A 56,547-nucleotide genomic window follows, 5' to 3' on the forward strand; every position below is an offset into this window, starting at 1 on the left:
ACTTCAGCGCAATCGCCAAGTAGATGAAGATTATGAGAAAGCCAAAGCCCAGCAGTGTGGCGCCGGCGGTGGACGCGACGTTCAGCGCTTGGAAGTGCTCCGGATACTGGTAGTAGCGCCGAGGCATCCCGTAGTTACCAAGCAGAAACTGCGGAACGAAAGTGGCGTTGAACCCGAGAATGATCAGTGACGCCGCGACCAGACCCCAGCCCTCGTGGTAGGTGCGTCCGAACATCTTCGGGAACCAATAGTGAAGCGCCGCGAGAAAGGCCATCACCGACGCTCCGACCATGATGAAGTGGAAGTGCGCGATGATGAAGTACGTGTCGTGCCAGTGGATGTCGAGCGAGGTGGTGGCCAGCGCGATGCCGGTCATTCCGCCAAAAACCAGGAAATAAAAGAAGCCGCACATGTACGCGACAGGCGTCTTGAAGGAGATCGCGCCGCGGTACATCGTCCCAACCCAGTTGAAGACCTTGATGGCGGTGAAGATGCCGACGAACATGGAGAGCAACCCGAAGGCGCCCGCATTGAAGGTGCTTTGGCCGGCGACGAACAGGTGGTGCCCCCAGGTGAAGAACCCTACGAACGCAATCCCAACGCGACGGCTTTGTATCCGAACATGTTCTTGCGCGAGAACGTGCATACCGTCTCGGAGATCACACCCATGCCGGGCAGGACCATGATGTAGACCGCGGGGTGCGAGTAGAACCAGAACATGTGCTGGAACAGCACGGGGTCCCCGCCGCGGGCCGGATCGAAGAGGCCGAATCCGCCGATGCGCTCGACGGTGACAATCAGCAACGTGATGCCCAGCACGGGGGTGGCAAGGACCTGGATGATGCTTGTCCCGTAGATTCCCCAGACGAAGAGCGGGAGCTTCATCCAATTCAAACCGGGGGCCCGCAGGCTGTGGACCGTCACGATGAAATTGATTCCAGTAACGATCGAGCTGAGGCCCAACACGAACGCGCCGAGGAGGATGGGTGCCACCTGTGTCGGCGTGGTGCTGGAATACGGTGTGTAGAAAGTCCAACCCGTATCCGCGCCACCGTGCACCATGCCCCAAAGCGCGATCGCCGCGCCAGCAAGGTACAAGTAGAACGAGGCAAGATTCAGCCGCGGGAACGCCACGTCGCGCGCGCCGATCATCAGCGGCACCACGAAGTTGCCGAAGGCCGACGGGATCGACGGGATGAGGAAGAGGAAGATCATTACAATGCCATGCAGCGTGAACAGCCGGTTGTAGCTCAGGGCATCGATGAAAAAGGGACCCGGCTGTAGCAGCTTGAATCGGAGCAGAAGGGCGAAAACGCCACCGACGAAGAAGGCAGTGAGTACGGCCACCAGGAACATGACGCCGACGCGCTTGTGATCGCGCGTGTTCAGCCATGACATCACGGTGGTGCCGTCTCCGAGATAGCTGGGCGCGACAGGAGCGCTTGCGAGCAGGTGGCTATCGCTCTCGGATAGGCGCACGACGGAAGCTATGGCTCATCCAGGGTCCACAAGCAAGGCGACAAACTCGATGCTGTCGCCTGATCAGGATGTTCATGGCGGGCGGGGCGGATGGAGCGAGGCGCGGCGACGATGTCACCCACGGCGCCGGGCGAGTGGTGGACACGCGGCGGCAGCAGGCACAGGGCGACCAGCGCAAGCTGCGAGGCAGTCCGACACCCAGCATGTTGTTGTAACCGTGAAACCTCACGTTTCGGTGAGGCCCCCGTCAACGGCTGGGACGTCTTGACGACGAGGTGCCCGCGCCCGGATGGCCAGCTTTGCGCAGCCCGCCGAGCCACAGCACTGAGCTTCCCACCGCGGCGCAACGCAACCAGTCGTCGATGAGTCCGCCGGGCAGGCTCCAGTCGAGCACCAACAGCGTGCCTGCGGCCATGATCATGCCGACGAAGAACATCCCGACCCAGGACGCCGGTCGCTTCGCCCAGCGTCTCCATCGCCTCGCGCAGGTCACTCACGTCAAGGTTGATCCAGAGGATCTGCGTTGCAAGGAGCGGGAGGACGAAGCCGGTGCCTTGCTCCTGCGCAGCCCGATCACGGCTTGACGCCTGAGGTCGTCGCGTGCGGCGCTATCTCGGGCGTCCTGCATCGCCGCGAGAAGGCGCTCCTCGATCTGCATACGATCAGCCCGACGCGCGCGAGGCCGACGTCATCGCGCGCACGGAATTGCTCGCGCGGGGTCCACTTGGGGTCCAAGCGCTCCCGGAGGCCAAAAAAAAGAGGTCCCGGGTCCCTTGAGATTCTTGAGGAAAGCCGGGCCGTTGTAGTTGGAGCGGAACACCGGGTTCGAACCGGCGACCTTCGCCTTGGCAAGGCGAAGCCCTCTACCCCTCATGGCCGGTCGGTCTCATGTTGATCCACGCCATGACGGCGGCGCGTAGCGCCGCGTGTAGCGGCATGCCTTCCTGCCTGGCGCGCCTCTCGAGATGCTTCCACACTTTTACTGGAAATCGAACCGAGCGCGGGATCGTGGGACCGGTCTCCGTTCCCTTCCTTGGCCTGCCCCGACCCACGTGAATCGAAATTCCTTCTTTCGCGATTCGGAGCGCGTATGGATTGCGGCGTACCTTGGTCTTGTCGAAGTTCACCTCGGGTATCTCGCGCAGCGATGCGCGAGACGGCTCGCGGGCCTTCTTACCAACCGCCTTCTTCATAGCGTTTCCTCTCATGGGACGTAGCGCGTCTCGCGCTGATGATGTGAATCGTGTCCTCGGATTGCTCGATGAAGACAACGAGCAGAACACGCCCCTTCTCGGACTGATCGATCAGGAATCGCGCGCTCAGGGTCCAGTGCGTCCTCCACCATCGCCGCGAGCGGGTCAGCGAACACAGAAGCGGCCTCAATGAACGAGACTCCGTGCTTCTTCAGGTTCGACGCGGCCTTCTGTGGGTCCCACGTGAACCGCACGGGAACAAGTGTAATACATTTTAGTGCGCACACAAGGGGCGGGCGAGGTACCGCAATTTGGTCAGCCGGTGGTCAGCAGCTGGTGATCGGGCACAGGGTCCGGAGGGTCGCTGGTAGACGTAAGCACGTAAGCACCGGAAAATACTCGATGCTCGCGCCGAGCCTTTGATACAGCTTGCAAACCTGCGCCCCTCGGGGCACGACCCGAGACCGAAAACATGCAGGCCCTACAAGCCAAGTACTTGTAGGGCCTACGTTTTTTGGTTGCGGGGGCAGGATTTGAACCTGCGACCTTCGGGTTATGAGCCCGACGAGCTACCGGACTGCTCCACCCCGCGTCAGTTGGGGTGCGTCGTATAAAGCTCGTCGGGCCCCCTTGTCAACCGCTATGGCAGGAAGCGCGCGACGGCGTTCCAGCCGGGATTCCTCTGTCCGCGGATGTTCAGCGCCGACGTGAGCGCCAGCGCCGTGCCCGCCGCGACCAGCTGCACGTAGCCGAGCAGGTTCACGACCCGGATCAGGGACGCTGCCCGCTCCGGCGTGCCCTCGGACGGCCTGCCGTTGGTGTCGACCGGGAACGGCTGCTCGTTCGAGAGCATCCGGCCACAGACCTGGGCGCCGATGCCGGAGACGACGGTGATGCCGAGGGCCACGTCCTTGGCCACGATCAGGTTGCGCATCTTGCGGCCGAAGAACTGGCCGCCGAAGACGGAGCGGCCGATGAGCCAGGTGGCCGCCGTGGTGATCAAACCGATGGTCTTCGGGATCGTGTAGGTCCGCCAGGCCTGATCGATGACGCGGGAGCGATCCTTCTCATCGGGCAGCACCCGCACCGCCTTCCCGAGACCGCTCTCTCCAAAAAGAATTCCGCCGAACGTGGCCGCAAGTCCGAGCTCGTGGGCCGCCAGAGCGGCCGACGTGAGTTTTGCCATTGTGTGGTGCCTCCTCGCGCGCCGAGATAGCGATTTCGTGCAGAGAACGCACGCGGCGTGCGCGCGGACGCCCGCCGGGCGCGCGGGCTCAGGGCGAGCGAGTCGCTGCCGCAAATGTACGTGCGGCGGCGAGAGAGCCTCGCCGCCGCGGATTCGGACCGGGAGAAGTCGCGCCTCGCGCTGCTACTTCTCCTTGTTCAAGCCGGTCTTGTCCTTGTCGTCCGCCTTGACCTTCTGCTTCGAGGTCACCTCGATCTTGCTCACGTTGCTCCCGCTCGCGTCGAAGCTCGCGCGCACCTGGTCGCCTTCCTTGATCTGATCCAGGCCGGCCTGGCTGCCATCGCGCGTGATCGTCGCACTGTCGGCGACCTTCAGCTCCTGCTCGCTGCCGGTGCTGGAGGAGATCTTCAGGGAGTGCTTGTCCTTGTCGATCTTCTTCACCACGCCGGAGAGCTCCCTGCTCGCGCTCGCCGTGGCGCCCGTCCCGCTCGAAGATGCGCTCGCCGTGGCGCCCGTCCCGCTCGAAGCTGCCGGGCTCGTCGAAGTCTGGCTCGAGCTCGAGGGCGTCTGGCTCATCGAGGAATCGCCGGACTTCTGGGTCTGCGTCGGACTCGAAGTGGTCGCCGTCGACTTGTCGGTAGTGGAAGTCTGCTGCTCTGCCCGCGCGGTCGTAACCCCGACCAATCCGGCCGCGGCCATGCCGATGAGAAATGTCTTCATCTCTATCCTCCTTGGGTGGACGGACAAGCTAGCGCGGCAATTGCGCCATGCAAGCGACGGACGTTCGCCGCGCGCAGCAGGACGAGCGAGCGCGCAATCACCTTGAGACGCCCTGCGTGCGAGCATGCCGTCGCACGCCCGACGTACTCAGCGCGGCGACCACTCGCGGAGCACCTCCGCAGTGTGCTCGCCACGCGCCGGAGCGCGGCCGGCGGGCAAGTCCGTGGTCGCGACGAGCGCGGGATACGTCCGTGGGAGCTCGCCGGTGAAGAGCTCGGCGAAGAGCGGATGGTCGCGCAGCTCGGCAGGCTCGAGCACCGGCTCGCCGCAGCAGTCCGCGGAGCAGAGGAAGACGTCCCACTCCTCGCGGGTGCGCGTCGCGAAGAACGAGTCGACCTCGGGGACCAGCGTGCGATCGAATCCGTGATCCGACCACGTGCGCCGCCCGACCGCCTCACAGAAGCGCTGCCAGAACTTCGGCTCCAGCGCCCCGAGCGCGTACCTGCCGCCGCCTTTGCAGACGTACACCCGGTAGCAGGGGCGCGAGCCGTCGAGCATGTTCTCCGGGGCATCGGGCAGCTCGCCGAGGTGCGGGAGCAGCAGACCGGTGACCCCTTGCGCCATCGCCACGTCGACGATGCGGCCGCGGCCCGTCTGCGAGCGTTCCAGGAGCGCGGCCAGGACGCCGACCACCGCGTTTTGCGCGCCGCCGAAGAGGTCGCCGAGCTGCACCGCCGGCACGCCGCGGTTGCGTGCGACGATTCCCGCCAACGCGATGTAGCCGATGTCGTGCCCAGCCCGGTCGCGCCAGGGACCACTCTGGCCGAAGCCGGAGATGCGGCAGATCACCAGCCGCCCGGGGTCCGCCAGCAGGTCCGAGAAGCCGAGTCGCTCGAGGACGCCGGGGCGGAAGCTCTCGATCAGCACGTCCGCGACGCCGCAGAGGCGCCGCAGCTCCGCGGAGCCGGCTGGAGTCTTCAGGTCGAGGACGATCGATCGCTTCCCGCGGTTCAGCGCCGCGAACATCCCCGCGGAAATCTCGCGCAGGTAATCGCCCGGGTCGGGGTCCTCCACCTTCACCACGTCGGCGCCCAGATCGGACAGTACGAGCGACGCATACGGTCCCGGCAACAGCCGGGACAGGTCGAGCACACGAACGCCGTCGAGGGGCTTAGCCAATCACCTTCTGCAGTTTCATGGCGAGGCCCATGTCGCCCTTGATCTTCAGCTTCCCGCTCATGAACGCCATCTGCGGGTTCATCTTGCCGGAGACGATGTTCATGAAGTCGTTGGCCGCGCAGGTCACCGTGCACTTGGCGTTGCCGGTGGAACCGGCCTGCACGGTGCCGGGCTCCTTGGTGAGATCGACCGTCCAGACGCCGCCGTTCTCGCCGGTGATGTTGAACTCGTAGATCGAGTTCACCGCCTTCGAGGTCTCGGGCTTCTCGACGAGCTTCCTCGCGATCTTCTCCTCGAAGTAGGACTTGGGCGTCTGATCGGCCATCGGCGCTCCGCGTGGCACACTGAATGACCATTCATTCAGCGGCGGGCGCGGAATCTAATCGGCGGGCCTGCGCAGTGTCAACGCACGTCGCTGCCGGTTAGGGAGCGCGGAACACCCGCCGCGGGAATCCGGTACACTGACGGAGATCGGAAATCCGGCGGCAACGCCTACGCCGGCGCCGCTTTCGAGAGCGAAGGACGAGCTGCGCATCGGTTGGCCCAGCGCCTGCATCGAACCGTGGCCGTGCCGATGAAGATCTCGCCGCTCCAGCTGTTCATCGCGTTCTCCCAGATGGCCCTGTCCGGCTTTGGCGGCGTGCTCCCCTTCGCTTACCGCGCCTTGGTGGAGCGGCGCCGCTGGCTGAGCGCCGAAGAGTTCCCGAAGCTGCTCGCGCTCAGCCAGGTGATGCCGGGGCCCACGATCTGCAACCTCTCCGTGATGTTCGGCTATCGCAGCGCCGGCCTCAGCGGAGCGGCGGCGGCCCTCGGCGGCATGATCGCGCTGCCCATCGCGATCGTGCTCGCCCTCGGGATCGGCTACCAGCAGTTCGGCGACCTTCCGCCGGTACGCCGGGCTCTCGCGGGAATGTCCGCCGCGGTCGCGGGACTCATCGTGGCCACCGCCGTGAAGATGGCCCGGGCGATGCCGCGGCGAATCGCTCCGATCTGCCTCTTGGCGCTGGCGTTCGCTGGCGTCGGCGTGATGCGGTTCCCTCTGCTCGCGGTGATGGTCTTCGTCGCGCCGATCGGCATCCTGCTGGCCTGGAGAGAGCGATGGTGAATTCGCAGTCGGCCGACGCGCCGGTCTGGAGCATCGTCGGCCCGATGGTCGCGCACTTCGCGATGCTCTCGCTGATGGCCATCGGAGGCGGCGTGGTGATGGTCGCCCCCGAGATGCAGCGCTACGTCGTCGATGCGCATCACTGGATCAGCGCCGAGCAGTTCTCCGCCGCCTATGCGATCGCTCAGGCCGCGCCCGGTCCGAACCTGCTCTTCGTCACCCTCGTCGGATGGCAGGTGGCGGGCTGGACGGGAGCGGCGGCGGCGACGCTGGCGATCCTCGTACCGCCCGCCGCGCTCACCATCGCGATGGTGCGCGTTTCGACGAACCGCGCCCCCGGGCCTCTCGGCCGCGCAGTGGGCAAGGGCCTGGCGCCGATCTCCGTGGGACTGGTGTTCGCGACGGGGTGGATTCTGTTTCGCGGCGGCAGCGGAGACTGGACCGCCGCGGCGGTCGCGCTGCTCGCGGCGTTCGTCGTGCTGCGGACGAAGATCAATCCGGTCTGGATGATCGCCGTCGGCGCGGCGGCCGGAGTGATGGGGCTCGTCTAGAAAACCATCACTCGATCAGTGGCGCGACGAGGTGCGCAAGCGCCGCAGGCCGTTCGTGGGGATCGGCGACGAACGGGCCTGGTCCGAGGACCCGTGCACCGGTCAGTTCCGAGACCCAGCGGGCGTTGGTCGCGACGCTCGGATCGTCGTCCGGGACGCAGCGGTTGAGGACGACCGCCGCAGTCTCGAGACCGCGGCGTTCCAGCGCGTCGACGCTAAGCGCGCAGTGGTTCAATGTCCCCAGACCGGCGCGGGCGACCAGCACGACGGGGAGGCGCAGGCGATCGGCGAGGTCGAGATTGGTGACGATGGCGCGAGCGGGCGCGCGATCGGCGGGATCCATCTGGTCGAGCGAGAGCGCCGCGCGCGCCAGCGGTACCAGGAGCCCGCCAGCCGCTTCCACCACGATGGGCGCCTTTGCGCGGGAGACAAGCTCCTCGATGCGGAGCAGATCGATGCTGGCGCCTTCCGCTTCCGCGGCCACGAGCGGAGCCGCGGGAAGGCGGAATCGATAAGGGCAGATTTCGTCGAGGAGCTGCCCGGTGCCGCATGCTGCGAGCAAGGCGAGCGCGTCCTCCGGGTGATCGGGCGCGCAGCCCGTCTCCACCGGCTTCAAGGCCAGAGGCCGCAATCCCCTCCTGGCAAGCAGCGCGCAGATCGCGCGCGCGATCTCCGTCTTCCCGACACCGGTATCGGTGCCGGCGACGAAGAAGCCCTTCACCCGGTGGCCTCGATGATCGACTCGCGGACGCCGTCGACCAGGAAGTCCACTTCCGCCGGCTTGATCGACAGCGGCGGCATCAGCACCACCACGTTGCCGAGCGGGCGCAGCATCACTTCGTGCGCGCGGGCCGCGAGCGACACCTTGTGGCCGACGCGGTCGGCGTAGGGGAACTCCTCCTTCGTCTTGCGATCGCGCACCAGCTCGATGCCGATCATCAACCCGCGCTGGCGGATGTCGCCGGCGTGTGGCAGCTCGGCCAGCGGCGCAAGCCCTTCCGCGAGGCGCTGCGCCATCGCGCGGGCGTGGTCCAGCGTGTTGTCCTCGTCGAACAGCCGCAGCGACGCGAGGGCGGCGGCGCAAGCCAGGGGATTGCCGGTGTAGCTGTGGCCGTGGAAGAACGTCCGTTTCGACTCGAACGGGCCGAGGAAGCTCTCGTAGACGGCGTCGGTCGTCAGCGTCGCTGCGAGCGGCAGGTACCCACCGGTGAGCCCCTTGGCGAGGCAGAGGAAGTCGGGCACCACCTCTTCCTGCTCGCAGGCGAAGAGCGTACCGGTGCGGCCGAAGCCCGTCGCCACCTCGTCGCAGATGAGCAGGACGCCGTTCTCCTTGCAGGAGCGCGAGATCCGTTTCAGGTAGCCGGGCGGGTGCGTGATCATTCCCGCCGCTCCCATCACCAAAGGCTCGAGGATGACGGCGGCGATCTCGTCGCGGCGGCCGTGGATCATCGACTCGGCGGCGAGCGCCGCCGACTCGAGACAGTGCTTGGGACCGGTGGGCCAGCGGTAGGCGTACGGCGCGGGGACGCGGAGGCAGTCGAAGAGCAGCGGGCGGAAGATCTCGTGGAAGAGGTCCACGCCGCCCACGCTGACCGAGCCCAGCGTATCGCCGTGATAGCCCTCGGCGAGCGCGACGAACTTGCGCTTCTCGGGCTTTCCCCGCTGCTTCCAATGCTGGAAGGCCATCTTCAGCGCGACTTCCACCGCCGTGCTGCCGCTGTCCGAGTAGAAGACCTTGGTGAGGCCGTGCTCGCCGGGAGCGAGGCCCGCCTTCGGCGCGCGCGCGACCAGCTCGGCGGCAAGCTCGATCGACGGCGGCGAGCCGAGGCCGAGCAGCGTGGTGTGCGCGACGTGCTCGAGCTGCAGGCGGATGGCGCTGTCGATTTCGGGGCGGTGATGGCCGTGGACGTTGACCCACAGGGACGAGATGGCGTCGAGGTACTTGCGCCCCCGCGTATCGAACAGCCAGGAGCCGCGGGCGTGGTCGATGATCACCGGCTCGTCGCCCGGCAGAGGCTCGACCCAGGTCTGCATCTGCGTGAAAGGATGCCAGAGGTGCGCCCGGTCGAGCGCGGTCAGCCTTTGGTGGCGCGTGTCAGCATTCTCGATGGTCTTGGGGATTTCGCTCATCGAGCGAACGTTCTAACACGCGCGTAGCGCGGCGATCGCCCGATCGATGTGGTCCACGGTGTGCGCGGAGGTCACCGCGAAGCGGATGCGGCTGGTGCCTTGCGGGACCGTCGGAGGTCGGATGGGCTTGGCGAGGATGCCCAGCTCGCGCAGGTGCGCGGCCATTGCCAGAGCGCGGTCCGGTGTGCCGGTGACGACGGGGAAGATCGCGGAATCTTCGCGCGCGGGCAGGCCGGCTTCGCGGAGTCCGGCGGCGAAGCGACGGACGTTGCTCCACAGGCGTGAGCGGCGCGCGTCTCCCTCGCTCCCGGCGAGGATCTCGAGCGACGCGCGGGCGGCGCAGGCCAGCGCCGGCGGGAGCGCGGTGGAGAAGATGAGCGGGCGGGCGCGATTCAGCAGAAGATCACAGACCGCCCGGCTCGCCGCGACATACGCGCCGGCGACACCGAAGGCCTTCGACAAGGTCGCCATGCGCACATCTGCGGCTACGCCGAGCTCCGCCGCGAGCCCAGCACCGCGCGGACCGATCACGCCGGTTGCGTGCGCTTCGTCGACGATCAGCAGAGCGCCGGCCGCGGAGCAGAGCGCGGCGAGCTCGCGCAAAGGCGCCCGGTCGCCGTCCATGGAGAACACCGCGTCGGTGACGACGATCTTGCGGCGCGCCGGTGCGCGGAGCGCCTTTTCAACCGCGCCCACATCTCCATGCGGATAGACCTCGACGCGCGCGCGGGAGAGGCGACAGCCGTCGATGATCGAGGCGTGATTCAGCGCGTCGGAGAGAATCAGGTCTTCGGGGCCAGCGAACGAGGGAAGGATGCCGCAGTTCGCAGCGTAGCCGCTGCCGAACAACAGCGCCGCCTCGCTCGACGCGAAGCGCGCCAGCTCCGCTTCGAGCTCGTGCTGCGGAAGAAAATCGCCGCACACCAGCCGGCTCGCACCGGCCCCGGCACCCCAGGTGCGCGTCCCGACTGCGAGCGCCTCGGCGATGCGCGCATCGGATGCGAGTCCCAGGTAATCGTTCGAGCTGAAGTTGATCAGCCGCTCCCCGGGCCGGAGCTCGATCTCCGACCCGGGCGGGCTGCGCAAGGGCTCCAGCGACCGCAACAGCCCGCGCGTCCGCAACGCATCCAGCTCTGCGCGCGCGATCTCGTCCGCTCCCGCCATCGCTCGGTACCCTATCAGCGGAAGGGGAACATCCGCACCACGGTATGCGTCGCGCCGCTGCGCCCGCCGAGAACGCTCTGCATCAAGCAGGCCCCGCGAACCGTACAGCGGGCAAGCTCGCCGGGCGGAATCACCGCGAGCGCCCTCTTCGCGCCGCCCTCGCCTTGCGGCCGCACCCGTCCGAGCGTCAGGTGGGGGCGAAACTTCCGCTCCTCCAGCTTGAAACCGCGCTGCTCGAGCGCAGCCCGCAGGCGCTCAGCGGCCGCCATCAGCTCCGAGGCGCCTTCCCTCGCCCCGATCCAGAGCACTCGCGGCCGCATCGTGCTGGGAAAGGCGCCTACGCCCGACAAAACCAGATCGAAGGCCGCCGACTCCCGCAGCGACTCTCCAGCCGCCAAGGCCTCGTCCGCTGCCGGCTGCTCGCCGAGGAATGCCAGCGTGAAGTGAAGCTGCTCGAGCTTCGTGAACCCTACCCCGCCCCCGCTGACCTTCCGCGCCTCGTCCAGCGTGGGCCGCAGCTTCTCCTTCATCTCCGAGGGAAGCGGCAATGCAAAGAACAGGCGCATGGGTTATCCATTCTGCCCCATGCCTCGCAAAAGCACGACGCAGACCCGCTCTCCGCTGCTTCCGCTCCCGCTCGTGGAGCGGCTGCTCTCCGCCGCGATGTCCCGCGGCGCAGACTTCGCCGAGGTCTACGTCGAGCGCAACACCAGCACGGCCGCGATGCTCGACGAAGGAAGCATCAAGAGCGCCCAGTCCGGCTCGGTGACCGGCGTCGGCGTCCGCGCCATCCGCGGAGCGCAAGTGGGCTACGCCTACTCCGACGATCTCGACGAGCCCGCCCTGCTCCGCACTGCCCAGACCGCCGCATTGATCGCCGACGGCAACCGCGAGCCCGGCCCCGTCAACATGTCGCGCACGCCGCTCCCCACCTACTACCAGGTGCGCACCCCGCTCGCCTCCATCGACGTCGCGCGGAAGATCGAGCTGCTCCAGCAGGCCGACGCCGCCGCGCGCTCCTACGACAAGCGGGTCAAGCAGGTGACGGGCGCCTACGCCGACCAGACGCGCGAGATCCTCGTCGCCAACACTCTGGGCCATCTCGCCGAGGATCGGCAGGACCTCTGCCGGCTCTCCGTGCAGTGCGTCGCCTTCGGAAAGAAGGGCGAGCGCCGCACCGGCTTCTACGGCGGCGGCGGCCGGGTCGACTTCCGCTTCTTCGAGGATTTCTCCCCGCAGCAGGTCGGGCGTGAGGCGGCGCGGCAAGCCGTGGCGACGCTCGGCGCGGTGCCTGCGCCCTCGGGACCTCAGACGGTGGTGCTGGCGCCAGGATGGAGCGGAATCCTCCTCCACGAAGCCGTCGGGCACGGGCTCGAGGCCGACTTCATCCGCAAAGGCACGTCGCTCTTCGCCGGAAAGCTCGGGGAAAATGTGGCCAGCGAGCTCGTCACCGTCATCGACGACGGCACTGTTTCCGGCGGCCGCGGCTCCATCAACGTCGACGACGAAGGCAATCCCGGCGAGCGCAAGGTGCTGATCGAGAACGGCGTGCTCAAGGGGTACCTCTACGATCACCTGAACGCGAAGCTCACCGGACAGCGCAGTACCGGGTCTGGAAGACGGCAGAGTTTCCGCTACGCGCCGATGCCGCGCATGACGAACACGTATCTCGCGCCCGGCGACCAGACGCCGGAGGAGATCGTCGGAGGGGTCGCCAAAGGCCTCTACTGCCGCCAGTTCGGCGGCGGCCAGGTGGATATCTCGAACGGTAACTTCGTCTTCGAGATCAGCGAGGCGTACCTGATTGAAAAGGGAGAGATCACGAAGCCGGTGAAGGGCGCGATGCTGATCGGCGTCGGCCCTGAAGCGCTCAAGAACGTCAGCGCGGTCGGCTCCGACGCCTCACATGATCCCGGGCTCGGAACGTGCGGCAAAGACGGCCAGGCGGTGCCGGTGGGCGTCGGGCTGCCTACGGTGCGGATCGACAACGTCACGGTGGGAGGCACCGGCGCAGGAACCTGCTCGACACCTGCGAGCTCCTCGTCAAGCTCGCGCGCAAGGCCGGTGCTGCCGAGGCGGAAGCGTACGCGGAGAGGACGCGCGACGCGTCGGTTCGCGTCCGCGACGGCGAGGTGGAAGAGCTGCACCAGGCCTCCTCGAAGGGCATCGGGCTGCGCGTCATCTGCGCGCAGAGGCTCGGGTTCACCTACGGGACCGATCTCTCGAAGGATGGGCTGAAAAAACTCGCGGAGAACGCCGTCGCCCTGGCGAAGGGCGCCGCAAAGGACAAAGCCAACGGCCTTCCCCGCGGCGCGGAGCTCGGCGCGAAAGACGCTGGCGAGTACGATCCTGCCATCGAGGAGATTTCACCGGAGTGGAAGCTGACGGCCGCGCGAGAGGCGGAGAAAGCGGCGCGCGCCGAGGACCCGCGTGTGCGCAAGTTCGACTCCACCGGCGCGGGCGACTTCCTCTCCCAGTCCGCCATCGCCTCCAGTCACGGCGCGCGCGGGGAGTCGCGCGCTTCCTATGTCTACGTCTATTGCTCGCCGGTCGCCGAAGCCGATGGACAGCTCCAGACGGCCTCCTGGAGCGATACCCGTCGCAAGCTGGCCAATCTGCAACCGCCCGAAGAAGTCGGCCGCACCGCCGCGAAGCGCGCCGCGCGCATGCTCGGAGCGCGCAAGCCGAAGTCGCAGCGCGTCCCGGTGGTCTTCGATCCGCAGATGGCCGCGGGCTTCATCGGCGGCATCTCCACCGCGGTGAACGGCCTCCTCGTCCACAAGAAGTCCAGCTTCCTGGGCGCGCTCCTGGGAAAGCAGGTCGCCTCCAGGAACGTCACGCTCATTGATGACGCGACGCTCGCGCACGGCATCGCCACGAGGCCGTTCGACGGCGAGGGCGTCGCCTCCCGCCGCACCGCCGTCGTCGAGAACGGCATCCTCCGAAGCTTCCTCTACGACGCCACCACCGCGCGCAAAGCAAAGGCGAAGAGCACCAGCAGCGCCTCGCGCGCCTGGGCGAGCCTGCCGTCCATCGGCACCAGCAACTTCTACCTGCAGGCCGGAGCCCAGAAGCCGGAGGAGATCATCAAAGGCGTCCAGAACGGCCTCTACGTCACTGCCATGCTCGGCCGCGGCGCCGATCCGGTGACCGGCGACTACTCGCGCGGCGCCAACGGGATCTGGATCGAGAACGGCGAGCTCGCGTACCCGGTGCAAGAAGTCACCGTGAGCGGCAACCTGCTCGAGATGCTCAAAGGCATCGACGCCGTCGGCGACGACCTCGATTTCCGCGCGTCCACCGCCGCACCCACCATCCGCTTCGCCGAGCTCGTCGTATCGGGCGCATGAGAGCGCTGCTCTTCGATCTCGACGGCACCCTCACGCGCAGCGGCGGCGCCGGCACCCGCGCTCTCGGTCAGGCGCTGCATGCGCGGCCCCAGGCGGTCGCCGAGCTGCGCAAGATGCGCCTCGACGGCATGACCGACCGCGCGATCGCGCGCGCCCTGCTCGCTGCGGAAGGAGACCAGACCGTTCCGCTCGACCAGCGGATGCGAACGATCCACGACACCGACATCGATGCCGTCCTTGCCCGCTACCTCGACGCCCTCGCCGGCGAGTGCGCGCGCAACGTCTACGCCGCGCTTCCCGGAGTGCCGGAGTTGCTGCGCCGGCTGCAGGCGCGCTCCAACGTCGTCCTCGGCCTTTGCACGGGCAATCTCGCGCGAGGCGCGGAGCTGAAGCTCACGTCCGCGGGGCTTTGGAGCGCGTTCAAGTTCGGCGGATATGGCAGCGACGCGGAGCCGCGAGCAGACATCGTTCGCGCCGCCTGGCGCCGCGCTTCCGAGCTTGGCGCCACCGACGGCGTGGTGATCGGCGACACTCCGCGCGACGTCATCGCGGCGCACGACGCAGGTCTTCCCGCTTGCGGCGTCGCCACCGGCCGCTACAGCGTCCACGAGCTGGCGGAGCACGGGGCGGAGCTGGTCCTGCCCGGATTCGAGGACGTCGCGCAGAGCGAGCGCCTGTTGCTCGGCGCTCTGCGCTGAGATCAGGCCATCGCCGTCTTGGCTTTTTCCGCGCGGGTCGGACCCGCAGGCGGATGCGGTGTCGGCGCCGTCCGCCGCTTCTTCGGCTGCGACGGCGCGCCTTTCTGCTGCGCGGGCGCAGGCTTTTCCCCGGCGGCCGCAAGCAGGAGGAGCGCGACGAGCAGGAAGCGCATTCCGTGATAGTACCGCCGCCCGCGAAAGGACGTCCAATTGCCGCGCTTCGCCGCCATCGTGATCTGCCTCGCCGCAGCCGCATGCAAGAAGGCCCCGCCGGCGCAGCCGCGGTTCTGCGATCAGGACCTTTCGGGTCTCTGGCTGAACTCCAGCGACCGGCATTTTGCGTACCGGTTTCGCGAGGATGCCGGCTTGATCCAGGGCGATTACGTACAGCGCGCGGACGACGGCGGAGTGACTCCGCCTTCGGAGCCGATCACCTTCGACTTGCGTCGGGCCTCCGACGCCATTTCCGGCGTGATGCGCGGCTCGGGCGAGACGCCGGGCGGCAAGATCTGCCCGCTCGAGTTCGAGACGCGGGTCAGCGACTGCAAACCCGACGCGCTCCAGGTCGTCGTGGAAATGTCGGCGAACATCGGCGAAGACTGCCGGCGTCAACCGGCAGAAGACGGCGGCCTTGCGGCTCGCGATCTCCGCGAGTTCCGATTCGAGCGCGCGCCCTGAGCTCACTCAGGAAAGCAGGAGCTCCAGCTCGGCGCGGACCTCGTCGGCAAGCGAAGGGTCGGCCTCGGCGAGCCGCGCCGCGCGCGATGCCACTGCCACAGCGCGAACAGGATCGCTGCCGTGTTCCCGCAGGGCCCGCGCGAGCGCCAGATGGAGCGCGGCATCGCCCGGCGCGAGCACCGTGGCGCGGGTGAGAGCGAGGATGCCCTCCGCCGGATCCTTCGCCAGCAGCAGCCTGCCGAGCCTTGCATGAGCGCGCGCATCGTCGGCGAGCCGGATTGCGGCGCGCAGGTGCTGGATGGCTTCGTCGGTGCGCGCGGCGCTCTCCGCTACCGCCGCCAGCCTCAGGCACGCAAGCGCGACGACGCGCCGGTCGCTTCCTGCCGCGTCGCGGGCGCGCAGATAGAGCTGGCGCGCGCTGGACTCATCGAGATGCAGGGCGCGATAATCGCCGAGGGCAAGCAAGACTTCAGCGTCGTGGGGGCGCGCCTGCGCCAGCCGCTCCAGCGCCGAGAACAGCGCCGGCATCTTTTCCTCCCCGATCGCGCGCTGCGCGGCATGCAGGAGCGCGCGCGGCGCTGCCGACAGCGCTGGAAACTCCGTCGCAAGCGCGAGCAGATCGTCGACGTCGAGGCGACGCACGGCGCGGGCAAGGCGGAGCACGACGGCGCCCGGCGCTTCCCGCTCGATGCTCTCGGGCGGCGCCGCTGCGTCCTCCCCGAGAGCATGGAGCACCCGCCGCGCGATCCTGCGGCCGAGGTGCGGCCCGATCCCCAGCGGAGCGAGCTCATCCCACTGCGCCCGCACGTTGCCGCGCGCCTCGGCGAGGAGCAGATGAAGCGTCAGGCGCTCTGCGGCGAGCGCGAACGTAGCGCCGAGCGCGGCTTCCACGCCGAGCTGCGCGGCCGCATCGCCGAGCGCCTCCGGCGACAAGGCCACAGGGTCGATGACCAGCCTCGCTTCGATCCCCGGCCCACAGAGCTCCCAGGCCGTCTCCCCCGCCAGCCACTGTGCCAGGTCGTGCGCCTCGGGTTCGATGCCGTCCACCGCGAATGGCACAACGGCGATGCCCCTCATCGCAGCTCCGGGACGTGCTTCTCGAGGATCCCGCGCACCTCGCGTAGCTCGGGACGCCGCTTCAGCGCGTCGCGAACGTACTTCAGCGAGCTCGGGATGTGCACCAGGAAGGACGGGTTCTTCTTCACCCGATCGATGAAGACGAAGCGGCCCGCGTCCTTGAGCTTGCGCTGCACCGTCAGCAGATCGAAGAAAGCGACGAAGTCCTTCGCGTCGACCCGCGGCCCGCCCTCGGCCTCGAACCGCTCCAGATACCGCGCCAGCATGGCGTCGATCAGCGGCCGGTCCAGCTCGACGTAGCTGTCGCGCAGCAGCGCGACGAGGTCGTACTGCCGCGGCCCTTGCAGCGCGTCCTGGAAGTCGATCACCACCTGCTCGCCGTCCTCGAGCACCATGATGTTCCGGCTCTGGTAATCGCGGTGGGTGAAGCTGCGTGGCGCATCTGCCAGCTCGCGGCAGATGCGCTCGAAATGTTTCCGGAGCGTTTTCAGCTCCGCTTCCGACGGCTTCGCGCCGCGCGCGAGCAGTCCGTACTCGATGAAGTGCTCGAACTCCCAGTGGTACAGGTCGTAGTCGAACGCGCGCGTCCAGGCCAGGCAGGTCGGATCCGGATCGCGTTCCGCGTGGGCGCGCAGCCGCGCGAGCCGATCGATCGCATCGGAATAGAGCGCCCGGCGGTCGGCGCCTTCCTTCAGCGCCTGCTCGAGCGTCCGATCGGTCAGGTCTTCGATCACCAGAAAGCCGTCGCGGGACGCATCCAGCAAAAGGCGAGGCACCCGCACGCCGATGCGCGAGAGATAGCGGTGGACGTTGACGAAAGGCAGCTCCGGCGGAGCATGATCCTTGCTCGCCTCCTCGCTCTTCACGGGATCCGCGGGAAGCTCCATCACCACCGCGCTCGGCCCGGTGAGGCCGCAGACGCGCCAGTAGGTCCGGTTGCCGGCGCCGCCGGGAAGCCGCTCGACGCGCCCCGCCGGCTGTCCCGTGGCGGAGGTGTAGGCGGCCTGCAATTGGCCCTCGTTCATGTGTCCGGCAGCGTAACATGCACCGCCGCTTGACCTGATAAACTCGCCACTTTCCCAGGAGCCGACGATGCCCGTCTTCCAGAACATCCTCCAGGCCATCGGCAATACGCCCCTGGTGCGGCTGAACAAGGTCGCCGGCCCCGACGATGCAGCCGTGTACGCCAAGTGCGAATTCCTGAATCCCGGCGGGGCCATCAAGGACCGGATGGCGCTGTACATCCTCGACAAGGCCGAGCAGGAGGGGCGCATCCGCCGCGGCGGGACCATCGTCGAGAACACCTCGGGCAATACCGGGATGGGCGTGGCGCTCTGGGCGGCGGTGAAAGGCTACCGCTGCGTCTTCACCATGCCGGACAAGATGAGCACCGAGAAGATCAATGCGCTCAAGGCATTCGGCGCGGAGGTGGTGGTCACACCGACCAACGTCCCGGCGGAGGATCCGCGCAGCTACTACGAGACGGCCAAGCGCATCCACCGGGAGACGCCGGGCTCGTTCATGCTGAACCAGTACCACAACCCCGACAACATCGAGGCGCACTACCGGCTCACCGGGCCGGAGATCGAGAAGGACTGCCGCACCGCCGGGTTCAATCTCGATTTCTTCGTCGCCGGCCTCGGCACCGGCGGAACCATGTCCGGCGCGGGCAAGTACCTGAAAGAGAAGTTCCGCGGGATGCGGAACATCGGCGTCGATCCCGAAGGCTCCGTCTACCTCGACTATTTCAAGACGGGAAAGCTGATCCAGCCGCACGTGTACAAGGTGGAGGGAATCGGCGAGGACATGCTCTGCAAGGCCATGGACTTCTCCGTGCTCGACGACGTCCGCCGTGTGGACGACAAGCAGAGCTTCGTGATGGCGCGCAGGCTCGCGCGGGAGGAAGGCCTCTTCGGCGGCGGCTCCTCCGGATCGGCGGCGCACGCCGCGGTCGACCTGGCGAAGGAGATCGGCGCGGGCAAGAACATCGTGGTGGTTCTGCCGGACAGCGGCTCTCGCTACATCACCAAGTTCTATTCGGACGAATGGATGAAGGACAACGGCTTCCTCGATCCGACGGACCGGCTCGGCACCGTCGCTGACCTGCTCGGCGGCAAGCGGCCTCCGGTCTACACGGTGAAGCCTACCGACCATGCGAAGCACGCGGTCGATCTGATGAAGCGGCACGGCATCTCCCAGCTTCCGGTGGTCGAGCCTGGCAACAAGCCCATCGCCATGCTGCACGAGGTCGACCTGCTGCAGGCGTTGATCGACGGGCGCCACAAGCTCGAGGAGCCGATCTCGGCCGTGATGAAGCCGCTGGCCGGCGTGGTGACGTTGCGGACGCCCGTCTCGCGACTGAAGGAGCTGTTCGCGACCGACCACGTAGCGATCGTCAAGGACGGCGATCTGCTCGCGGCCATCGTGACCAAGATCGATCTCATCGACTGGCTCGGCACCCGCGTATCCGTCCGATAAGAAAACTCATGACCACCAAGGCGAACGATCACTTCGAGACGCTCGCGATCCATGCGGGCCAGCACCCCGACCCCACCACCGGCGCCGTGATGACGCCGGTATACCTGACTTCGACGTACGCGCAGTCGGGTCCGGGCGAGCACAAAGGGTTCGAGTACTCGCGCACGCGGAACCCGACGCGCGATGCGCTGCAGGGCTGCCTGGCGGCGCTGGAGAACGGCAAGCACGCCCTCGCCTTCGCCAGCGGACTGGCGGCTACGGATGCCGTCCTGCATCTGCTCTCCGCGGGCGATCACGTCGTGCTCAGCGACGATCTCTACGGCGGGACCTTCCGGCTCGCCGACAAGGTATTCAAGCGTCTCGGAATCGAGCAGACCTACGTCGACGTGACCGACGCCCGCGCGGTGGAGGGCGCGTTCCGGCCGAACACGAAGTTGCTCTGGGTGGAGACGCCCACCAACCCGATGCTGAAGATCTGCGACCTCGCCGCGCTGGCCGACGTCTCCCGCAAGCGCAAGGTGATCTCCGTCTGCGACAACACCTTCGCGACTCCGTATTTCCAGCGACCGCTGGAGCTCGGCATCGACGTCGTCGCGCACTCGATGACCAAGTACCTGAACGGACACAGCGACGTGGTGGCCGGGGCGCTCGTGCTGCGCCGCGACGACCTGCACGAGAAGCTCGCCTTCCTGCAGAACGCAGTGGGCGCGGTGCCGGGCCCGCTCGATTCCTTCCTCGTGCTGCGCGGGCTGAAGACCCTGCACGTCCGCATGGAGCGCCACGATCAGAATGCGCGCCTGGTCGTCGAGGCGCTGAAGCGCCATCCCAAGGTCGAGCGCGTCACCTGGCCTGGGCTCGCCGAGCACCCGCAGCATGCGCTGGCGCGGAAGCAGATGACGGGATTCGGCGGAATGCTCACCTGCGTGGTCAAGGGCGGGCTGCCCGCGGCGCGGACGTTCCTCAAGTCACTTCGGCTGTTCGCGGTGGCCGAGTCGCTGGGAGGCGTGGAGAGCTTGATCGAGCATCCGGCGATCATGACGCACGCCTCGGTGCCGCCGGAGACGCGCCGCAAGCTCGGCATCGACGACGGCTTCATCCGCATCTCCGTGGGGATTGAAAACGGGCAGGACCTGGTCGACGACCTGTCTCAAGCGCTCGAGCGCACATAGGCGGGATCCAACGACAATTCTGTAGGTCGTTTATGTCCTTCCTTTTCCGCGCTTGACGCGCTCGACAGAATCCGGGTCTTTCATGCGCGTGAACCCTGAACGCCGCCGGGCTTGGGCTCCTCTGGCCGCAATTCTCGCGGCGGCGACGCTGCTCACGCTCATTGCCGTCAATCTCATGACGCTGGCTGGAATCAGCTCCAGCCGCCCGCTCATCGTCCACATGCGGGCCGTCCAGACCCTGCTCCTGCAAACGCGCGCCGCGCTCGTCGACGCCGAAACCGGCCGGCGTGGCTTCTTGCTGCTCGGAGAGCGGGTCTATCTCGAGCCGCTCGAAAGGGCGGAGAAGTCGTTGCCGGTGCTCCTCGCGGAGCTGCGAGGTCTCCACCTCGACGAACCGTCGCGCCAACGCCGCATCGAGGAGCTGGAACGTCTCGCGTCGGCAATGCTGGCCGACGTGCGTCAGACCGTGGATCTCTACGAGGATGGCCAGCGCAGAGCCGCATTGGCCACCGTCCGCAATGGCGAGGCGATCCTCGATGCGGCGCGGCGTTTGATTGGACAGCTCCGGGACGAGGAGGATCAGCAACTCGAACAGCGCACGGCCGCCGCCGTCCGCAATCTCGAGATCGCGATGTGGATCGACGCCAGCGCGGGGCTCGGCCTGCTCGTCCTCGGCCTCCTCCTCTACGCCATCAACCGCGACATCGCCCGCCGCGAGGCGCTGGAAGCGGCACTCCGCGACTCTGCGAAATTCCAGGAGCAGTTCGTCGGCATCCTCGGCCACGATCTGCGCAATCCGCTCAATGCCATCTCGGTGGGCGCGGACCTCCTCCTGCGCAAGGAGACGGTTGCGCAGGATTCACACGCGACCCTCCGCCGGATCGCCTCGAGCGCGGCGAGGATGCGGCGGATGGTCGAACAGCTCCTCGATCTGACTCGCGCGCGGCTCGCAGGCGGGATTCCGGTCCAGCCCACTCCGGGAACCAATCTCGCCGACGTCGCGCGCGGCGCGGTGGAGGAGCTTCGCGTCGCTCACCCGGAAGCGCAGCTGACGGTGCATGCCACGGCGCAGATCAGCGGCGAATGGGATGCGGACCGGATGGCGCAGGTGGTCTCGAACCTGGTCGGCAACGCCATCTCCCACGGCGCCGGCGGTCCTGTGGACGTCCAGGTCAACGGTGCGAATGGATCGGCGATCCTCGAAGTCCACAACGGAGGCGCGCCCATTCCGGCGGATCTGTTGCCACGGATCTTCGATCCGTTTCGCCAGGCGATGCCGGCGACGGTCGCGCACGGCCTCGGTCTCGGCCTCTTCATCACGCGGCAGATCGTGCTCGCGCACGGCGGAACCATCGGCGTGGTCTCGGCGCAGCCGGAGGGAACGACCTTCAAGGTCGTCCTGCCATCGCAGAGGATTCACAGGTGACGGAACCGCGCTCTCCCCGGGACGCTCGCCGCCTCGAGCGGCTCAAGCACGGCTCGCGCGCTGCCCGCGACATGCGCCCGCGGCCCAGTTCCGCTCCGCGCCAGGCCGCGAAACGCAAGCCGCCCGTCCTGGGCAGCATCGCCGCGACGTCGGACGAAGCGACGGTCGTGCTTTCGAAGCGAGCGATGGAGCGGCTGGCGCAGGGACACGTCTGGATCTACCGTTCGGACATCGCCGCACCCGACGCGCTCGCCGGCGGCGAGATCGTCCGGCTCACCGATGAGCGCGGCTGGTTCGCCGGGAAGGCGTTCTACGGATCGATCAGCCAGATCGCCGTCCGCCTCCTCACCCGGGAGGACGAGCCCGTCGACGAGGAATTCTTCGTCCGGCGCCTCTCGCAGGCCATCGCGCTGCGCGACCTCACCTTCCCGGACCCCGCGCGCCAGCGAGCGTGCCGCCTGGTGCACGGCGAGGCCGATCTGCTGCCGGGGCTGATCGTCGACCGATATGCGGACTGCCTGAGCGTCCAGACGCTGATCGAGGCGACCGATGCACGGCGCGACCTCTTCGCCGACCTTCTCCAGCGATTGTTCGCGCCGCGGGCGATCGTCGAGCGCAACGACGTGCGCGTTCGCGCTCACGAAGGACTGGAGCAGCGCAAGGGGATGCTCCGCGGGAGCGATCCCGGGGCCGTCGAGTTCCTGGAGGGAGAAGTGAAGCTGGTCGCCGATCTTCCCGCGGGCCAGAAGACCGGCGCCTTCCTCGACCAGGCCGAGAACCGGATCGAAGCGGGCCGATACGCTCGCGGCCGCGCTCTCGACTGCTTCACGTACGGAGGCGCCTTTGCACTGCAGCTCGCGCGCCGCGCCAACCAGGTGACGGCTGTCGACATCAGCGAACAAGCCACCGCGCAGGGACGCGAAGCGGCCGCGCGCAACGGGGCAAAGAACGTCGAGTTCAAGGTCGCGAACGCCTTCGATCTGTTGCGGGCAGAGAGCGAGGCCGGAGAACGGTACGACACCATCGTTCTCGATCCGCCTGCGTTCGCGAAGACCAAGTCGTCCATCGATGCGGCGCTGCGCGGCTACAAGGAGATCAACCTGCGCGCCTTCCATCTGCTCTCGCCGGGCGGCGTGCTGGTGACCTGCAGCTGCTCCTTCCACATCGATGAGGCGATCTTCGAGAGGACCGTGCTGCAGGCGGCGTCCGACGCCAAGCGAAGCGTGCAGGTCGTCGAGCGCCGCGGCGCGGCCCGGGACCACCCCACCCTCCTCGGCGTTCCGGAAACGCGTTATCTGAAGTGCCTCATCCTGCGAGTGATCTAGCAGTCAAGAGCGCGCGCGCTTCCTCCAGCGCCACCTGCACGGCATCGCGCTGGGCGGCGACGAGCTGATCCCGCCGATCGAGCGCATGGGTCGCGGTCGGGAGCGGCGCGCCGAACACCACCGCGATGCGACCGGGCTGGAAGAGCGAGAAGCCCTTCGGCTTGAGCACGGCGCGCGCTCCGGCCACGCCGATCGGAACGCAGTCGAGGCCCATCTCCAGCGCCGCCACCGCCGCCCCCTTCTTGAAGGGGAGCAGCTCGTCGCGGACGGCGCGCGTCCCCTCGGCGAAGAAGAAGAGCGAAGCGCCGCGCAGGCCTCGTTCCATGCGCCCGCGGATGGCACGCGTCGCGCCACCGCGGTCCTTGCGGTCGATGAAGACGTGCCCCATGCGACGCGCCGCCCAGCCGAAGATCGGTATCCTTGCGAGCTCCTGCTTGGCGATGAAGCGGAGCGGATGATCGACGACGGAGACGATGGCGGGCACGTCCAGGTTCGAGGTGTGGTTGGAGACGAAGACATACGAGCGATCGGGATCCAGCTCGGCGTCGCGCTGCACGACGACGCGCGCTCCGGCGACGAGGAGGAACCGGCGGGCCCAGCCCCGAAGCACGCGCTCCGAGGCCTCGCCCTCGCCGTGAATGCCGATGATCAGGGCCGACACCATGGTGTCGGTCATGATCCATCCCCAGCCCAAGATCGTCCGCAGAAAGCGCAGGACGATCACGAGCGGTCCCGCGCCGCCGCGTACTCCTCCGCGGCCGGAAAGAGAAGGACCTCCGCGATGGTCTCCGCGCCAGTGAGAAGCATCAAGAGGCGGTCGAATCCCACCGCGACGCCCCCCGCTTCGCCGATCCGATCGAGGGCGGCGAGGAATTTCTCGTCGAGCGGAAAGACTTCGCGGCCGAGGCCGCGGCGCTGCTCCTGCTCCTCGACCAGACGGCGGCGCTGCTCCCGGGAGTCGCAGAGCTCGGAGAATCCGTTCGCCAGCTCGAGCCCGGCCGCGTACAGCTCGAAGCGCTCCGCGACGCGCGCATCCGAGGGCTTGAGCCGCGCGAGCGCCGCCTGCGACGCAGGGTATTCGACGAGGTAAGTAGGCCGCTCGATCCCCAGCGCGGGCTCGACCTTCTCCATGAGGACCTGCGTGAACACGTCGTCCCAGGAGGCGCCGGCGGCCGGGCGCACGCCGCAGGCACGCGCAGCCTGCGTAAACGCCTCGGCGTCGAGAGGCACGGGGTCGAAGCCCGCGTACCGCGCGAAGGCGTCGCGGCAGGTGATCCGCTCGAAGGGCGGACGAAGCGAAACCGGACTGGCGCGGCGGCCGTGCCCCTTGCGCGCCGGCGCCTCGGCCGCGCCGGCGAAAAGAATCTGTTCCAGATCGGCCATGATCGAGTCCGCGCTGCCGGGGGCGGCATAGAGCTCGAGCAGCGTGAACTCCGGGTTGTGCGTGGGCGAGATCTCGCCGTCGCGGAACACGCGCGCAAACTGGTAGCAGCGGGGGAATCCTTCGCGCGCGAGCAGCCGCTTCATCGCGTATTCGGGGCTGGTGTGCAGATGAAGGCGACGCGCTCCTGCCACTCCACCGGGCGGAACCGGCAGGTCCGGCGTGAAGGTCGTCTCGAAGGGACGCAGGTGCGGCTCCTGCCCGGCGAACGGCACCGCGATGGGAGTCTCCACTTCCTGATAGCCGCGCTGCTCGAGGGCGTCGCGCAGCTTGCGCGCAAGCGCCGAACGGGCGCGGGCCATGGCGGTGGTCGCGGGCACGGCTTTTTCATAACGCAATTTGCTTGCCGGATCGCCGGTTCGATGCGAGTGAACGCGGGTGCGGGTCCTCTTCGTCCTCTTGCTCGCTCTCGCCTGCGGTCATGCGACCAGCGTGCCCGCGGGCCGCAAGCCGTCTCCAAACACGCCGTCCCGGTTCTCCGGCTCCGATGGCGCGGCGCAACTCTCCGAACAGACGCATGCGCTGCTGCGCGCCGAAGGAGACCTCCTGTGGACGCGCTGGACCACGGGATCGGGACCTCTGCCCGCGAGCGCTCTCGCGGCGCACCGCCGGCTGGCGGAGCGCGAGTCGATCGAGATCGCGGTTGCCGCCGCCGCGCGCGCTTCCGGAAGCGACGCCCGCGCCTTTCGCCTGTTGGCGCAGCAGCTGTCGACGTTGGCCATCGCGCGCGAGGCCGCGGCGGAAATCGAGGCGCTCGAGCGATCCCGAGCGCAGCTTGCCTTCGCCGCGCCGGGCGAGAAGCGGGCGATGCTCGGAGAGCGCGATCTCGATCGCCTGCTGACCGACGAGGCCAACGCCCAGAAACGGTTCGTCCTCGCGCAGGCGGAAGCGAAGGCGGCGCAGCCGCTGGCGCCGCTGACCATCGCCCGCGACGCCGCCGTGGACAAGGCGATCGCGGCCCTCGGCCTGGACAGCTGGGCAGCCGTCGAGGAGCGCGCCCACGCGATTCCGCTCTCGGATCTGGCCCAGCTCGCCGAGGCGACACTGGCCGCGACCGAGCAGGTGGGCCAGCGCGCGGTGGCGGCGGCGTCGGTGCGCAACATCGGCGTGACCGCCGATCGGCTTCGCCGCGCCGACCTGCCTCGCCTGGCGCGGACGGCGCTCGCGGATCCGCAGTTCACGCCAGGGAACGCCTGGGCCAACGCCCGAGACGTGCTCTCGAAGATCGGCGACCCGCCTCCGTCCGCGTTGCGCCTCGACACGGAGCCCTCACCGTCGAAGGGGGCGCGGCCGCTGGCGCTGCTCGTCGATCCTCCGTCCGACGTACGCCTGTCGCTGCGACCCACGGGAGGCTTCGAGGAGCAGCGCGCCACCCTGCACGAGGGCGCCCGGGCTGTCGGCGCGACGCTGATCGACGTTCCCCGCTGGGAGCTGGCACAGCTCGGCGACGGCTCCGCCTCGGAAGGCGTCGCCCTGCTCTTCGAGTCGCTGGCGGGCCAGCCGGAATGGCTGCGCGCGACCACGCAGCTGCGGGGAGAGCCGCTCGACGACGTCGTCCACACCGAGGCCACCCGCCGTCTGCTCGCGGTCAGGCGTGCCGCGGCGATGGTGCTGTTCGAGATCAAGCGCCGCGATGGCGTACAAGCGGCCGAGACGCAGGGTGCGCTCTACCGCGGCCTCTTGCAGCGCGCGCTGTACTGCGTCCTCTCTGACGACGACGCAGGCCGCTGGGCGTTGGAGGCCGACGTCTTCGCTTCCGGCGTCGTTCCACTCCTTGGCGGCCTTCTTGCCGCGCAGCTCGAAGGGACCCTCAGCCCTTCCTGGTGGACGGCACCGCGGCCGGCGCTGAAGCAGATCTGGGCGGGGGGACGGTCGATGGGCGCCTTCGAGGCCGCGCGCACCCTGGGACTCGCGCAGCTCGATCCCGCGGCGCTGGCCACCATCGTCGACGAGCGTCTGCGGTACTCGGCGCCGGACGCGCCGCCGCCCGCTCCGAAGCCCGACTACAAGTACATGCAGGGCGACAAGAAGAAGCGGCGCAAGAGGGCCCGCTGATTTACGCGCGCGGCAGCGAGAGCGCGAAGACGGATCCGCGCGGCCCCGTCTCCCGCAGCTCCGCGCGACCGCCGTGCAGCTCCGCCACGGTGCGAACGATCGCCAGGCCGAGGCCGGTGCCGCCGTCGCCGTGCCGGGTGGTGGCGAAGCGCTCGAAGAGGCGATCGCGGATTGCGGGATCGACGCCAGGACCGTAATCGCGCACCTCGGCGACGCACTCCGGACCGCCGCTGATCTCCAGCTCGACGCGCTCTCCCTGCGGCGAGTGCTGGACGGCATTGCCGACGAGGTTCTCGAGCGCCCGGCGCAGCCAGAGGGGATCGCCGCGGACCCGGAAAGGCCCGCTGGCGCGCAGCTCCACCCGCACCCGCCGCGCGGCAGCCGTGGGACTCTGCGCGTCGACGACCTCCCGGGCGATCGCGCAGAGGTCCACCGGCTCGTCCTTGGGTTCGATTCCGCGCGCTTCGAGGCGGGCCAGTGACAAGAGATCCTGCGTGAGCTGCTGGAGCTTGTCGGCGCTCTCCCGGATCCGCAGGGCGAACCGCCGCGCGGTCTCCGGCTCGTCGGCGGCGCCTTCCGTCAGCACCTCGGCGGAGGCGCGAATGGCGGCCACCGGATTCTTCAGCTCGTGAGAGACGTCGGCGACGAACGTCTCCAGCGCGTGCCGCTCCTCCAGCTCCTTGCGCATCGACTCCAATGCGTGGGTCAGCTCGCGCACCTCGCGGCCGCGGGGCTCGGGCAAGGGCGCCTGGCGCTCTCCGGCGGCCACGCGCTGCGCCGCGCGGGTCAGCCGCTCGATGGGCCCGGCAACCGCGCCACCGATCAGAATCGCCAGCGCCGCGGAGGCGACGGCGAACATGAGCGCGAGCAGCGCCACCTTCGGCGCCACGTCGCTCATCAGCTGCACCATCCCGAAGGTTGCCTTGCGAACGCGGACGATCCCGCCTCCGGCGACCGGCGCTTCCGCGGAAACGCGGGCAACCCCGGGATGCGCCTCGCCCGCCTCGAGGACGACGTGGCCCTCGCCGTCGAGGAACGCTACGTCGGTGTCGATGGCGCTGCGGGTGAAGGCCTGCAGGATGGGGCGCAGCGAGTTGGCCGGCGTCCGCGCAGCGAGCTCCGCGATGGCCCGCGCCTCGTCTTCGGCGGCGCGGGTGGCGAAGAGCGATGCGCGGGCGGTGAAGCGGTCGATCACGATCACCGCGAACATGGCGGACAGCAGCAGCGTGGTGGCAGCGAGGGGGATGAACACTTGAAGTCGCAGCGAGAGGCCCGTCCGCCGCGCCTCCACCAGGCGCGCCGCGGTGGCGCCGACGCCGAGGAGGAACAGAATCGCAAGCGCGAGCAGCAGCTCCTGCCTACCCATCGCGCAGACGGTACCCCACCCCGCGCACCGTCTCCAGCACCCGCGCGTCGCCGCCCGCCTCCTCCAGCTTGCGGCGCAGGGCCTTGACGTGGACGTCCACCGTCCGATCGCCGACGACCACGTCGCTGCCCCAGACGGCGTCGAGGATCTGGCTGCGCTCGAAGACGCGTCCCGGGCTGCGCAGGAAGAGCGCCAGCAGGTTGAACTCCGTCCGGGAGAGCGCGAGCTCGCGCTGGCCGACACAGGCCTTGCGCGTGCGCGTATCCAGGGACAGCAATCCCGCGCGCAGCGGCTTCTCCTCGGCCGGCGCGCTCTTCGCGGCGCGGCGAAGGACGGCGCGAACCCGCGCCGACACCTCGCGCGGCGAGAAGGGCTTGAGCACGTAGTCGTCGGCTCCGATCTCGAGGCCGACCACCCGATCGGTCTCCTCGTCGCGGCTGGTGAGCACGATCACGGGGACGTCGCTGCGCCCGCGCAGCGAGCGGAGGAAGTCGAGCCCGTTGCCGTCGGGGAGGACGAGATCGAGGATCATCAGATCGGCGTCGCCCGCGAGCTGGCGCGCCTCGCGCAGCGAGGCTGCCTCCGAGACCTCGAAGCCGTCGCGGCGCAGGGCGAAGGCGAGGCTCTCGCGGATGGCGGGCTCGTCGTCGACGAGGAGGATTTGAGGCATGGTCAGGGTGGTGCGCCGATGGGCCCCGGCGGCTTCTCGGGCTGTGCTTCGATCGTCGACTTCTCTTCCGCGCGCTCGGCCACGGCGAGCACGAACTTGTTGTTGCGCGACTCAACCACTTTCAGCCGCGCGCCACCGAGAGCCTGCCTCAGGCCGTTCAACCTCGACTGCTCGACGAGGAACCACTTCCGCTGTCCCGGACCGTTCATGAAATCGGCGAGCGTTGCGGCCGGGGCGCCGGGGCGGCCGACCTGGCGCACGGTGTTGCGCGAGTAGAACGTCTCGCCGCGCCAGTTCATCTGGTAGGCCGCGATGGGCTCCTCGGGCGTGCTCTGGTGGTAGTACTCCCAGAAGAGATCGCGCTGCGTCCAGTGCGGCGACAGCCGGCGCCAGTGGAACCAGCCGCAGAAGACGGCGAAGGCCAGCGCCACGGCGACCAGCGACCAGACCGCCACGTTGCGATCCTGCGGCGGCTCGCCGGCGGCCACGGCAGCGGCCGGTTTCCTCCGTGCCCAGCGCCAGAGCTGCGCAAGCCGATCGAAGATCCACGGAGAGAACGCGACCGCCGCGCCGGCGTAGAAGAGCACCGTGAAGATCTGCCGCGGATCCGTCTCCTTGTCCGGATAGGGGCGATCGTAGTTGTAGACGAACATGTCGGTCAGGTGCTTGGGCGTCAGCGCCAGGTCGTGCGCCACCAGCGCGTAGAGGAGCGCGCCTGCGAAGATGGGGCCAGCGTTTGCCCACAGGCCCTCGGCTAGCAGCCGCTCGACCCAGAGAGCGCAGAAGAAGAGCAGCGGCGCGAGGACCGGAAGAGCGTAGTGGTGGAACTTGGTGGCGGAGAAGGCGAAGACGGCGAAGCCGATCAGGAACCAGAGGAGCAGGAACAGCATCGCCCGCTCGCGCGCCGACTGCGGCCGGACGCGGACGCGGGTCAGCATGGCCGCCGCGCCGGGAAAAGCGAATACCCAGGGAAAGCAGTCGAAACCGATCTGCTCGACGAAATACGTGAACGTGCCGCCCGGCGTCGTCGTGTGCACGCCGAGGGCCAGGCGCTTGAAGTGGTCGTGGATGATGAAGCGCTCGAAGAACGTCTTGCCCTCGTCGTCGCGGCCGTCGAAGGCGAACATCGTCCCGTACCAGGGCGCGCAGATGAGGAGGACGATCAGCGAACCCGCCGCGAGATGCAGGCGGCGCAGGCGATGCCACTCGCCGGTGATGACGCAGTAGACCAGCGTCACCGCGCCCGGCAGCGCGAAGCCGAGGAGGCCCTTGGAGAGCGTCGCGAAGCCCACGAAGCAGTAGAACGCGGCGGCCCAGCCGTGGTGCGGCTCGTCCGTATCGTCGAGCAGGACGATCATCAAGCACGCCATGGCGCCTTCGAGGAGCCCGACGAACACCGGGTCCGGCACGGCCTGGCGGGCGAGGAAGACGAACAGCGGGCTGGTGAGGATGGCGATCGTTCCGATCACGGCGCTGCGGCGGGTGAGCAGCCGATCGGCCATGATGAACAGCAGGACGGCGCCCATCGCCGTGATGGCCGCGTAGGGCAAGCGTACGCCCCACTCGGTGAACACGCCGACGAAGCGGTCGGGGCCGTTGGCGTTCACCGCCAGCATGCCCGCCGCCATCAGCCAGAGGTCGAGCGCGGGCTTGGAGAAGAACCAGGCGGATTCCCACCAGGGATGGATGTAGTCGCCGCGCGCGATCATCTCGCGCGCCACCTCGCCGTAATGCGGCTCCCACGGGTCCCAGAAGCCGGTGGCGCCGAGCCAGGGCACGTAGAGCAGCGCGGCGAGGACGACGAAACCGATGGTCAGGCGCCGCTCGGCGCTCAGCGGCAGGAGCCAGCGAAGCCAGGAGACCTCGCGCACGAACCCGGGGAGCGTCTCTGCCCATTCGGTCTGCGGCTGCGGGTCGGCGTTCTTCTCGAGGCGCGCCATCGACTCCTCGCGGCCGTAGCACGCAGTGCGCCCAGCAGCAAGCGGAGATCGCGAAGTCCAAAACATGGCGGCAATCCCGGTGCGGGAGCCGCTAGCGTTTGTCGCGCCAGGTGAGCGTCGCTGCCATCCGCTCGATGAGCGATGCGCTGCCTCCCGGTGGTTGCAGGACGATCAGCGCCACGGGACCAGCCTCGCGCGACATGCAGGCGGCGCTGACCTTCGCCTGTCCGTCCTCGCCGTCGATGATGCCGTCGGCGCGCGACGCACCGGGGACCGCCTTCATCGGCGATGCGTCGCCGAGATGGATCTTCTTCAGGCGGCCGACGTCGGCCAGGCGCCACAGGTCCTCTTCCAGCGCGCCGCGCACCACCCGGTCGCAGGAGCATCCGTGTCCGCGGCAGGACACCGTCTGGATCAGCGTGGCGGAGCTGCGGAACGAGCCGGCCAGGCCGTTGGAGTACGAGACGACGTTGGCGGAGGCGGCGGCGCGCCGCCAGCCCAGCGGCATTTTCACTTCCACTTCGGCGGGACCCTTGCGAAACTGGCCGAGCGCGGGCAGCGCCGGCGCGGCGACCACCCCGAGCGACAGGGTCCCCAGGAGCGCACCGGCCGCCGCGGCCAGCCTCCGCGCAGCCGCTTCGCCAGGCCAGTGACGGGGAGTGAGGAAGCAGCCGAGGATCGCACCGGTCAGAAGGCCACCGCCGTGGCCCCAATTGTCCACGCCCGCCGATCCGAGTCCGGCCGCGAACAGTGCGAGCAGCCAGGGAACGATGCGCAGGCCGAACCAGGAGCGCAGCGTGCCGCGCACGCCACGGCGCCATCCGAACGTCACCGAGGCGCCCAGGACGCCAAAGGCCATGCCGGAAGCGCCCAGCGAGATCGAGTCGGCGCCGATGGCGGAGACCAGCGTGGTCCCCAGCGCCGTGAAGATGAGCAGCGCGAGGTAGTCCGCCGGCCGCACCGCGCGCTCCAGCGCGCCGCCCACGTTCCAGAGCGCGAAGGCGTTGAAGGCGAGGTGCAGGGGATCCTTGTGCAAAAGGTTGGCCGCGAACAGCCGCCAGGTCTCGCCGCGGTCGAGGATCAGGGGGGTCGCCTTTGCCCCATACAGCAGCAGGGAGGGAAGGCCGACCCCGGAGCGCAGGCCGGACGCCGCCAGGAGCATCCAGAGCGCCGAAAGCAGCATGACGATTGTCACCCACGGAACACCGGAGATGGACAATCCCTCGGATGCAACCGGGCGAAGCGCGGCCGATTCCGCTGCCGGTTGTGCAAAAGTGGCTTCTTCCGTCCACGCCGCCATTTGCTCTAGGATGAGCACGACGGGGCCGAGGCGGCAGGCCCCCGCCGGGTCCAAGGAGCATGATGAAGCTGATCATCGAGGACGACGAGGGTCGAAAGACCGTCGTCCCACTGGTACGCGACGAGATCACCATCGGACGGCAGGATGGGAACACCATTCGCCTGACCGAGCGGAACGTCTCGCGCCGCCACGCACGGCTTCTCAAGGAGAACGGGAACGTCCTGATCGAGGATCTGGGCTCGTACAACGGCGTCCGCGTCAACGGCGAGAAGATCACCGGACGGACGCGGATCAAGGAAGGGGACCTGGTCGAGATCGGCGACTACGATCTGGGCATCCAGGGGAAGCTCGACGCGCCCGTGATGACGCCCGCGGCCGGCACCACGCGTCCGCCGACGATTCCTCCCGGCGGACTCAAGCCGCCCCGTCCCCCCACCCTGCCGCCGCAGGCCATGCCGGGCGCACTTGGAGCGGCACAGGCCGCGTTCGCGTCGGAGAAGACGGCTCCGGCCGTACAGGCGCCGATCCCGCCGCCCGCGGTGACGCCCAATCCGACGGCCGGAGGCGCGACCGCCATCATCCGCGTGTCGGACCTTTCCAAGGCAGGTCCCCAGGTAGAAGCGCGCGACCTCGAGCGATCCGAGATGCCGCGGCTGGTGGGACTCGCGGGGCCGTTCCGCGGCAAAGAGTTCTACCTCATGCGCACGGAGGTGAAGTTCGGACGCACGGACGAGAACGACATCGTCGCCGACCACCAGTCCGTCTCGCGAGCACACGCCCGTTTCGTGCTCGACGAGGGGCACTGGAAGGTGATCGACAACAAGAGCGCCAATGGCGTGCGCGTCAACGGCGACGAGTACGCGGTGTCGAGCCTGAAGCCGGGCGACGTCCTCGAGCTGGGCCATCTCAAGTTCCGCTTCTGCGCGCCGGGGGAAAAGTTCTCCCCGCCGCCGGAGAAGGGCGAGAACGGCGCGCAGAAAGGCGGCCTCAAGCCCACCACCGCCGAGCTGATCGCAGGAGCGCAGGGGCGCACGCCCTCTTCCGCGGCGCGCAAGGCCGGCAGTCGGGGAAGGCTTGCGGTCATTCTCGCCGCGCTGGTCGCCGTCGGCGCAGCCGCGTTCTTCTTGACGCGCTCCCGCAAGCCGGCAAGCCCCGAAGAAGCTACCGGCGAGGACGCGGTGAAGGCTGGCGACGCGCTCTTCAAGCAGCGCAAGTACGTCGCCGCGATGGAGATGTACGAGAAGGCCGGCAGCAGCCCGACGCCGAACCGGAAGAAGGCGGCGGAAGAGGCGCGCGGTGAGGAGGTCTACAACGCGCTGCGCGCGGCGATCGCCGCGGGCGACGGCGACAAGGCGCGCAACCTCTTCGAGCGCTGCTCCGCGGAGTCGACGTACTGGTGCCAGCAGACGCAGGAGCAGGCCGACCAGGTGAAGGCCGTCTACGCCAACAAGCATCTCGCCAACGCGAATTCGTTGAAGTCAGCGGGGAAGTTGGACGCCTGCGCCGCCGAGGCGAGCAACGTGCTCGCCTTCGACAGCGGCAATGCGCAGGCGCTTGCGCTGCAGAGTCAGTGCCGGCCGCAGGAGGCGGCGAAGACGGAGTCGGCGCGCGAGGAAGGGCCGAGCCCGAAGGAGCGCGAGGTCAAGGCGTCGCGGCTCGCGCAGGCCTCGTCGAACAAGCTGGTGGCGCGCGACTTCGGCGGGGCGGTGAAGGACGCGCAGGCGGCGCTGGCCCAATCGCCAAAGGACAAGAACACGCTGATGCTCTCGTACCGCAGCCTCGGGTACGGATACGCGTACCTCAACGACAAGGGCAACGCGGTCAAGTGGCTGGAGAAGTACCTCCCGTACTGCACCAACGACTGCGACCAGGTGCACGCCTTCATCGGGAAGTGAGCATGAAGCTGATCATCGAAGACGATGAGGGGCACAAGACCGTCGTTCCCGTCGTCCGTGACGAGATCACCATCGGCCGCAACGACGGGAACATCGTCCGGCTCGCCGAGAAGAACGTCTCGCGGCAGCACGGCAGGCTGCTGCGCGAGTCGGGGCACTACTACATCGAGGACCTGGACAGCTTCACCGGCATCCGCGTCAACGGCGAGAAGATCGCCGGAAAGCACGTCGTGCAGGACGGCGATCTGATCCAGATCAGCGAGTACGATCTCATCCTCGAGGAAGGTCCCGACGACCGGGCGCCGCCTCCGCCGGTTCCGCAGATCGACACCGAGGCGCAAGCCCGGAGGATGGCCGAGACCGCCACCATCCGTCTCTCGGATCTGCGCCCGGCGGACGTGGAGGTCCCCGCGCAGGACGTTCCGCCGGGGCAGCGGGCGAAGCTGGTCGGCATCTCCGGCAAGCATCGCGGCGAGGAGCTGGTGCTCGGCCGCAGCCCCATCCGCCTCGGCCGGTCCGATGAAAACGATCTGCAGATCGAGCACCCGTCGATCTCGCGCAAGCACCTGCGCCTCCACCTCGACAACGGCACCTGGAAGGTGATGGACGCGGAGTCGCGCAACGGCGTCCGCGTGAACGGCGAGCCGTATGCGCAGATCGGCCTGCGCCATGGCGACGTTCTCGAGGTGGGCCACCTGCGGTACGCCTTCGTCGAGCCCGGGCGCGCCTTCCAGCTCCCGCCGGAGCTGACGCCTCTGGCATCGGCCCCCCTGGCGTCGCCGCCCACGCGCACCGGCCTCTGGGTAGGCATCGGCATCGCCAGCGTTGCGCTGCTGGCTGCGGCGATCTTCCTCATCCTGCGGAATCGGGCCGATGCGGAGATCGCGCAACGCCTTCGGGTGCAACGCGCCGAGAAGCTCCGCGTGGCGCAGGAGCTCGTGGCCGCGCATCGGTACACCGAGGCGTACCAGAACCTCGACTCCGCGCGCCGGCTGGGCGCGAGCGCGGCGGAGCTCAAGGATGTGGATGCGGTGGAGCGGGAGTCCCGCGCCGAGGATCTCTACCGGGAGATGGAGACCGCCATCGCAGCGCAGGATTGGGATCGGGCGCGCAAGCTGTTCGAGGCGCTCTCCGCGACCCAGACGTTCCATGGTGCAAAGGCGGCGGAGAAGGCCGATGTCGTCAAAAATGCCTACGTCAACGCTCATCTCGGCACCGCTGTCCGCCTCCGCGGCAACGACAACGCCGGCTGCCTCGCGGAAGCCCAACTCGCCCTTTTGGCAAATCCGCAGAACGCCGAGGCCCGCGCGCTCACCGAAGCATGCAAAGCTCCGGCGGCGTCGGCAGCGCCGGCCCGGCCCCCGCGCACCGCTCCTGCTCGCGTCGCTGCCGCACCCCGCGCATTCGACGAGGCGGAAGCGCGGCGGCTGCTCACCGAAGGGAACCAGAAGCTGCTCGCGCAGGATCTCTCCGCGGCGATCGTGCTGTACCAGAAGGCGCTCACGCTAAAGCCGGGCAAGTCCGTTCTCGCCGGGCTATATCGGAGCATGGGCATCGCCTTCACCCGGCAAGGGAACATGGAAGAGGGCGCGCACTATTACCGGCTTTATCTCCCACTTTGCGGCAATGCATCCGAAAGGGCGCAGCTGCAGAAGGTCCTCGATGATTACGATGTCCGAAGGCGCTGATGTGGGCGCGGAACGCACCGCATTCGCGGTAGACGATCGCACCGGTCACCCTGTAGATTCCGTCGCCCGAAGGGGTGGCACGGTGGATATCCGCACTCTGGTGGTCGACGACGATCAGGATTCCTGCGACCTGATCGAGCGCATCCTCAAGCGGGAGGGATACCGCGTCGCGACGCTCACCGACCCACGCAAGGTGGAGGACGAGCTGCGCAAGGCGGACATCCATCTCGCCATCGTCGATCTGAAGATGCCGGATCTCTCCGGGTTGGACGTCGCGCAGATCATCAAGCGGCACGACTCCGACTGCTCCGTGATCCTCATGACCGGGTACGCGACGCTGGACTCGGCGGTGAGCGCGTTGCGGTACGGCGTCGTCGACTACCTCCGCAAGCCGGTCCGCGAGGACGAGCTGCTCGGCTCGGTGAACCGGGCGCTGGCGGCGAAGGGACTCTCGCTGCTGCCGGAAGAGGAGCTGCACCGGAACATCGGCACCTGCATCCGCGACCTGCGCAAGAAGCGCTCGCTGACGTTGAAGCAGCTGGCGAAGCGGACCGGGCTGTCGGTGTCGCTGCTGTCGCAGATCGAGCGGGCGGAGAGCAGCGCCAGCGTGACCTCGCTGTACAAGATCGCGCACGCTCTCAAGATCCGCCTGCCGGAGCTGTTCGCGCGCGTCTGAGGAGCTCGCAACCTGCTCGGGTGTTCGTTGGGTCCGCCGCGCCGGACTTGAAACGAACGCGATGCGCGGTGACGTTGCGCTACTTGAGCACCACCAGCACGTCCCCCTCGCTGACCGGCTGCGTCTCCTTGCACCGGATCTCCGCGACCCGCCCGTCCTCGGGCGCCTCGACGGGCATCTCCATCTTCATGCTCTCGAGGATCACCAGCACGTCGCCGGCCTTCACTTCGTCGCCGACCTTCTTCTCGATCTTCCAGACGGTGCCGGTGATGTGGGCGGGGACGTCGGGCATGTCAGAGCCTCTCCAGGAAATGGGTGTCGAATTCGCCGCGCGCAAAGGCGTCGCTCGCGAGGACCTTCAGGTGGGTGGGAATGTTGGTCTTCACGCCCTCGATGGAAAAGCGCTCCAGCGCTCCACGCATGCGCGCGATGGCCTGGTCGCGCGTGTCCGCAAAGGCGATCATCTTGGCGAGCAGCGAGTCGTAGTACGGCGTCACGGTGTCGCCGGCGCGATAGCCGGCGTCGATCCGGACGCCGTCGTGGAACGTCCCGTCGGCCGGCACGGGAGCATCGAAGCGCTTCACCGGTCCCGGCGAGGGGAAGAACTTCACCGGATCCTCGGCGTTGATCCGGCACTCGATGGCGTGGCCGCGGGGACGCAGATCGTCTTGCCCCAGCGGGAGCTTCTCGCCGGCGGCGATCCGCAGCTGGAGCTGCACGAGATCGAGTCCCGTGGTCGCTTCCGTCACCGGATGCTCGACCTGGAGGCGCGCGTTGAGCTCGATGAAGTACACCTCGTCGCCGACCAGCAGGAACTCGCAGGTGCCCGCGTTCGCGTACCCCACTGCCCGCGCCGCGCAAAGGCCCGCGTCGAGGAGCTTGCGCAACACCCGCGGTCGCGGCTCGGGTAGATCGAACGCCGGAGGCGGCGCCTCCTCGATGACCTTCTGGTGCCGCCGCTGGATGGAACACTCCCGCGCCCCCGCCGCCAGCGTCAATCGGCCGTCGCCGAGGATCTGCACCTCGACGTGGCGTGGCCGCTCGAAGTACCGCTCGAGGTACACGGCGTCCTTCCCGAACGAGGCGCGCGCCCGATCCGAGCATGCCCGCAACGCCTTCATCAGCTCCTGCTCGTCGCGCGCGACCTGCATCCCGATGCCGCCGCCGCCCGCCGCCGCCTTCACCAGCAGCGGATATCCGAGCGACGACGCCGCGGCCTTCGCGCCGACCTCCTCGCCGACATGCCCCTCCGAGCCCGGCACCACCGGAACGCCCGCGGCCCGCATCACCGAGCGCGCCTGCGCCTTGTCCTTGATCGCGCGCATCGCACCGGGCGGCGGGCCCACGAACACGATGCCCGCCTGCGCGCAGGCCTCGGCGAATTCCGCCTGCTCAGAAAGGAAGCCATAGCCGGGATGGATGGCGCGTGCTCCCATCTGCCGGGCAGCGGCGAGAATCTTCGCTCCGTCGAGATAGCTCTCCCGCGCCGGCGGCGGTCCCAGGCGCACCGCCTCGTCGCACGCCTCGACGTGGAGCGCCTTCGCGTCCGCGTCGGAAAAGACGGCGACAGTCTTGACACCAAGCGCCCGGGCCGCTCGCGCCACGCGGCAGGCGATCTCGCCGCGATTGGCGATGAGGATCTTTTCGAACAAGCAGTCAAGCCCTCCGTGAAGGGCGCGCAGTCTACTCCAGAAAAAGCGGGTCGCGGTGCGTTGACCGGCTCCACGCGCGCGGCATAGTCTGCGTCACGAGGTCGGGGGCGATGCGCATGGCGAGAGCGAAGTACCAGCGCAGACGGACGCGGCGCGGAGCGGCCATGGTGGTCGATCTCTCCTCGGTGCGCGCCCAGCGCCGCCGCGAGCAGGCGGAAGAGCGCGTGCGCGACGCGATGGACGAGAACCGCGCCGCGCTCTCCCGCCTCTTCGCGAGCGGGCTCATCTTCACGCAGAAGGGAGCCCGCGCCGGACGGGATCTGTTGCTCGCGCACCAGGCGCTGCTGCGTACTGCCGACCTGTTCGCCCGCCTCGTCGAACCTTCCGCTCGCGACGACGCCGCGTTGAAGCACCGCGCGGAGGAAGTCTTCGCCCACCTCGACTCGCAGCTCGCCCGCACCGCGCAGCTCACGGCGCGCACCGGCGAATTCCTCTCGGGCCGCGGCCGGGACTGAGCAGCGCGTTCGACGCACCTCCGGTGCGGCAGCGGCTAGCGCCGTCGCATGAGGCGCAGCCGTCTTCGCCGCTTGCGGTTCTTACTCCCCATTGCGCAGGAACGTCGGGACATCCAGCTCGTCCTCCGACGCTCCGGTGAGCTGCCGCAGCTCTTCCCACGAGAGGTGCCGCACCGGCTTCTGCGGAGGCGCCGGCGTCACCCGCGGCGGAGCCGGAGGAGGCGTCGCCGCGCGGTGGATCTCCGGCGTCCGCTGCGGCGCCGCGTGACGCGGTCCGGCCGGTTCCGTCGTCTGAGGCATCGCCAGCGTTCCCTGCGTCGGTCCGCGCACCTGCCGGGTCGCATCCAGCCGCTCGATCCGCCGCGCGTCGCGCGTCGTGAAGCCGGTGGCGATCACCGTGATCTTGAGCCGGTCGCCCATCGCGTCGTCGATCACGCTTCCGAAGATGATGTTCGCGTCCTCGTGGGCGGCCTCCTGGATCAGCGAGCAGGCCTGGTTCACCTCGACGAGGGTCATGTTCCCGCCGCCGGTGATGTTGATCAGGATGCCGGTGGCGCCGTCGATCTGCACGTCCTCGAGGAGCGGGCTTTCCACCGCCGCCCGCGCGGCGACCATCGCCCGCGTCTCTCCCGTCGCGGTGCCGGTGCCCATCAGGGCCACGCCCATGTTGCTCATGATCGTGCGCACGTCGGCGAAGTCGACGTTGATCAGTCCGGGAATGGTGATCAGATCGGAGATGCCCTGCACCGCGTTGAGCAGGACTTCGTCAGCCTTCTTGAACGTGTCGAGCAGCGTCGTCTTCTCGTCCGCGACGGCGAGCAGGCGCTGGTTTGGGATCGTGATCAGCGTGTCGACGGTGTTCTTCAGCTCGGCGATTCCGTGATCGGCCTGCTTCAGCCGCCGCTTGCCCTCGAACATGAAGGGCTTGGTGACCACGCCCACGGTCAACGCTCCCACGCCGCGGGCGATGTCGGCGATGATCGGCGCGCCGCCCGTGCCGGTCCCGCCGCCCATGCCGGCGGTGACGAACACCATGTCCGCCCCCTCCAGCGCCGCCGCGATCTTCTCGCGGTCCTCGAGCGCCGCCTGCCGCCCGATCTCCGGGTTCGCGCCGGCGCCCAGTCCCTTCGTCACCATCGCGCCGAGCTGGATCTTGGTGGCCGCGCGGTTGTGCTGGAGCGCCTGGCAGTCGGTGTTCGCGGCGATGAAGTCCACGCCGGTGAGGCCGGCGAGGATCATCGTGTTCAGAGCGTTGCCGCCCCCTCCGCCGACGCCGACCACCTTGATCTTCGCGCCGAGCTCACCCGTCATCTCGTTCATGACCCCTCCGGCCATTAGAACAGCTCCTTGACCCAGCTCAAGAATCGCTCCCGGATCGACGCGCCATCGCCGGCGCCCAGATAGGCGCGGTTCTGCGTGCCTTGCCTCGCGCCGTAGAGGAGCAGGCCCACCGCGGTGGCATGCTGCGGGCTCTTCACAACGTCGGTGAGGCCGCCGATCCCGCGCGGCAAGCCGCGGCGCACGGGCAGCCCGAGCACCTCCTCGGCCAGCTCCGGCATCCCGTGCAGATTCGTGGTTCCCCCCGTGAGGACCGCCCCGCTCGCGAGCAGATCCTCCTGGCCCGCTTTCTGGATCTCGCGATGGATGAGCTGGAACAGCTCCTCCACCCGCGGCTCGATGATCTCGCAGAGGATGCGCCGGTTGAGCACCCGCGGGGCGCGGCCGCCCACGCTCGGCACCTCGATGGTGTCGTCCTTGTCCAGGCTCGCGCTCTGCGCGCTGCCGAACTTCACCTTGATCTTTTCCGCCTCGACCATCGGCGTGCGCAGACCGACGGCGATGTCGTTGGTCAGATGGTTGCCGCCGAGCGGGATCACGCTCGTGTGCTGGATGGCCCCGCCGGAGAAGATCGCCAGATCCGTCGTGCCGCCGCCGATGTCCACCAGCGCGACGCCCAGCTCCTTCTCCTCTTCCGCCAGCACCGCCTCCGCGGAAGCGAGCGGCTCGAGCACGATGTCTGCCACTTGCAGCCCGGTCCGGCCGCAGCACTTGACGATGTTCTGGGCGCTGCTGACCGCCGCGGTGACGATGTGCACCTTCGCTTCCAGGCGCACTCCGCTCATTCCCAGCGGCTCGCGGATGCCGTCCTGCTCGTCGATGATGTACTCCTGCGGGAGGACGTGGAGGATCTCGCGGTCCTGCGGAATGTTGATGGCGCGGGCGGCATCGAGGACGCGCTCGAGATCGCCCTGCTTCACTTCCTTGTCCTTCACCGCCACCACGCCCTGCGAGTTGAAGCCGCGGATGTGACCGCCGGCGATGCCCGCATAGACGGCGCTGATCTCGGCCCCGGCCATCAGCTCCGCTTCCTCCACCGCCTTGTGGATGGAGGAGACCGTCGCCTCGATGTTGATCACCACGCCTTTGCGCAGCCCGCGGGAGGGGTGCGTGCCGATGCCGATCACGTCGATCCCGCCGGGATTGACCTCGCCGACGATGCAGCAGATCTTGGTGGTCCCGATGTCGAGCCCGACGACGATTTCGCCCTTCTTCTGCGCCATGGTCGGCTACCTCTTGTCGGCCAGGGTGGCGGCCGCCTGATCGGGACGCGCCGGGTTGTCGAGATCGATCCGCTCGGCCCGCTCCCCGCGGCGGGCCAGCGCCGCGCGCATCTGCGCGAGCCGCTGCAGCTTCAACGAGACGTCGCCCGCGCCGAGGCGGACCTCCTGCACGGCGCCGCCGTCGTGCGCGAAGACGGTGAAACCACCGCCGTCCTCCAGGCGGATCTCCGAGACTGTCCCGAGCGAGAGTCCCGAGGCCTGCCAGGTATCGAGCAGGTGGAGCGCGGCGAAGAGGCGGAGCTGCAGGTCGGGCTTTCGGTCGACCCACGCCTGCCGCGAGATGCCGGTGAGGATGGGAAGGTCGAGCCCGTCGTCCGCCACGGCCCGCTTGAAGAGGCGACCTTCGTCGTCGAGGACGTACAGCCCTCCGAGCTCGACCAGCGCCGCGGGCCGGTGCTCGGCGATGCTCGCCACCACCTCGCCTGGAAGCCTCCGCTCGAGCCGCGCGGAGGCGACCCAGGGGTCCGCCTGGATCGCGCGCGCCGCGCGTGAAAGGTCGGCAAGGAGCAGGTTCTCGCCAATCCGCAGGCCACTGCGGTGGAACAGGTCCGGCTCGCGCGCGTGCACGAGCCCGCTGAAGTGGACGGTGCGCAGCGCGAACGCGTCCGATGCCGTGGCCCATTGCCAGACCTGCCATCCGACGAAGCTCAGTGCGCCGCTGACGGCCGCCGCGGCGACGGTACGCAACAGCGCGCCGAACATCGATCGCCAGGCGGCGCGATCGAGCTCGGCTGCGGCCCGCCGCACCTGGGCCATCTGCAAGGCCTTGAAGGTCATGGTCGCGCCCCCTGCCGGGACTTCGCAGAATCGGGACCCGCCGGCTGGAGATGGTGAGGTTCCAGCTCCCCCGGGAGCGGCGGGTCGAAGTCGCCGACGAGCCGCACCTCGGGCTTCAGCTCCACGCCGGCCTTCGCCAGCACGGTAGCGCGCGCCAGCGCGATCAACTCTACGACGTTGGCCGCCGTCGCGCGTCCGAGATTGACGATGAAGTTCGCGTGCCGGTCGCTGATCTGCGCCCCGCCGCGCGTAGTCCCCTTCAGCCCGGCCTGCTCGATCAGGCGGCCCGCGAAATCCCCCTTGGGGTTGACGAACACGGAGCCCGAATTGGGCAGGCCGAGCGGCTGGGTGGCGCGGCGCCGATCGACATCGGCTTTCGCCACCTGCTGCTGTTCGGCCAGCTCCGCATCCGAGCCGCGCCGCACCTTGCACCGCGCACGCGTCACGATGCAGCCGCGCGGCAGCTCGCAATGTCGGTAGCCCAGATGCAGATCCGCCGCGTCGATCCAGCGCAGCCCTTCCGCCGCCGCCACCTCGACGGCGAGGAGATGGTCGGCCATGCATCCCAAAGGCGTCCCGGCGTTCATCGCCACGAGCCCGCCGACCGTACCGGGAATCCCTGCAGCCCAGGCGACGCCGATACCGTGGTGCTCCCGGGCAAGCGACAGGAAGCGCGCGATCGCCGCTCCTGCCCCGAGCGTGAACACGACCGAGTCGCCTCGGCTGTCCACCTCTTCCGGCGCCAGATCCTGCCCCAGCCGGATCACGGTGCCGTTGACGCCCCGATCGCCGACGATCGTGTTCGCTCCACCTCCGAGCGAAAGCCAGGGCATCCCGGCGTTGGAGAGCACGGCGAGCACCTCGATCAGCGCCTTGGGGTCGTTGGGGCGCACCCAGAATTTCGCCGAGCCGCCGACGCGCACGCTGGTGCGCGGCGCCAGCGGCGCCATCTCGATCACCTCGCCGCGCGAAGCGCGGCGCAGATCGGCGAGAAGCGCCCTCATTTGAGCAGCTCCAGCAGCTCTTCGCCGACGTGGGTGATGTCGCCGGCCCCGAGGGTGATCACGAGGTCGCCTTGGCGGACTCTCTCGCGCAGCGTACGCGCGAGCTCGGCGCGCTCCGCGAAGGAGACGTCGCGGTGGCCGCAGGCCTTCACCGCCTCGTGCAGCCGCGCTCCGGTGATTCCGGCGATCGGGTCCTCGCCCGCGGCGTAGACCTCCGTCAGCAAGAGAGAATCGGCGTCATTGAAGGCGGTGGCGAACTCGCCGAGCAGGTCGCGCGTCCGGGTGTAACGGTGCGGCTGGAAGGCGCAGACGATGCGCCGCTGGGGGAAGCTTGCTCGCGCGCCGGCGAGCGTCGCCCGGATCTCCGCGGGGTGATGCCCGTAATCGTCCACCACGGTGATCCCGTTCACCTCGCCGCGCACGGTAAAACGCCGCTGGACGCCGGCGAACTCTCCCAGCGCCTCCGCCGTCACCTTGAAGGGGATGCCCAGCTCGTGCGCCACCGCGCAGCAGGCCAGTGCGTTGAGGACGTTGTGCGCTCCCACCATCCGCAGCGTCACTTCGCCGAGCTGCTTGCCGCGGTAGGAGACGAGGAACCGGGACTGGAACGGACCGTGCCGGATGTCGTCGGCCCGCCACTCCGCTTGCGGAGAGACGCCGTAGGTGGTGTGCCGCTTGCCGATGCGTGGGATCAGGTGCTGCACCACCGGGTGATCGGAGCAGAGAACCGCCAGCCCGTAGAAGGGAACCCGGTCGGCGAAGTCGACGAACGCCTGCTGCAAGGCCTCGACGGTGCCGTAGTAGTCGAGGTGCTCCGGATCGACGTTGGTGATCACGGCGATCGCCGGGGAGAGACGGAGGAAGGATCCGTCGCTCTCGTCGGCCTCCACCACCATCAGCTGACCCTTGCCGAGCTTCGCGTTCGAGCCGAGCGCGTTCAGCTTGCCGCCGACCACGGCAGTGGGATCGAGCTTCGCGTGCGCCAGCACGGTCGCGATCAGCGAGGTGGTGGTGGTCTTGCCGTGGGAGCCGGCGATGGCGACGCCTTCCTTGAGCCGCATCAGCTCCGCCAGCATCTCGGCGCGGGGAATGACCGGAATTCCCCGGTCCCGGGCCGCGATCACCTCGGGATTGCCCTTCCGCACCGCGCTGGAAGTCACCACCACGTCGACGTCGGCGGCCACGTTCTCCGCCGAGTGACCCGTGGCGATGCTCCCGCCCAGCGAGGCGAGGCGCTTGGTGATGTCGCTTTCCTTGAGATCCGATCCGCTCACCCGGTACCCGAGGTTCAGCAGGAGCTCGGCGATCCCACTCATGCCGATCCCCCCGATCCCGACGAAGTGGACCTTGACCTTCTTGTTGCGGAACACGGCTGGGTCCCTCTCCTCACTACGGCGAATGTACTCGATTCGATCTACGATAATCAATAGCTGAGCTTGGGTGGATTCTACTTGCGCGCCGGCGGCAAGTGCCTCCCTTCCCGGACCAACCGGTCCCTGCAAAGCGAGACGCAGACGTCGGCGATCTCCCGCGCCGCCTCCGGGCGACCCAGCACTCCGCTGGCCCGCGACATCCGGCCGAGCCGGCCGCGGTCGACTTCCAGCGACCGCAGCTCGTCCGCAAGCTTCTCTGCCGTCAGTTCCTTTTCGGCCATCAGCAGCGCCGCTCCGGCGTCGACGAGGCTGCGGGCGTTGACGGTCTGGTGGTCGTCGGCGGCGAAGGGAAACGGCACCAGGATCGCCGGCTTCTTGCACACCGTCAGCTCGGCGATGGTGGTGGCCCCGGCCCGGCAGACGAGGAGATCGGCGCCGGCGTACGCGCGCGCCATGTCGTCGATGAAAGCAACGGCCTCGGCTACGAGGCCACTGGAGCGCAGCTTCTCGTATCGGGCGGCGATCTCCGGCTGGTCCTTGATCCCGGTCTGGTGGAGGATCTGGATCTTGCGGCCGACCTGCGGGGCGAGGATCTCCAGCGCTTCCGCGACCCTCAGATTGAGTGCGTGCGCGCCCTGCGACCCGCCGGTGACCAGGATGCTCAGCCGGTCGGTGGCCGCCTTCGTGTGCAGGTAGTTGTCGAGGAACGCGCGCCGGATGGGGTTTCCCAACAAGTGCGTCTTGCGCGGGGGGAACGCCGCCTCCGCTTGCGGGAAGGCGATGAACACGGCGTCCACGAACCAGCCCAGCGTCCGATTCGTGAACCCCGGGAGCGCGTTCTGCTCCTGGATGGCGGTCGGCTTGCGCAAGAACCAGGCGGCGAGCAGCACCGGGCCGCTGGAGAACCCGCCCACGCCGATCACCACGTCGGGATCGAACTTCCGCAGAATCCTGACCGACTGCCAGAGCGCCCGCGGCAACCGGACCATTCCTTTGACGAACCCGGCGATGCCCATCCGCTTGAGCGGGCCCACGTCGATGATCTCCAGCGGATAGCCCGCCTTGGGCACTTCGCGAGCCTCGATGCCCCGGGCGGACCCGACGAACAGGACGTCGTTGCGAGGATGGCGCGTCTTCACTTCTTCGCCCAGCGCAAGGCCGGGAAAGAGATGGCCGCCCGTTCCGCCGCCGGCGACCAGGAGCCTCATCGGAGCGCTCCCGCGCCGCGGCGGAGGAACCCGCCGGGCCCACCGCTGACGGAGAGGAGGATCCCGGCCGCAGTGCAGGAGGCGATGACCGAGGACATGCCGTAGGAGAGGAACGGCAGCGCCATTCCCTTGGTGGGGAGGAGCGCCAGAGCCATGCCGGCGTTGACCAGGGCCTCGACGCCGAGCAGCAGCGTCAGTCCGAACGCCAGCCAGCAGCCGAAGGCATCCGACGAGGCGTACGCGGCGCGGATCCCTCGCCAGAAGACGAAGGCGAAGAGCAGCACCACCGTCGCGACGCCGGCGAAGCCGAGCTCCTCGCCCACGATGCTGAGGATGAAATCGGTGTGCGCGGCGGGAAGGAAGAACAGCTTCTGATGGCTCTCCCCCAGACCGACGCCGAACGAGCCGCCGGCTCCGAAGCCGAGCAGCGACTCCACCGTCTGATAGCCGTGTCCGCGGGGGTCCTTCCAGGGGTCGAGGAAGGTCAGGATGCGCTGGATGCGATACGGCGACTTCCAGACGAGAAGACCGGCGACGGGCGCGGCGGCGCCGATAACGGCGAACAGGTGAGTGACCCTCGTGCCGGCGACGAACAGCAGCGCGAAGGTGACCACGAAGAGGACGACGGTGGTCCCGAAGTCGGGCTCCAGCATCAAGAGGCCGCCGAAGACGGCGAGCATCACCAGGTGGGGCAAGAAGCCCACGGAGAAGAGCCGCATCCGCTCCTGCTTCTTCGCCAGCGAGCGCGCGAGCCAGAGCACGAGCGAGATCTTCGCCAGCTCGCTGGGCTGGAAGGTCATCGACCCGAGCCGCAACCAGCGCGTCGCGCCCCCGGCGGAATGACCGAGCCCCGGCAGGTGGACGCAGACGAGCAGCGCCAGCGACACGAGCACCAGCGGAACCGCGAGCGCCTCCAGCCGTCGGTACCCGACCTTCATCGTCAGGAGCAACGCGGCAAGCCCGATCAGCGCACCCGCCGCCTGGCGCTTGAGGAACCAGAGGGCGTCGCCGAGCCTGGCCCCGGCATACACCGCGCTCGCGCTGTAGACCATCACCACGCCGAACATGACGAGGAGCAGCACGGCGCCGAGGAGCGCCGGGTCGTAGCGCAGGACGGGCCGGAACTGCTCGGCCCTCTTCTGCGCCACGCGGGCTCCGGCGACGGCGGAGAGCGTCATGAAAGCCCTCGCACCAGCGCCTTGAACTGGTCGCCCCTGTCCTCGAAGTTGCGGAACTGATCGTAGGAGGCGCAGGCCGGCGAGAGCAGCACCACGTCACCGCCCCGGGCACGCTTGCGCGCCCGGAACACAGCGGTTGCGAGCGCACCACAGGGCTCGATCTCCGCCACCCCTGACAGCTCGGAGGCGATCGCCGGAGCGTCTTCGCCGATCGTGAAGATCGTCTTCACGCGCCCTCGCATCAGCTCCCGCAACGGCGCGTAGGGAGCGCCCTTCCCGCGTCCGCCCATGATGATGTGGACGTTGCCGGGAAACGCGGTCAGCGACTTCTCCACGCTGTCCACGTTGGTGGCCTTGGAGTCGTTGATCCACTCGACTCCTTCGAGGACGCGGACGGGCTCCAGACGATGGGGCAGGCCGGGATAGCTGTCGAGACCCTTCTGCAGAGCATCGAGCGCCACGCCGAGGTGGCGCGCCAGCAGGCAGGCGGCGTAGGCGTTCTCGCGGTTGTGTGCTCCGCGCAAGGTCGGCGCGCGGAGCGGGAGCTCGGTGCCCTCGATGCGCAAGGGGTTGTGCGCATCGAAGAGCTGCCGCCGCACACCGCGGTTCGTCCTCATCGCGCGCACGCGGGGGTCGGCTTCGTTGATCACCGCGGTATCACCCGGGCCCTGGTTCTCGAAGATCCGCTCTTTCGCTTTCGCGTATTCGTCCAGCGACGGATAGCGGTCGAGGTGGTCCGGGGTGATGTTGAGGACGGTCGCCGCCGCGCAGCGGAGCGAAACGATCGACTCGAGCTGGTAGCTGGACAGCTCGCAGACCGTCGCGTCCAGCGTCCCTTTCCAGAGAACGCGATTGCTGAGCGCGTCGCCCAGGTTTCCGCCGGTGAAGACCTGCAACCCCGCCGTCGCCAGCAGATGCCCGCACAGCGCCGTGGTGGTGCTCTTCCCGTTGGTGCCCGTGACGCCGAAGATCGGCTCCTCGATGAACCGGGAGGCGAGCTCGACTTCTCCGATCACCTCGACGCCGCGCGACCTCGCCTCGGCGAAGATCGGCAGGGCCAGCGGGACGCCCGGGCTCACCACCACCAGATCGATCCCGCGCAGCGACTCGGGAACCACGCGGCGCAGCTCCCCCTCGAACGGCAGGTCCTTGTCGTCGGCTCCCACCACCTGCGCGCCGCGCGAGCGAAGCAGGTGCGCGGCGGCATCGCCGCTCTTTCCCAGGCCCACCACGAGGGCATTTCGTCGCGAGAGCTTCATCTCAGCTTCAGCGAGGCGAGCGCGGTCAGCGCGAGGATGATGGACACGATCCAGAAGCGGACGATGATCTTCGGCTCCGCCCACCCCTGCAGCTCGAAGTGGTGGTGGATGGGCGCCATGCGGAAGATGCGGCGCCCGGTGCGCTTGAACCAGAATACCTGCACCATCACCGAGACGATCTCGGCGAAGAAGACGCCGTGGATGATCGCGCTGTCCACCTCGTTCTTCGTCAGCACCGCGAGCACGCCGAGACCGCCGCCGAGGGCGAGCGATCCGACGTCGCCCATGAAGACGCTCGCGGGATAGGTGTTGAACCAGAGGAAGCTGATCCCCGCCCCGGCCATCGCGGCACAGAAGACCGCCAGTTCCGCCGACCCCGGGATGTGCGGGATCAGCAGGTAATCGGCGATGTTCAGGCCGCGGATGGTGGCTCCCGCCAGATAGGCGAGCAGCATGAAGGTGATCGCGCTGACGATGGTCGGCCCGATGGCCAGCCCGTCGAGGCCGTCGGTGAGGTTCACCGCGTTGGACGTCCCGACGATCACGATGAACGCGAGCGGAAGATAGATCCACCAGGGCAGCACCGGATTGAAGGCCTTCACCTTGACGAAGGGAATGGCCAGCCGGGTGTCGAGCCGGAGCGCGCCGGTCTTCCAGTCGACGAAGAAGACCACCACCACCACCACGAAGATCGCCGTCTGCCAGAGCAGCTTCTTGCGGCCGGCGAGCCCCTTGGAGTTGCGCTTGCTGAACTTCAACCAGTCGTCGGCGAAGCCGATGGCCCCGAACCCGAGCGTGATGATCAGCGCAGCCCACACCATGCGGCTGGTCAGGTCGGCGAACAGCAGCGTCCCGACCAGCATCGCCCAGAGGATCAGGCCTCCGCCCATCGAGGGCGTTCCGACCTTCTTCTGGTGCGCTTCCGGCGTGTCCTCGCGGACGTTGCTCGCGCCTTGCTGCAACCTGCGCAGCGCCTCGATGTAGCTGGGACCGAGGAAGAGGCCGATCATCAGCGATACCAGCCCGGCCATCAGCATGCGGAAGCTCGGGTAGCGCAGCACGTTGAAGAGCGGGAAGCGATCCGAGTACTGGAAGAGGAGGTTGTAGAGCATCAGGCCCCTCCCGCCCCGGCGAGCGCGTCGCTGATGCGCTCCATCTTCATTCCGCGCGATCCCTTCACCAGCACGACGTCCTCGGGACGGACGCGGTCCTGCACCAGCTTCACCGCCTCGGCAGGGTCGTCGGTGGACTCGATCGACTCGGCGGCGAGCCCCGCTTCCTCCGCGCCCTCGCCCAGCGCCTTGGCGCGGTTCCCGAAGCAGACCAGGAGCGAAAGGCCCGCGCCGGCCGCGAAGCGGCCGACGTCGCGGTGAAGATCCAGCTCGGTGTGGCCGAGCTCCAGCATGTCGCCGAGCACGGCGATGGCCCGGCCCTTGCCGCGGACCAGGTGGGTGAGCGTCAGCAGCGCCGCCTTGGTGCTGCTCGGATTGGCGTTGTAGCAGTCGTCGATCAGGAGCGCGCCGTTCGGCAACTGCACGGGCCGCATCCGCCGTCCCGGCGTGGTGGCGTTTGCGAGCCCGCGCAGGATGAGGTCTGCGGGTAGCCCGATGGCAACGCCGACTGCTGCCGCCGCGGCGGCGTTGTAGCCGTTGTGCGTTCCAATCAGCTTCAGCTCCGCCATCCGGCGGGTGCCGCCGAACTCCATTTCGACGCGCAGGCCGGGGCCGCCGTGGTGAGCGGAGATCAGGCGGACGTCGCTGCCAAAGGCTGCCCCGAAGGTCACCAGCCGCCGCCGCGACAGCCGGGCCTGCGCCAGCACGCGCGCATCGTCGGCGTTCGCCACCGCCGCGGCCCCGTCGCGCAGGGCATGGAACAGCTCGCCCTTGGCGTGCGCCACGCCCTCGAGAGAACCGCAGCCTTCCAGATGCACCGGTCCGACGTTCGTGACCAGGCCCACGTCGGGGTCCACCCACTCTGCAAGCCGCGCGATCTCGCCGAGATGGTTCATCCCGCACTCGATGGCGGCGTAGCGGTGCTCCTCGCTGAGCCGCAACAGCGTGAGGGGCACGCCGACTTCGTTGTTCAGGTTGCCCTCCGTCTTGAGCGTCGGGCCGGCGGCGGTGAGAACTTCCGCCACCAGCTCCTTGGTGCTCGTCTTTCCCGTCGAGCCCGTGATGCAAACCACTCGCAGATTCGTCAGGCGGCGGCGCCATGCGGCGGCGAGGCCGCCGAGCGCGCGCCCGGTGTCGGGAGCCGTCAACACCGCGGCCGACCCTGCCTGCCGTCTCGCCTTCTCCAGCGCGTCCGCCGGAACCAGGACGCCGGCAGCGCCGCCTTGCACCGCCTGCGCGACGAAGTCGCTGCCGTCGAAGTTCTCTCCGCGCAGCGCGACGAAGAGCGCCCGCGGCACCGGCTTTCGCGAATCAGTGAACGCGCCCTCGAACGGACCGCCGGGGACGGCGATGCGCGCGCCGGCTGCCCAGGCGGCCTGTTCCGCCGTGAATCGCGCTCCGCTCACCGCGAGATCTCCTCCAGCGCGCGGCGCGCCTCGATTCGGTCGTCGAAGGGACGCTTCTCCTTGCCGACGATCTGGTAGTCCTCGTGCCCCTTGCCCGCGATCAGGACGGCGTCGCCGGGCCGCGCACACCGCAGCGCGAGCGCGATCGCCTCACGCCGGTCGGGCACGACGCAGTAGCCGGCGAGGCCCATCCGCGCATGGCGCGGATCGAGCCGGGTCTTGCCGCTCCTCACCAGGCCGGGCTCGATCTCGGCGAGGATCGCCAACGGGTCCTCGGTGCGTGGGTTGTCGCTGGTCGCGACCACCAGGTCCGCGCGCGTGCCCGCCACCTCTCCCATCAGCGGCCGCTTGCCCCGATCGCGATCGCCACCGCAGCCGAAGACGCAGACGATCCGCGGCGCCGCCGCCTTCGCAAGGGCATCGAGCACACGTCCCAGCGCGTCGTCGGTGTGCGCGTAATCGACCAGGATGACGCGTCCAGCAGGATCGGGAACGCGCTCCAGCCTCCCCGGCGCTCCCTGGCATTCCTGGACGACCCGGACGATCTCCCGGAGCGGAACGCCGCTGCCGGCGAGGACGCCGATGGCCGCGAGCAGGTTCTCCGCGTTGTGCGCGCCGATCAGCGGGCTCTGCACCTCGACGAGGCCGACGTCGAGGGGCGCCGCCGTCCGCAGGCGGAAGCGGAGCCCGGACAGGTCGCCCTGGATCTGCTCGGCCGAGAGCGCCGCGCCCGCCGCGCCGCGAAGGGTGAACCCGAGCACCGGCTTCAGCTCCGCGGCCAAAGCGGCGACGCGGGCATCGTCGAAGTTGAGCACCGCCGGCGCGCCGCGAGGAAGCACCTCGCGGAACAGCTTCGCCTTCGCCCCGAAGTAGGCGTCGAGCGACCCGTGATAGTCGAGATGATCGCGCGTCAGGTTGGTGAACGCGGCGGCGGCGAAAGCGCAGCCTGCGACGCGCTCCTGGCTCAGGGCGTGACTCGACACCTCCATGGCCACGACCTGCGCCCCGGCATCGAGCATGCGGCGGAGGAGCTGCTGCAGCTCGTGCGATTCCGGCGTCGTGTGCGTCGCCGTCGTCCGGCCGCCGGGCCAGTGGGCCTCGACGGTGCCGATGAGCCCCGTGCCCAGTCCGCGGGCGGCGGAGATCTGCTCGATCAGGTAAGCGGTGGTGGTCTTGCCGTTGGTTCCGGTGATGCCGAAGAGGGAGAGCCGGCGCGAGGGCTCGCCGTGAAAGCGCGAGGCTGCGAGGGAAAACGCGCGCCGCGGGTCAGAGGCGACCACCACCGGCGCCGACACGTGAAGTCGCCGCGACGCCAGCACCGCGACCGCCCCACGCCCGATCGCCTGCGCAGCGAAATCCGCCCCGTCGGCGTTCACGCCGGGAAGCGCAGCGAATAGCGATCCGGGGCCTGCCCTGCGCGAGTCCACCGCGAGCGCGCGCACGTCCACGTCCGCCGCCTCCGGCGGCACTTCGGCGCCCACGCCTGCGAACAGTTCCCGCAACAACAAGATCCCTCCAACTCTCCGCGTCGTCGATCCCTCTCGAATACTTCGGCTATCCCGGCGGCGCCAGAGTGACCTTCACTCTTGCCCCCCGCTTGACAATGGCTCCCGCGCGCGGCGACTGCGCCACGGCCCTTCCGCTGCCGCGCAGCTCCGGCTCGAGCGCCGCCTGGGCCAACCTGCGCGTCGCCGTCCGGGCTCCCATCCCGGAGACGTCCGGAACCATGGCCTGCCCGGGCCGCAGCGGCATCCGGGCTGCCTCCTCGGGCGCTGGTTCCGGATCGGCGCTTCCCGCGAGAGAGGAGACGAGAACGGGCGCATCCACCCTGGCATCGTCGGGCATCACGTCGAGCTGTCGTAGCGCCTCATGTGCGATGGCCGCCCACGCCGGAGCCGCCACGGTGCCGCCGGTGACGTCGGCACCCTTTCCTTCCGGCTCGTCGATGGCGACGAGGATGGCGACCCGGGGCTCGTCCGCGGGCGCGAACCCGAGGAAGCTGGAGAGCCGCTTCTCCCCGTACCCGCCGGCGACGGGATCGACCTTCTGCGCCGTCCCGGTCTTGCCCGCCGCGCGGTGACCTACGAGCGCAGCGCGGGTCCCCGTGCCCTTCTCCACGACTTCCTCCAGCATGGCGGTGACCTCGCGCGCGCTCTCCTCCTTCAGGACGCGGCGGACTTCTTCCCGCCCGCGGGAGAGCAGGACGGTTCCGTCGGCTCCCACCACCTTCTGCACGAGATAGGGCCGCAGCAGCACGCCGCCGTTGGCGATGGCCGCCATCGCGGCGACGGTCTGGATCGCCGTTGCGCTCATCCCCTGTCCAAACGACGTGGTCCACAGAGCGATCTGCGGCATCCGCTTCGGATCGGCCAGCGCGCCGCGCGCCTCGCCGGGAAGCCCGACCCCGGTCTTCTCGCCGAAGCCGAACGCGCGCAGACCGTCGATCAGCTTCTGCTTCCCTAGACGCTCGCCGATCTTCGCCGCGCAGATGTTCGACGACTCCCGCAGCACGGTCGCGGGAGTGGCCCAGTCGACCGGATGCGTGTCGTGGATCTTCTTCCCGGCGCGCGCCCAGGCGCCGTGCTCGCAGTAGAGGATCTCGTCGGAGCGCAGCGCTCCCTCGTCGATGGCGCGGGCGACCACGAAGCTCTTGATCGTCGACCCCGGCTCGAGCTGGTCCTGGATCGCGCGGTCGCGCCAGATCAATGGATCGCGGCCGGGCTTGTTGGCGTCGAACGCCGGGTTGCCCGCCAGCGCCAGCACCGCCCCGCTATTCACGTCCATGGCGATGGCCCAGCCCCCGACGGCACCGCTCGTCTTGACCGCCTTCGCCAGCTCCTTCTCGGCCGCGAGCTGGATGGCGGTATCCAGCGTCAGCGTCACCGTCGCGCCGGTCAGGTCCGCCGGGTCGGGAGCGCCGTGCTCCAGCACCATCGTTCCCCGGGCGTCGCGCGTGGCCTGCACCTGCACCGCCGTGCCCTTGAGGAAGGTCTCCAGCTCGCGCTCCAGGCCTTCCTGCCCGCTCTCGTCGCCGACGAACCCGAGGACGTGGCCGGCGAGCTCGCGCTGCGGGTAGAAGCGTTTCGGTTCCTTCACCAGCTCGATGCCGTCCAGCGCCAGCCCGCGCACGCGCCGCGCCGAGGCTTCGTCGATCCGGCGCTTGATCCAGACGAACCGGCGGTCGGACTGCGCCAGCTTCTCCGCGATCTTGCGCCGGTCGAGCCGCAGCGCGCCCGCGAGCTGGGCGGCGACCGCTTCGCGCGCGCGCGGGGTCTCGAAGGCCGATGGATCGGCGAACACGGAATCGACGTCGCGCGTCACCGCCAGCGGCTCGCCGCGGCGGTCGACGATCATCCCGCGCCGGGGCACCCACTCCAGCTCGCGGCGAGTCTGGTCGCGCTGCAAGCGCGACAGGCGCGACCGGTCGAGCAGCTGCACCTTGGCGGCGCGAACGAGCACGATGCCGAAGAGAGCGAGCATGGCGGCGGCGAGCAGCACCGCGCGGAGGCGCATCCACTTGCCGTCGCGCTGCGTTGCGGACAGGCGCCTCATGGTGCGATCACCTCGATGCGGTCAGGACCGATGCGCGGACCGCGCCTCCGACCAGCACCACCACGCGGTCCACCGGCGGAGGCCCCATGTTCAGCCGGGTGCGCGCCAGCTCCTCGATGCGCTGCGGACTCTTCAGCTCCGCGGCGGCGATCTGCAGCCTCTCGTGCTCGCGCATCAAATCGCGGTACTCGGCGGACAGCCGCGACAACGCATAGCCGCGCTCGGTGACGCGCGTCCGCACCCAGGCGTGCAAGAGCATCGCGGCCGCCACCATCGCGCAGGCGAGCGTGCCGGCGGCGAAATTGCGCAGAGCGCGCCGCTCGATGTTGCGCCGGACGGCGCTCTTCGCCTGGCGCTTCACGAGAGTCTCTCCACCGCGCGCAACCGCGCGCTGCGCGCCCGGGGATTCCCGGAGAGCTCCGCGTCGCCTGCCCGCACCGGCTTCTTCGTCAGCACTTTCCATTGCGCGGTGCGCCCGCAGGCGCAGACCGGGAGCTGCGGCGGGCAGATGCATCCCGTGGCCAGACGGGCGAAGCCGTGCTTCACCATCCGATCTTCGAGGGAGTGGAACGAGATCGCCGCCGCGCGGCCGCCCCGCGCGACCACCCGGGGAAGCTGCGCGAGCCAGTCGCCGAGCGCGCCCAGCTCGTCGTTCACGGCGATGCGCAGTGCCTGGAAGGTGCGCGTCGCCGGATGGATGTCTCGCGGCCAGGCCTTGCGCGGAATCGCCGCCGCCACCACGTCAGCGAGCTGCCGCGTGTCCGCGATCCCGGACGCCTCCCACGCCTTCCGGATGGCGCGCGCGATCCGCCGCGCGAAGCGCTCTTCGCCGAGGGAGTCGAGGATGCGCGCCAGCGCCTTCTCGTCCCACTCGTCGAGGCGTTCCCGCAGCGGCCGGCCCCGGGTCGGGTCCATGCGCATGTCGAGCGGCCCGCCGGCGCGAAACGAGAATCCGCGGCCGGGATCGTCGAGCTGCGGAGAGGAAACCCCGAGATCCACCAGCGCGCCGTCGACCTCGGAGAAGCCGAGCTGATCGAGGACGGCGCGCGCGTCGCGGAAATTCCCGTGGGCGACGACGACGTCGCGGCCGGACAGCCGGGCCCGCGCCGCCGCCAGCGCAGCCGGGTCCTGGTCGATGGCCACCACCCGCGCCCCGGCGTCCAGCAGCGCCTGCGCATGCCCTCCTCCGCCCAGGGTCCCGTCGAAGATGACGCGACCGGGCCCGGCGGCGAGCAGCGCGGCCACCTCGCTTTGGAGCACGGTCTGGTGGACGAAACCGATCATTTGCGCATCGCCCTCACTCGGGCCACCGGCGCGGCTACCGCCGAGGTGGCTTCTTCAACGCTGCGGAAGAGCGCCAGCTCCGCGCCGCCCGCGGCCTTGAGGATGTTGCAGACGTAAGGGTTGCGCGCGGCGATCAGCAGATCGCCTCCGCGGGCGAGCAACTCGCGCCGGCGTGCGACGATCTCCGTGACGCCGGCGTAGTCGACGTGTGTGACCTCGCGCAGATCGAGCACGATCCTCCCCGCTTCCGCCGCTGCGCGGCCGACGGAGTAGTCGATCGCCCAGAACGCCTCCCGATCCACCTCGCCGCGCACCGCAACGGTCGCGACGCTGTCCTCCCAGCGCGCCGGCAAGCGGGGCCCCACCGGAGGCTTCAGCGCCAGCACCGCACCGTTTCGCGAAGACTTTTCCGCCATCGTCGATCTCTCCTTAGAGAAGCTCGCTCAGCCGCCTGGCCAGGTCCTGCGGTGTCTCCTGCGCCCGCGCCGCCTTCTGCACCTCGGCCCATCGCTGCGGGGTCCAGATCTCGATTCGCTCCACGGTGCCCGCCCAGGTGATTTCCTCGACCAGGCCCACGTGCTCGCGCAGACTGGGCGGGATGAGGATGCGGCCGAGCTTGTCCACCGGGCATTCCTGGGCGGGGGCGATGAATGCGCGGGAGAGCAGCCGGATGTCGCGGTCGAACATCGACTTCGCGGCCACCTTCTCCGCGAGGCGCTGCCAGGCCGAAGGCGCGAAGGCGACGAGGCAGGGATCGATCAGGTCCGGCGTGATGAAGAGCTTGTCCGCTCCTTGCGCCAACAGCAGCTCGCGAAATCGCGCGGGGAGGCTCGTGCGCCCCTTGGCGTCGATCGAGTGCTGGAAGACGCCGGAAAACATGCAGAGCGATCCCCTTCATGGGAGCAGCATTCCACTTCATGCCACTCCGATCCACCGGACGCAGACTCGGACAGGCGCGGCGGGCTGTCAAGCAACCTCCCCCTGAACAAAAAAGCAGCCAGATTGCTAGTGGATCGGCCGTCTCCTACACGCTGTGTCTAGCGTAGGCGACGCCGGATTCTGTAATGCAATGTGGGAGTCATCCCCGATGGTCCTCCATTCTCGAGGACGACTCGGGAAACTGGTTCAGCGTCGTGCAGCGGCCGCGGTAAAGGTCGATTTCGGGACCATGCAGTGGACGCCCTTGCGGACGTCCACGACCTGGCTGATGCGGCAGTCGGCGACGAGCGAGGCCAGCGAGTAGGCCTCGTAGCGGTCGAGGCCCTTGGTGGCGAGGAAGTCCACCGTCTCGTTCAGCGCGTTGAGGAACGCCTTCTGCAGATCCTCGTCGAAGCCCACCTGGATCCAGTGCGTCTTCGTCTCGATGCGCGGCCAGGTGAGCTTCATGTCCTTGCGCACGATCGGCTGCAGCCGGATCTCCTGGTACGAGCACTCCAGGGCGGTGAGGTTGACCTCGCCGTTCCCCTGCGCGCAGTGCGAGTCGCCGGTCCAGATCAGTCCCCCCTTGAGGAACACCGGAATGTAGATGGTGCTCCCTTCGGTGAGCTCGTTGATGTCCATGTTGGAGCCGTTCTTCCACGGGCGCAGGGTGCTCACCGGCGCCATCGGTTCCTTCGCCCCGCCCTTGCGCGGCGAGGGATCGTCCGGATCGATCCCGACGGCCAGCG

At 68.8% G+C, this 56,547-nt stretch carries 51 protein-coding genes, 2 tRNA genes and 3 pseudogenes (1 of these 56 only partly in view); 15 read left to right on the forward strand and 41 right to left on the reverse strand.

Annotated features, from left to right (window positions below; translation table 11 throughout):
* From E6J58_05035 to E6J58_05080, 10 genes and pseudogenes are all read right to left on the reverse strand, one after another.
* Positions 1-1,398, reverse strand: a pseudogene (locus tag E6J58_05035) (cytochrome c oxidase subunit I).
* Between the two features lie 394 nt (positions 1,399-1,792).
* Positions 1,793-2,027, reverse strand: a pseudogene (locus E6J58_05040) (hypothetical protein).
* A gap of 259 nt (positions 2,028-2,286) precedes the next feature.
* Positions 2,287-2,364 (reverse strand) — tRNA-Gly (locus tag E6J58_05045).
* Positions 2,343-2,672 (reverse strand): hypothetical protein, encoded by a 330-nt coding sequence (locus E6J58_05050; protein TMB40493.1) that lies wholly within the window; start codon positions 2,670-2,672, stop codon positions 2,343-2,345. Before E6J58_05050 ends, E6J58_05045 begins: the two co-directional genes overlap by 22 nt.
* Before the next feature lie 11 nt (positions 2,673-2,683).
* The gene (locus E6J58_05055; GenBank protein ID TMB40494.1) at positions 2,684-2,926 is read right to left on the reverse strand and encodes a BrnT family toxin; all 243 of its coding nucleotides are present in this window, start codon (positions 2,924-2,926) and stop codon (positions 2,684-2,686) included.
* A 261-nt stretch (positions 2,927-3,187) separates the two neighbouring features.
* A tRNA-Met gene (locus tag E6J58_05060) sits at positions 3,188-3,264 on the reverse strand.
* Positions 3,265-3,312: 48 nt separating this feature from the next.
* Positions 3,313-3,858: a hypothetical protein gene (locus E6J58_05065; GenBank protein ID TMB40495.1), complete on the reverse strand. Its 546-nt coding sequence runs from the start codon at positions 3,856-3,858 to the stop codon at positions 3,313-3,315.
* Between the two features lie 183 nt (positions 3,859-4,041).
* A complete protein-coding gene (locus tag E6J58_05070) occupies positions 4,042-4,578 on the reverse strand; it encodes a hypothetical protein (GenBank protein ID TMB40496.1) in 537 nt (178 codons plus the stop codon).
* Positions 4,579-4,725: 147 nt separating this feature from the next.
* Positions 4,726-5,757, reverse strand: coding sequence for a CoA transferase (locus E6J58_05075; GenBank protein TMB40497.1), 1,032 nt, complete (start codon positions 5,755-5,757; stop codon positions 4,726-4,728).
* Positions 5,750-6,082: an SCP2 sterol-binding domain-containing protein gene (locus E6J58_05080; GenBank protein TMB40498.1), complete on the reverse strand. Its 333-nt coding sequence runs from the start codon at positions 6,080-6,082 to the stop codon at positions 5,750-5,752. The genes E6J58_05075 and E6J58_05080 overlap by 8 nt, the downstream gene beginning before the upstream one ends.
* 249 nt (positions 6,083-6,331) lie before the next feature.
* Between E6J58_05080 and E6J58_05085 the strand changes: the two genes are divergently transcribed.
* Both E6J58_05085 and E6J58_05090 read left to right on the forward strand, forming a co-directional pair.
* Complete coding sequence (locus tag E6J58_05085; GenBank protein ID TMB40499.1) at positions 6,332-6,862, forward strand: chromate transporter; 531 nt, start codon at positions 6,332-6,334, stop codon at positions 6,860-6,862.
* Between the two features lie 44 nt (positions 6,863-6,906).
* Positions 6,907-7,413 (forward strand): chromate transporter, encoded by a 507-nt coding sequence (locus tag E6J58_05090; protein TMB40598.1) that lies wholly within the window; start codon positions 6,907-6,909, stop codon positions 7,411-7,413.
* Between the two features lie 7 nt (positions 7,414-7,420).
* Here the strand turns inward: E6J58_05090 and bioD are convergent, their stop codons facing one another.
* Genes bioD through thpR form a run of 4 tightly spaced genes read right to left on the reverse strand, consistent with a single transcriptional unit; the run spans position 7,421 to position 11,273 of the window.
* Positions 7,421-8,134, reverse strand: a complete 714-nt coding sequence (gene bioD / locus E6J58_05095) for a dethiobiotin synthase (GenBank protein ID TMB40500.1) — start codon at positions 8,132-8,134, stop codon at positions 7,421-7,423.
* The gene (gene bioA / locus E6J58_05100) at positions 8,131-9,522 is read right to left on the reverse strand and encodes an adenosylmethionine--8-amino-7-oxononanoate transaminase (protein ID TMB40599.1); all 1,392 of its coding nucleotides are present in this window, start codon (positions 9,520-9,522) and stop codon (positions 8,131-8,133) included. Before bioA ends, bioD begins: the two co-directional genes overlap by 4 nt.
* A gap of 33 nt (positions 9,523-9,555) precedes the next feature.
* Positions 9,556-10,707, reverse strand: a complete 1,152-nt coding sequence (gene bioF / locus E6J58_05105; protein ID TMB40501.1) for an 8-amino-7-oxononanoate synthase — start codon at positions 10,705-10,707, stop codon at positions 9,556-9,558.
* A 14-nt stretch (positions 10,708-10,721) separates the two neighbouring features.
* Complete coding sequence (gene thpR / locus E6J58_05110; protein TMB40502.1) at positions 10,722-11,273, reverse strand: RNA 2',3'-cyclic phosphodiesterase; 552 nt, start codon at positions 11,271-11,273, stop codon at positions 10,722-10,724.
* Between the two features lie 19 nt (positions 11,274-11,292).
* On the opposite strand from thpR, the pseudogene E6J58_05115 reads away from it, so the two are divergent.
* The 4 genes and pseudogenes from E6J58_05115 to E6J58_05130 all read left to right on the forward strand — a co-directional run bounded on the left by E6J58_05115 (position 11,293) and on the right by E6J58_05130 (position 15,433).
* A pseudogene (locus tag E6J58_05115) lies at positions 11,293-12,723 on the forward strand (TldD/PmbA family protein).
* Positions 12,724-12,725: 2 nt separating this feature from the next.
* Positions 12,726-14,057, forward strand: a complete 1,332-nt coding sequence (locus E6J58_05120) for a TldD/PmbA family protein (protein ID TMB40600.1) — start codon at positions 12,726-12,728, stop codon at positions 14,055-14,057.
* Positions 14,054-14,755, forward strand: a complete 702-nt coding sequence (locus E6J58_05125) for an HAD family hydrolase (GenBank protein TMB40503.1) — start codon at positions 14,054-14,056, stop codon at positions 14,753-14,755. Before E6J58_05120 ends, E6J58_05125 begins: the two co-directional genes overlap by 4 nt.
* 210 nt (positions 14,756-14,965) lie before the next feature.
* Positions 14,966-15,433 carry a hypothetical protein gene (locus E6J58_05130; GenBank protein ID TMB40504.1) on the forward strand — a complete coding sequence of 156 codons (468 nt, stop codon included), beginning with the start codon at positions 14,966-14,968 and terminating at the stop codon, positions 15,431-15,433.
* A 6-nt stretch (positions 15,434-15,439) separates the two neighbouring features.
* On the opposite strand, the gene E6J58_05135 is transcribed toward E6J58_05130, so the two are convergent.
* Together E6J58_05135 and E6J58_05140 are read right to left on the reverse strand one after the other, a co-directional pair.
* Complete coding sequence (locus E6J58_05135) at positions 15,440-16,510, reverse strand: hypothetical protein (GenBank protein ID TMB40505.1); 1,071 nt, start codon at positions 16,508-16,510, stop codon at positions 15,440-15,442.
* A complete protein-coding gene (locus tag E6J58_05140) occupies positions 16,507-17,535 on the reverse strand; it encodes an aminoglycoside phosphotransferase (GenBank protein ID TMB40506.1) in 1,029 nt (342 codons plus the stop codon). The genes E6J58_05135 and E6J58_05140 overlap by 4 nt, the downstream gene beginning before the upstream one ends.
* Positions 17,536-17,602: 67 nt before the next feature.
* Here E6J58_05140 and E6J58_05145 point away from each other — a divergent pair, with 67 nt between their 5' ends.
* The 4 genes from E6J58_05145 to E6J58_05160 all read left to right on the forward strand — a co-directional run bounded on the left by E6J58_05145 (position 17,603) and on the right by E6J58_05160 (position 22,908).
* Positions 17,603-18,988: a pyridoxal-phosphate dependent enzyme gene (locus tag E6J58_05145; GenBank protein TMB40507.1), complete on the forward strand. Its 1,386-nt coding sequence runs from the start codon at positions 17,603-17,605 to the stop codon at positions 18,986-18,988.
* An 8-nt stretch (positions 18,989-18,996) separates the two neighbouring features.
* On the forward strand, positions 18,997-20,157 hold the full coding sequence (locus tag E6J58_05150) for a cystathionine gamma-synthase (protein ID TMB40508.1): 1,161 nt from the start codon (positions 18,997-18,999) through the stop codon (positions 20,155-20,157).
* A gap of 82 nt (positions 20,158-20,239) precedes the next feature.
* The gene (locus E6J58_05155; GenBank protein ID TMB40509.1) at positions 20,240-21,583 is read left to right on the forward strand and encodes a sensor histidine kinase; all 1,344 of its coding nucleotides are present in this window, start codon (positions 20,240-20,242) and stop codon (positions 21,581-21,583) included.
* A gap of 71 nt (positions 21,584-21,654) precedes the next feature.
* Positions 21,655-22,908, forward strand: coding sequence for a class I SAM-dependent rRNA methyltransferase (locus E6J58_05160; protein ID TMB40601.1), 1,254 nt, complete (start codon positions 21,655-21,657; stop codon positions 22,906-22,908).
* Here E6J58_05160 and E6J58_05165 read toward each other — a convergent pair.
* Positions 22,889-23,584 (reverse strand): 1-acyl-sn-glycerol-3-phosphate acyltransferase, encoded by a 696-nt coding sequence (locus E6J58_05165; protein ID TMB40510.1) that lies wholly within the window; start codon positions 23,582-23,584, stop codon positions 22,889-22,891. The two genes, E6J58_05160 and E6J58_05165, sit on opposite strands and share 20 nt — an antisense overlap.
* 44 nt (positions 23,585-23,628) lie before the next feature.
* The gene (genX, locus tag E6J58_05170) at positions 23,629-24,651 is read right to left on the reverse strand and encodes an EF-P lysine aminoacylase GenX (GenBank protein ID TMB40602.1); all 1,023 of its coding nucleotides are present in this window, start codon (positions 24,649-24,651) and stop codon (positions 23,629-23,631) included.
* Between the two features lie 76 nt (positions 24,652-24,727).
* Between genX and E6J58_05175 the strand changes: the two genes are divergently transcribed.
* Positions 24,728-26,404 carry a hypothetical protein gene (locus E6J58_05175; protein TMB40511.1) on the forward strand — a complete coding sequence of 559 codons (1,677 nt, stop codon included), beginning with the start codon at positions 24,728-24,730 and terminating at the stop codon, positions 26,402-26,404.
* Between the two features lies 1 nt (position 26,405).
* Here the strand turns inward: E6J58_05175 and E6J58_05180 are convergent, their stop codons facing one another.
* The 4 genes from E6J58_05180 to E6J58_05195 are packed head-to-tail and all read right to left on the reverse strand — an operon-like array spanning position 26,406 to position 31,680.
* Entirely contained in the window at positions 26,406-27,770 is a 1,365-nt protein-coding gene (locus E6J58_05180; GenBank protein TMB40512.1) for a HAMP domain-containing protein, read from the reverse strand.
* The gene (locus tag E6J58_05185) at positions 27,763-28,440 is read right to left on the reverse strand and encodes a response regulator transcription factor (GenBank protein TMB40513.1); all 678 of its coding nucleotides are present in this window, start codon (positions 28,438-28,440) and stop codon (positions 27,763-27,765) included. The genes E6J58_05180 and E6J58_05185 overlap by 8 nt, the downstream gene beginning before the upstream one ends.
* 2 nt (positions 28,441-28,442) lie before the next feature.
* Complete coding sequence (locus tag E6J58_05190; GenBank protein TMB40514.1) at positions 28,443-30,446, reverse strand: glycosyltransferase family 39 protein; 2,004 nt, start codon at positions 30,444-30,446, stop codon at positions 28,443-28,445.
* A 25-nt stretch (positions 30,447-30,471) separates the two neighbouring features.
* Complete coding sequence (locus E6J58_05195; GenBank protein ID TMB40515.1) at positions 30,472-31,680, reverse strand: rhomboid family intramembrane serine protease; 1,209 nt, start codon at positions 31,678-31,680, stop codon at positions 30,472-30,474.
* 59 nt (positions 31,681-31,739) lie between these two features.
* On the opposite strand from E6J58_05195, the gene E6J58_05200 reads away from it, so the two are divergent.
* The 3 genes from E6J58_05200 (at position 31,740) to E6J58_05210 (ending at position 35,939) form a co-directional block, all read left to right on the forward strand.
* Complete coding sequence (locus E6J58_05200) at positions 31,740-33,575, forward strand: FHA domain-containing protein (GenBank protein ID TMB40516.1); 1,836 nt, start codon at positions 31,740-31,742, stop codon at positions 33,573-33,575.
* Positions 33,576-33,577: 2 nt separating this feature from the next.
* Complete coding sequence (locus E6J58_05205; GenBank protein ID TMB40517.1) at positions 33,578-35,263, forward strand: FHA domain-containing protein; 1,686 nt, start codon at positions 33,578-33,580, stop codon at positions 35,261-35,263.
* Between the two features lie 82 nt (positions 35,264-35,345).
* A complete protein-coding gene (locus E6J58_05210; protein TMB40518.1) occupies positions 35,346-35,939 on the forward strand; it encodes a response regulator in 594 nt (197 codons plus the stop codon).
* A 79-nt stretch (positions 35,940-36,018) separates the two neighbouring features.
* On the opposite strand, the gene E6J58_05215 is transcribed toward E6J58_05210, so the two are convergent.
* Positions 36,019-36,231: a biotin/lipoyl-binding protein gene (locus E6J58_05215; protein ID TMB40519.1), complete on the reverse strand. Its 213-nt coding sequence runs from the start codon at positions 36,229-36,231 to the stop codon at positions 36,019-36,021.
* A 1-nt stretch (position 36,232) separates the two neighbouring features.
* Positions 36,233-37,591, reverse strand: coding sequence for a biotin carboxylase (locus E6J58_05220; protein TMB40520.1), 1,359 nt, complete (start codon positions 37,589-37,591; stop codon positions 36,233-36,235).
* Between the two features lie 116 nt (positions 37,592-37,707).
* Between E6J58_05220 and E6J58_05225 the strand changes: the two genes are divergently transcribed.
* The gene (locus E6J58_05225; protein ID TMB40521.1) at positions 37,708-38,106 is read left to right on the forward strand and encodes a hypothetical protein; all 399 of its coding nucleotides are present in this window, start codon (positions 37,708-37,710) and stop codon (positions 38,104-38,106) included.
* A gap of 81 nt (positions 38,107-38,187) precedes the next feature.
* Here the strand turns inward: E6J58_05225 and ftsZ are convergent, their stop codons facing one another.
* From ftsZ to E6J58_05310, 17 genes are all read right to left on the reverse strand, one after another.
* A complete protein-coding gene (gene ftsZ / locus E6J58_05230) occupies positions 38,188-39,426 on the reverse strand; it encodes a cell division protein FtsZ (GenBank protein ID TMB40522.1) in 1,239 nt (412 codons plus the stop codon).
* Positions 39,427-39,440: 14 nt separating this feature from the next.
* Complete coding sequence (ftsA, locus tag E6J58_05235; GenBank protein ID TMB40523.1) at positions 39,441-40,667, reverse strand: cell division protein FtsA; 1,227 nt, start codon at positions 40,665-40,667, stop codon at positions 39,441-39,443.
* A gap of 6 nt (positions 40,668-40,673) precedes the next feature.
* Complete coding sequence (locus E6J58_05240; GenBank protein ID TMB40524.1) at positions 40,674-41,504, reverse strand: FtsQ-type POTRA domain-containing protein; 831 nt, start codon at positions 41,502-41,504, stop codon at positions 40,674-40,676.
* Complete coding sequence (gene murB / locus E6J58_05245; protein TMB40525.1) at positions 41,501-42,508, reverse strand: UDP-N-acetylmuramate dehydrogenase; 1,008 nt, start codon at positions 42,506-42,508, stop codon at positions 41,501-41,503. The genes E6J58_05240 and murB overlap by 4 nt, the downstream gene beginning before the upstream one ends.
* On the reverse strand, positions 42,505-43,878 hold the full coding sequence (locus E6J58_05250; protein ID TMB40526.1) for a UDP-N-acetylmuramate--L-alanine ligase: 1,374 nt from the start codon (positions 43,876-43,878) through the stop codon (positions 42,505-42,507). The genes murB and E6J58_05250 overlap by 4 nt, the downstream gene beginning before the upstream one ends.
* A gap of 77 nt (positions 43,879-43,955) precedes the next feature.
* A complete protein-coding gene (murG, locus tag E6J58_05255; GenBank protein TMB40527.1) occupies positions 43,956-45,089 on the reverse strand; it encodes an undecaprenyldiphospho-muramoylpentapeptide beta-N-acetylglucosaminyltransferase in 1,134 nt (377 codons plus the stop codon).
* Positions 45,086-46,267, reverse strand: a complete 1,182-nt coding sequence (gene ftsW, locus E6J58_05260; GenBank protein ID TMB40528.1) for a putative lipid II flippase FtsW — start codon at positions 46,265-46,267, stop codon at positions 45,086-45,088. The genes murG and ftsW overlap by 4 nt, the downstream gene beginning before the upstream one ends.
* Positions 46,264-47,526 (reverse strand): UDP-N-acetylmuramoyl-L-alanine--D-glutamate ligase, encoded by a 1,263-nt coding sequence (gene murD / locus E6J58_05265; GenBank protein ID TMB40529.1) that lies wholly within the window; start codon positions 47,524-47,526, stop codon positions 46,264-46,266. The genes ftsW and murD overlap by 4 nt, the downstream gene beginning before the upstream one ends.
* Positions 47,523-48,638, reverse strand: a complete 1,116-nt coding sequence (locus E6J58_05270; protein ID TMB40530.1) for a phospho-N-acetylmuramoyl-pentapeptide-transferase — start codon at positions 48,636-48,638, stop codon at positions 47,523-47,525. Before E6J58_05270 ends, murD begins: the two co-directional genes overlap by 4 nt.
* Positions 48,638-50,044, reverse strand: a complete 1,407-nt coding sequence (locus E6J58_05275; protein TMB40531.1) for a UDP-N-acetylmuramoyl-tripeptide--D-alanyl-D-alanine ligase — start codon at positions 50,042-50,044, stop codon at positions 48,638-48,640. The genes E6J58_05270 and E6J58_05275 overlap by 1 nt, the downstream gene beginning before the upstream one ends.
* Positions 50,041-51,552, reverse strand: a complete 1,512-nt coding sequence (locus tag E6J58_05280; GenBank protein ID TMB40532.1) for a UDP-N-acetylmuramoyl-L-alanyl-D-glutamate--2,6-diaminopimelate ligase — start codon at positions 51,550-51,552, stop codon at positions 50,041-50,043. The genes E6J58_05275 and E6J58_05280 overlap by 4 nt, the downstream gene beginning before the upstream one ends.
* A 46-nt stretch (positions 51,553-51,598) precedes the next feature.
* Positions 51,599-53,596, reverse strand: a complete 1,998-nt coding sequence (locus tag E6J58_05285; protein TMB40533.1) for a PASTA domain-containing protein — start codon at positions 53,594-53,596, stop codon at positions 51,599-51,601.
* Between the two features lie 7 nt (positions 53,597-53,603).
* Positions 53,604-54,059, reverse strand: a complete 456-nt coding sequence (locus E6J58_05290) for a hypothetical protein (GenBank protein ID TMB40534.1) — start codon at positions 54,057-54,059, stop codon at positions 53,604-53,606.
* Positions 53,954-54,880: a 16S rRNA (cytosine(1402)-N(4))-methyltransferase RsmH gene (gene rsmH / locus E6J58_05295; GenBank protein ID TMB40535.1), complete on the reverse strand. Its 927-nt coding sequence runs from the start codon at positions 54,878-54,880 to the stop codon at positions 53,954-53,956. The genes E6J58_05290 and rsmH overlap by 106 nt, the downstream gene beginning before the upstream one ends.
* Positions 54,877-55,296: an STAS domain-containing protein gene (locus E6J58_05300; GenBank protein TMB40536.1), complete on the reverse strand. Its 420-nt coding sequence runs from the start codon at positions 55,294-55,296 to the stop codon at positions 54,877-54,879. The genes rsmH and E6J58_05300 overlap by 4 nt, the downstream gene beginning before the upstream one ends.
* Before the next feature lie 13 nt (positions 55,297-55,309).
* The gene (gene mraZ, locus E6J58_05305) at positions 55,310-55,759 is read right to left on the reverse strand and encodes a division/cell wall cluster transcriptional repressor MraZ (GenBank protein ID TMB40537.1); all 450 of its coding nucleotides are present in this window, start codon (positions 55,757-55,759) and stop codon (positions 55,310-55,312) included.
* A 246-nt stretch (positions 55,760-56,005) separates the two neighbouring features.
* On the reverse strand, positions 56,006-56,547 hold the 3' portion of the coding sequence (locus E6J58_05310; protein TMB40538.1) for an amidase. The gene runs 538 nt beyond the window's last position; 542 of the gene's 1,080 nt are visible here — the last part of the coding sequence; its start codon lies beyond the right edge, outside the window — the gene reads right to left on this strand; it ends in the stop codon at positions 56,006-56,008.

Source organism: Deltaproteobacteria bacterium (assembly GCA_005879535.1).
Classification (GTDB): Bacteria; Myxococcota; Myxococcia; order Myxococcales; family 40CM-4-68-19; genus 40CM-4-68-19.

Excerpts from the sequence above, each read along its gene's own strand:
- E6J58_05285 (TMB40533.1), bottom strand. The coding sequence starts at position 53,596 with ATGAGGCGCCTGTCCGCAACGCAGCGCGACGGCAAGTGGATGCGCCTC.
- E6J58_05150 (TMB40508.1), top strand. The coding sequence starts at position 18,997 with ATGACCACCAAGGCGAACGATCACTTCGAGACGCTCGCGATCCATGCG.
- ftsA (TMB40523.1), bottom strand. The coding sequence starts at position 40,667 with ATGGCGCAGAAGAAGGGCGAAATCGTCGTCGGGCTCGACATCGGGACC.
- E6J58_05135 (TMB40505.1), bottom strand. The coding sequence starts at position 16,510 with ATGAGGGGCATCGCCGTTGTGCCATTCGCGGTGGACGGCATCGAACCC.
- rsmH (TMB40535.1), bottom strand. The coding sequence starts at position 54,880 with ATGATCGGTTTCGTCCACCAGACCGTGCTCCAAAGCGAGGTGGCCGCG.
- murD (TMB40529.1), bottom strand. The coding sequence starts at position 47,526 with ATGAAGCTCTCGCGACGAAATGCCCTCGTGGTGGGCCTGGGAAAGAGC.
- E6J58_05200 (TMB40516.1), top strand. The coding sequence starts at position 31,740 with ATGATGAAGCTGATCATCGAGGACGACGAGGGTCGAAAGACCGTCGTC.
- ftsW (TMB40528.1), bottom strand. The coding sequence starts at position 46,267 with ATGACGCTCTCCGCCGTCGCCGGAGCCCGCGTGGCGCAGAAGAGGGCC.
- murG (TMB40527.1), bottom strand. The coding sequence starts at position 45,089 with ATGAGGCTCCTGGTCGCCGGCGGCGGAACGGGCGGCCATCTCTTTCCC.
- E6J58_05300 (TMB40536.1), bottom strand. The coding sequence starts at position 55,296 with ATGGCGGAAAAGTCTTCGCGAAACGGTGCGGTGCTGGCGCTGAAGCCT.
- E6J58_05205 (TMB40517.1), top strand. The coding sequence starts at position 33,578 with ATGAAGCTGATCATCGAAGACGATGAGGGGCACAAGACCGTCGTTCCC.
- E6J58_05290 (TMB40534.1), bottom strand. The coding sequence starts at position 54,059 with ATGGAAAGTGCTGACGAAGAAGCCGGTGCGGGCAGGCGACGCGGAGCT.
- murB (TMB40525.1), bottom strand. The coding sequence starts at position 42,508 with ATGAGGGCGCTTCTCGCCGATCTGCGCCGCGCTTCGCGCGGCGAGGTG.
- E6J58_05190 (TMB40514.1), bottom strand. The coding sequence starts at position 30,446 with ATGTTTTGGACTTCGCGATCTCCGCTTGCTGCTGGGCGCACTGCGTGC.
- E6J58_05270 (TMB40530.1), bottom strand. The coding sequence starts at position 48,638 with ATGCTCTACAACCTCCTCTTCCAGTACTCGGATCGCTTCCCGCTCTTC.
- E6J58_05080 (TMB40498.1), bottom strand. The coding sequence starts at position 6,082 with ATGGCCGATCAGACGCCCAAGTCCTACTTCGAGGAGAAGATCGCGAGG.
- E6J58_05180 (TMB40512.1), bottom strand. The coding sequence starts at position 27,770 with ATGGGTAGGCAGGAGCTGCTGCTCGCGCTTGCGATTCTGTTCCTCCTC.
- E6J58_05160 (TMB40601.1), top strand. The coding sequence starts at position 21,655 with ATGCGCCCGCGGCCCAGTTCCGCTCCGCGCCAGGCCGCGAAACGCAAG.
- E6J58_05065 (TMB40495.1), bottom strand. The coding sequence starts at position 3,858 with ATGGCAAAACTCACGTCGGCCGCTCTGGCGGCCCACGAGCTCGGACTT.
- E6J58_05240 (TMB40524.1), bottom strand. The coding sequence starts at position 41,504 with ATGACCTTCAAGGCCTTGCAGATGGCCCAGGTGCGGCGGGCCGCAGCC.
- E6J58_05050 (TMB40493.1), bottom strand. The coding sequence starts at position 2,672 with ATGAAGAAGGCGGTTGGTAAGAAGGCCCGCGAGCCGTCTCGCGCATCG.
- E6J58_05145 (TMB40507.1), top strand. The coding sequence starts at position 17,603 with ATGCCCGTCTTCCAGAACATCCTCCAGGCCATCGGCAATACGCCCCTG.
- bioF (TMB40501.1), bottom strand. The coding sequence starts at position 10,707 with ATGGCGGGAGCGGACGAGATCGCGCGCGCAGAGCTGGATGCGTTGCGG.
- E6J58_05155 (TMB40509.1), top strand. The coding sequence starts at position 20,240 with ATGCGCGTGAACCCTGAACGCCGCCGGGCTTGGGCTCCTCTGGCCGCA.
- mraZ (TMB40537.1), bottom strand. The coding sequence starts at position 55,759 with ATGTTTTCCGGCGTCTTCCAGCACTCGATCGACGCCAAGGGGCGCACG.
- E6J58_05225 (TMB40521.1), top strand. The coding sequence starts at position 37,708 with ATGGCGAGAGCGAAGTACCAGCGCAGACGGACGCGGCGCGGAGCGGCC.
- E6J58_05140 (TMB40506.1), bottom strand. The coding sequence starts at position 17,535 with ATGAACGAGGGCCAATTGCAGGCCGCCTACACCTCCGCCACGGGACAG.
- genX (TMB40602.1), bottom strand. The coding sequence starts at position 24,651 with ATGGCCCGCGCCCGTTCGGCGCTTGCGCGCAAGCTGCGCGACGCCCTC.
- E6J58_05215 (TMB40519.1), bottom strand. The coding sequence starts at position 36,231 with ATGCCCGACGTCCCCGCCCACATCACCGGCACCGTCTGGAAGATCGAG.
- E6J58_05195 (TMB40515.1), bottom strand. The coding sequence starts at position 31,680 with ATGGCGGCGTGGACGGAAGAAGCCACTTTTGCACAACCGGCAGCGGAA.
- ftsZ (TMB40522.1), bottom strand. The coding sequence starts at position 39,426 with ATGAACGAGATGACGGGTGAGCTCGGCGCGAAGATCAAGGTGGTCGGC.
- E6J58_05085 (TMB40499.1), top strand. The coding sequence starts at position 6,332 with ATGAAGATCTCGCCGCTCCAGCTGTTCATCGCGTTCTCCCAGATGGCC.
- E6J58_05125 (TMB40503.1), top strand. The coding sequence starts at position 14,054 with ATGAGAGCGCTGCTCTTCGATCTCGACGGCACCCTCACGCGCAGCGGC.
- E6J58_05070 (TMB40496.1), bottom strand. The coding sequence starts at position 4,578 with ATGAAGACATTTCTCATCGGCATGGCCGCGGCCGGATTGGTCGGGGTT.
- E6J58_05165 (TMB40510.1), bottom strand. The coding sequence starts at position 23,584 with ATGACCGACACCATGGTGTCGGCCCTGATCATCGGCATTCACGGCGAG.
- E6J58_05185 (TMB40513.1), bottom strand. The coding sequence starts at position 28,440 with ATGCCTCAAATCCTCCTCGTCGACGACGAGCCCGCCATCCGCGAGAGC.
- E6J58_05090 (TMB40598.1), top strand. The coding sequence starts at position 6,907 with ATGGTCGCGCACTTCGCGATGCTCTCGCTGATGGCCATCGGAGGCGGC.
- thpR (TMB40502.1), bottom strand. The coding sequence starts at position 11,273 with ATGCGCCTGTTCTTTGCATTGCCGCTTCCCTCGGAGATGAAGGAGAAG.